Below are 57671 nucleotides of genomic sequence, written 5' to 3' on the forward strand. Positions count from 1 at the left end.
CCGACATTGGCGACCTGCTGCCGTTCAACTTCTCCAAGGCAAATGCCAAATAAAGCTGGATACGGCTAGAACCCGTGCGCGATTACGCCTGAAGAGGCCGTCTAGGCGCATCGAAAATCGCGCTTACCGATGCTCCACCAACAGTCTGCGGTTCGCTTCAAAGAGTGCCACTATGTGACGGGTGCTCATGGGGTATCTCCGGGAGGGCAGAAAGGGAGCGGGATGGTACGGCCTCACTCCCATTGAGGGTTCCTATTGCTGGTTCCTATTGCTGGTCTCGGCTTGCGTGGTACTCAATGCCTGCCTTCTGGTCTTCCCTCCATGCCTCTATCCAGCTGGTGAGGTCCTCCCCGTTCTGCCAATCACGGAGGAATAGGTGGACCTCGAAGTCCTCAAGATGCTCAAGAGCAAAGCCTATAGCGGCAACAGGGTCTTTAATCAGGCTGAGGATTTCAGCATCGGTGGTAGAGGCGGTGAGAAGAGGGAAGATGTTTTTTCCGGTAGCCATAGGTCTGTCTCCATAGGTTGAACCTGCTAGGTTTAACTGCTATGGTTTTCAAATCGGAAGCAAAGAAAAGCCCAATGTTTTCAATGCTTGGACTTGTGGAGGAGCGATTTCGAGTCTCTCATCGCCCACCATTCCACCCCCCCTTCACAATAAAGCTTTTCTCTGAAGCCGATGCTATGTGGTTGTGTCCAAACACGACCTATTGGCCAGTGCAGTTTCCCATTTGATCAGCGGCGCTGATTTTCAGGGCGGTTGGAGGGCCACTGGAAGTTTTCCGGGCTATACCTGTTTCGGAGAGGGTCTTCGCGATATAGTTTTTCGCCTATCATGCAGTCGTAGGGGCTTTCTGCACGAGCCAGCACAACGGTTGGCTTGTCATGTCCAGAAGGAATTTTCTGGGATGTCTCCAATATCAACTTGCGGCGTATGGCAGCCGGAAACTCCGACCAATCCGTAACCGGAATCACGAACGAGCCTGGCCCTCCGGAGACACAACTGCGGAAGTACACGTCGAGATTCGCCAGGTCGTTGTCGCTGAAATCAACCTGGTCGGTCATCAGCGGCAGACCATTGATAACTATACCCTCGGCAACAGCCCGATCGCGAGCCTCCGTGACAGGCGGACCCTCGTTGTTCGTTCCGTCGCCCGAGACGTCGATTACGCGCCTTATCCCTTCATGCGGATTCTGATCAAACAGGTTCATGCTAAAGTTGATCGCACCCGAGATCGAGGTGCGCCGGGGCTGATATGAAGGCACGCGATCCAACTTCTTCGCGAAAGCCTCTGCATCCTCCATGTTCGCAATAATAGTCCAGGGCACCACCATCTTCTGCCATGTGACGCCAGCCCATTCGAAGAAAGTCACTGAGATACGGCCATAGGGCCCGGACATTATCGCGCGAACAACATCAGGGTCTGTCAACGCTGCCGCATATCCCTCACGTTGCAACATCAACTCGTCTGGTGTCATGGAGGTGGAAATATCAACTGCCAGCACCAGTTCCAGATCTACCTTCTCACCGGCATATGACGCGCAAAGCGTGGCAGCCGACAAGCCGAGGGCAAGAACGAAACTGAGCGGAGATCTCCTCATAAATATATCATACCAGCTTTTCATTCTCTGGCAAAGTTTAGTCTTTCGAATGCCGTCCTGAAATCGTCCAGCGTCAGTACTCGCGGGCTTTCCGCGTAAGAAAAATTGCCGTTAATAAAGATCTCGCAAGCCAGTATTTGCCTGTTTACAGCGGAACTGCGAAATACAAAGGATCTCCTGCCGGGAATTCTGACCCTGCTCGCCCCGTTTCGCCCTCTTCGTGGCCCCCATGGAACCATCTCAACTCCCCCTTGTTCGGTCTCACGGGGGAGTTTGAGAGAGGTGACCGATGTTCTTGCGCGTTGACAAACTGCAGGTGGAACTACCTGCGCCCAAGAGACAGGATCCCAATGCTGCCGCGGCCTTGCAGGAATTGCTTGGCGGTAAATACGGCGAGATGTCCACGCTGGGCAACTATCTCTTCCAGAGCTTCAACTTCCGATCCAAGAGCAAGCTGAAACCGTTCTATAGCCTCGTCGCGGCCATTACCGCCGAGGAGCTGGGGCATGTGGAACTGGTCAGCAACGGCGTCGCCATGCTGAACAACGGACCGGACAGCAAGCTGGACGATACCGGCGACGGCGGCGACATTTCCAATGCGCCTTACGAGGCGATGAAGGATATCCGCCTCGCGGGCGCCTTCTTCTCGCATGGCGGCGGGTCGACGCCCGTCAACAGCAACGCCATGAGCTGGAACGCCGACATGGTTACCACGACTGGTAACGTCGTCGTCGACCTCCTGCACAATTTCCATCTCGAATGCGGTGCGCGTCTTCACAAGCTGCGCGTCTATGAAAGCCTTAGCGACCCCACGGGGCGCGAAGTCTGTGGTTACCTGCTCGTCCGCGGATCTGTGCACGCCCACGCCTATGCGCTGGCGCTCAAGAAGATCACCGGCGTCGACCTCGACAAGTTCCTGCCGACCCCGAACATCCCGCTCGACAAGATCCCGGAATGCCAAAAATATCTGGCGGAAGGCTCGCATCGCAGGCTCTACACGTTCAGCCCGACCGACTACAAGGAGATGGCTGGCATCTGGGGCAATGGCGAGACGGCGCTGCCGACTGATCCTCCAGGCGAGCTCGAGGTGATCGACGGCATGCCGGACGGCGGCAAGATTCACGACCTCGTCGGCATCCCATCCGCCTTCACGCCAGACTATGCTCCGGAAGAGATGTTCGAGATCGCGACCAAGCTTTACAAGAAGTCGCGGTAGCAGCAGAGGCCGGGCGCCTGGCGTCCGGCCATTCTCAAGGCAAAAATTATTGACCGTTCAGGTTGTAAAGCCGTCCCTCATCCTGGATCTGGTCGAGCGGTGCGGACATGATCGCCTCAAATCCGTGCCGATTATAGAAGGTCTGCACGTCCCCTGCCCCAAGCAGCCCCATTTCGATGAGTCGCGAACCGAAGCCGGTGTTCTCCGGTGGTGATACCGGCGGGCCACCTGATTCGCGCCAGTGGAAAACAAGCGTCTTGTCGCCGTTGTTCCAGCGCACTTCCCAGGAGACCGAAACGCTTCCGGTGGCGTTGGACAGCGCGCCATATTTCAGCGCGTTGGTCATCAGTTCGTGGACCGCAAGCGACATGGAAAGCGCGCCCTTGGGGCCGATCAGGATCTCACGGCCCTCGAGCAACACCCGCTCCTTCACGCCCAGCGACGATGCGATACCGTCGACGATATCCTCGATGGTGCCGCTGGAGTTGCGCCCCATTCGGAGCACGTCGTGGGCATTGGCAAGTGCATGGAGCCGGCTGGCGAAGCTCTTCAGGTGCTCACTTTCCACTGCCGTCCGAAAGGTCTGTGTAGCGATCGCCTGAATGATGCTGAATGTGTTCTTGATTCGGTGCGCGAGCTCGGCGTTGAGGATTGCGGCGATCTTTTCCGCTTCCACCTTGCCGGTGGTTTCGATCAGCGTGTTCATCACGCCGGCCACGCGGCCCTCGCCATCTAGGATCGGGCTATAGGAGAACGTAAAGTAAGCCTGCTCCATGTGGCCGTAGCGATTGATGACGAGCGGGTAGTCCTCGATGTAGGTCGCCTCGCCTGCGAAGGCCTTGGCAGCGATCGGCGCCAGTTCCGACCACGCCTCCTCCCAGATGACGTGGAGTGGCTTGCCCATGCACTCGGTTTTGTCGCCGAGGATCATGCGGAAGGCATCGTTATAGACGGTGGTGTAGTCAGGCCCCCAGATCACCGCCTTGGGAAACATGGAGGCAAGCATCATCTGCACTGCTGTCTTGAGTTGTACAGACCAGCCTTCCGGTTCCCCCAAGGGCGTTCGCGCCCAGTCCAATTGCCTGATCTCTGAGGCAGCTTCGCCTGACCTGGGAACGAAATACAACTCGTCTCTCAAATAGGTTACCCACTGAACGCGTGGCGCAGCAAAGCTGGCTGCCACAGGCCTAACGGCGATGCTTCAAGTCATTATCAAAGCAACATTCAGCGGAAATGTCAAAGCGCGCGAAGAACTTCGCGCGCCTATGAAAATCGACTCCGGAAACCCTTAAACTCCGGTTTGTCAGGCAAGCTGATCTGCCTCCCCTAACCTTCGCAGAAGACCTGCCGGCGGGCGTTCTGGGCGCGGATCTCCTCCACAGTTTCGGGCGTGTCCCGGCTTGCAGAGAAGGTGATCGGCTTCCAGATCAGGCAGACCTCACTTGGAATCCCGGTTGAAGGGGTCGTCTTGCACCCGGCCATCGACGCGAGCAGCATCGGCACGCCTAATGCGAGCGAGATCAGCTTCACGGCGCTTTGCATCTTCAGCCTCCTTTTTGGCCCTGCCTGAACTCTCAGCTTTCGCCCACACCCCGCCCAGGCCAAGAACCGTGGCAACCGCGCCGATGATGTAGGGGAGAAATCGCAACATCAGATTTCAGACCTCCGGCGACGCAGGTACTCGGTCGCCAACCCATTGGCGAACAGGAACCAGGGAAGTATGTCAGGCGGCAGGATGCCCTGAATGAGCGACGAGTCTGTATAGGTCGCCATCATGGCGAGCGAACCGATGCCGGTCTGCAGTCTCGCCCAGAAAATGGTCTCACTATCACGGAAAAACTTACTAATACGGCTCCACATGTCAGCCTCCAAAAAGGGATACGATCTGGTTCCAGAAATAGGTTGCTGCGGCAGCGATGCCTGCGAACACAGCTGCAATTGCGCCTCCAGCGGCTGCGCCTGAGGACTTGGCATTGTCGTTGGCAGCTTCAGGCTCCGGCTCAGCACGCGTCTCGGGTGCAGCCGGTTCATAGGGCGCTGCTGCCGGTTCAGGTGCCATCGCTAGCGGCTCAGGCGCTGGTGCTGGCGTTGGCTCAAGCTTTGGCTCGGGCGTTGGCTCTTGCTGGGGTGCCGACGCCGCATCCGCTGGCTCGGGGATTGCGTGAAGCCCACTCTTGGCCATTTCCAACGCGTGCTGGCGGACCCCAAGAACCCGGCTTCCCCAGCCCTTGCCAAAGGTGCTCCAGGTCGACAGCCCCTGCATGAAGGCGAGACGGTCGTCACAAAGCCGGTTGATCACCAACTCGGGCTTCATTGCGTTGACGGCAGCCAGCGTGCCTGAACCGATGGCGCCATCCTGAGCTACCCCTGCAACCCGCTGCAGAAACTTGACCGCCCGTCCAGGGCCGCTATTCACCGCAAAATCGAAGACGGCATAGTCGACGCCGAGGGGAAGCAAGTCTGCCTTCACGGCATCCCAATAGAAGAGTTTGTAGACCCTCTCGACCTCGTTCGGCTTTATGGCCTTCAGGTCTTCGACCGTGCCATCCTGCTTGACGTAGCGTCGGTAATTCGCCAGCGTGATGCCCTTGTTGGTGGCTCCGCCAGGGTCCTTCGGATGATTGACGAACCCGCCTTCGTGGGTCAACACGAGCGGCAAGGCCCTACGAAAGTTCGTTTCCATGGCCATCCCTCACATAGGCCTATGCCCTGCTAGAAGAATAAGGGGTGCCAAAAGCCGGAGGAGAAACGCAAGCAACAGAGAACACGCGGCTTGCGGCTATCTCATTCAATTACCCGTCAGATTCTTGTTCTTGGTCCGTGGTTGGGTGTATTTCTATCCATGCCGAACCCGAACGATCCCGCGCGATGCGAAGCCAGATTGTGTTCGCAGTCCAATTGTCCGAGAAGAACAAGCAGGATCCAAAGAGTCGAATAACACATGAGAGGCGCAGCCAGCCTCCCCTGCCAGGAAGTAGCTACATGAACCCTGTTCTAGGTACCTATGCAGTGCTGATCGCGGCGATCGTTTGCGAAGTCATAGGGACGTCGTTCCTTGCCGCTTCGCAACAGTTCACCCGGCTGTGGCCCTCTGTGGCAACGGCTGTCTGCTACGGCGCGTCGTTCTACTTCCTGTCGGTTGCGTTACGCACGCTGCCGATCGGCATTGCCTATGCAATCTGGAGCGGCCTCGGTATCGTGCTCATCTCGCTCGCCGGATATGTTGTCTACAGGCAGATCCTCGATCTGCCGGCGATCATCGGGATCGGGCTTATTCTGAGCGGCGTGCTCGTCATCAATCTTTGGTCAAACAGTGTGGTGCACTGAAAAATGTAGCTCATGCTGGAGCCCTCCTGGTTCGACGGGCTCAGCATGAGGGTTGGGTGGCCCTTTCCAGGCAACAAAAAAGGGCCGGCAAACCGGCCCCTTTTTCCCTCTCCTGTCGGAGAAAAACGGTTAGCCGTTGACCGCGTCCTTCAGGCCCTTGCCGGCGGTGAACTTGGGAACGTTCCGTGCCGGAATCTGAACTTCTGCGCCCGTCTGAGGGTTGCGGCCCGTGCTTGCTTCCCGGCGAGACACGCTGAAGTTGCCAAAGCCAACGAGACGTACATCACCGCCTGCCTTGAGCTCGTTGGAGATTACGGCAAAGACGGCGTCGACTGCCGACTGTGCATCGCCCTTGGAGATGCCGGCCTTTTCGGCAACGGCAGACACTAGCTCGTTCTTATTCATAAACAACAAACCCCTGTTGATGGCGCCCGCAATCGATTCACGGGCAAGGGCCGCAGTTTAGGAAGAACGCGCGCAATGACCAAGCGCTAAAAGCAGCGGAAACCCATGAATTCCACGGATTCCAACCGTTTTCAGCACAAAAAAGCCGGCCCTGGGGCCGGCTTCTTCGAAATTCATCCAAGAACGCTTGCTTAGTGGGCTATGGCCTGGGTTCCAGCGCCCTCGCCCGCTTCCACGGAAGCGGTCGTTGCAACCGGTTCCACCCACTCGATCGGGGTGAGCTTGCGTAGCAGCGCATGCTCCAGAACCTCGCCAACGCGGCTGACCGGAATGATCTCCAGCCCGCTCTTCACGTTCGCCGGAATGTCCGCCAGATCCTTGGCGTTTTCCTCCGGGATGAGGACGGTCTTGATGCCGCCACGCAGTGCCGCAAGGAGCTTCTCCTTGAGGCCGCCGATCGGCAGGACCCGACCACGCAGCGTGATCTCGCCCGTCATCGCGATGTCCTTGCGGACCGGAATGCCGGTCATGACCGACACGATCGCCGTAACCATCGCGACACCGGCAGACGGACCATCCTTTGGGGTTGCGCCTTCCGGCACGTGCACGTGGATGTCCTTCTTGTCGAAGATCGGAGGCTCGATGCCGAAGTCCACCGCACGCGACCGCACATAGGATGCAGCCGCAGAGATCGACTCCTTCATCACGTCACGGAGGTTACCCGTGACCGTCATCTTGCCCTTGCCGGGCATCATTACGCCTTCGATCGTCAGCAACTCGCCGCCGACCTCGGTCCAGGCCAGGCCGGTGACAACACCAACCTGATCCTCGCCCTCAGCCTCGCCGAAGCGATAGCGCTGGACGCCAAGGTACTTGTCCAGATTGGCCTTGGTTACCTCGACGCGGTCGATACCGGTCTTCACGATCTCCGTCACGGCCTTGCGGGCCAGCTTCATCAGCTCGCGCTCCAGGCTACGAACGCCCGCTTCCCTGGTGTAGGTGCGGATGATCATCTGGATTGCGTCGTCGGACACGGAGAACTCCCCGTCCTTCAGCGCATGCTCCCGAATGGCCTTCGGCAGAAGGTGACGCTTGGCGATCTCTACCTTCTCGTCTTCGGTGTAACCGGCGATACGGATGATCTCCATGCGGTCCATCAGGGCCGGCGGGATGTTCAGCGTATTGGCGGTCGTCACAAACATCACATCCGAGAGGTCGTACTCGACCTCGAGGTAGTGATCCATGAAGGACGAGTTCTGCTCCGGATCCAGCACTTCGAGAAGTGCGGACGAAGGATCGCCACGGAAATCCATGCCCATCTTGTCGATCTCGTCGAGCAGGAAGAGCGGGTTGGACTTCTTGGCCTTGCGCATGGACTGGATCACCTTGCCCGGCATGGAGCCGATGTAGGTGCGCCGGTGACCACGGATTTCAGCCTCGTCGCGTACGCCGCCAAGGGCCATGCGGACGAACTCACGTCCGGTCGCCTTGGCGATCGACTTGCCGAGCGAGGTCTTACCAACGCCGGGAGGACCTACGAGGCAGAGGATCGGACCCTTGAGCTTGTTCTGCCGGCTCTGCACCGCCAGGTACTCAACGATACGCTCCTTGACCTTCTCGAGGCCGAAGTGATCGGCATCCAGAACCTCTTCAGCGAAGTTCAGATCGGTGCGAACCTTGGAGCTCTTCTTCCACGGAATGGAGAGCAGCCAGTCGAGATAGTTGCGGACCACCGTCGATTCGGCAGACATGGGCGACATGCTCTGCAGCTTCTTCAGTTCGGCCTGCGCCTTCTCGCGAGCTTCCTTGCTCAGGCGGGTCTTCTTGATCCGCTCCTCGAGCTCGGTGATCTCGTTGCGACCGTCCTCACCCTCACCGAGTTCCTTCTGAATGGCCTTCATCTGCTCATTCAGGTAGTACTCGCGCTGGGTCTTCTCCATCTGCCGCTTGACGCGGCTGCGGATGCGCTTCTCGACCTGCAGAACGGAGATCTCGGCTTCCATGAAGCCCATGGCCTTCTCAAGCCGGACGCGAATGGAAACGGTCGCCAGCATCTCCTGCTTCTCGGGGATCTTGATGGCAAGATGCGAGGCAACAGTGTCAGCAAGCTTCGAGTAGTCCTCGATGTGAGTAACAGCACCCACGACCTCGGGCGAGATCTTCTTGTTCAGCTTTACGTAGTTCTCGAAGTCGGCCACGACCGAGCGCGCCAGCGCCTCGATCTCGACCTGATCTTCCTCGGGCTCCTCGAGCAGCTCAACGGTTGCTTCGTGGTAGTCCTCGCGCGACGAGAAATTCGTGAGCCGCGCCCTCGCTACACCTTCTACCAGAACCTTTACGGTTCCGTCCGGCAGCTTGAGCAGCTGAAGCACGTTGGCAATGGTGCCGATGTCGTAGATCGCACCTGGCTCAGGATCATCGTCGGCTGCATTCATCTGGGTGGCAAGCAGTACCTGCTTTTCTGCCCCCATAACCTCTTCCAGTGCCTTGATCGACTTTTCGCGCCCGACAAAGAGCGGCACGATCATGTGGGGGAAAACCACAATGTCGCGCAGAGGCAGGACCGGAAAGAGCGTGTCACCAGAAATCTTCGGGTTTTCCGTCATTTGTCAGCCTTTTCAGTCGCAACCGCTTGGGATCGGTCGCGAACAGTTTGGAAACCGGGCTTCGTCCACCCTATAGAAGGCTTGCCCCCAGCAACGCCCGAAACGGATTGAACATCCACCACTATTCTACACATAGGTGGATGTTGGAAGGGACAAGATCAAGAGCTTCAGACGTTTTCCATTGCAGCGCGCTCATACGGGCCGCTGCAATGGAGTTCGCTCGGCCAGGTAGCGTCAAGCGCTGACGCTACCCTTCTCATTTCCGCGTTCCGCGTAGATATAAAGCGGACGAGCGTTGCCACTCACGACTTCATCAGAGATGACGACTTCCTGCACCCCCTCGAGCGCAGGCAGCTCGAACATCGTATCGAGCAGAATCGTTTCCATGATCGAGCGGAGACCACGAGCACCCGTCTTGCGCTCGATCGCCTTCTTGGCGATCTCGGTCAGGGCTCCTTCATGGAAAGTAAGCTCGACATTCTCCATCTCGAACAAACGCTGGTACTGCTTCACCAACGCATTCTTCGGTTGTGTAAGGATCTGAATCAGGGCCGCCTCGTCCAGATCTTCCAGCGTAGCCAATACGGGAAGACGACCGACAAATTCGGGTATCAGACCGAACTTGAGCAGGTCCTCCGGCTCCACCTGGCGAAGCAACTCGCCCGCACGGCGGTCTTCCGGAGCCTCGACAGAGGCACCGAAACCGATCGAGGTCTTGCGACCGCGATCCGAAATGATCCGCTCGAGGCCGGCAAAGGCGCCGCCGCAGATGAACAGGATGGATGAGGTATCCACCTGCAGGAATTCCTGCTGCGGGTGCTTCCGGCCGCCCTGGGGCGGTACGGAAGCGACCGTGCCTTCCATGATCTTCAGAAGAGCCTGCTGGACGCCCTCGCCCGACACGTCACGCGTGATGGACGGGTTGTCAGACTTGCGGCTGATCTTGTCGATCTCGTCGATGTAGACGATGCCGCGCTGGGCCCGCTCGACGTTGTAGTCGGCAGCCTGAAGCAGCTTCAGGATGATATTCTCGACGTCCTCGCCCACGTAACCGGCTTCGGTCAGCGTCGTCGCGTCCGCCATAGTGAACGGCACGTCGATGATGCGGGCGAGTGTCTGGGCGAGCAGCGTCTTGCCGCAACCGGTCGGTCCGATCAGCAGAATGTTGGACTTGGCAAGTTCAACGTCGCCGTTCTTGCTGGCATTGGCCAGACGCTTGTAGTGGTTGTGGACAGCGACGGCCAGAACGCGCTTGGCGTGCTGCTGACCGATCACGTAGTCGTCCAGAACCGACATGATTTCCTGGGGGGTCGGAACGCCCTCGCGGGACTTCACCATCGAAGACTTGTTCTCTTCGCGGATGATGTCCATGCACAACTCAACGCATTCATCGCAGATGAACACAGTCGGGCCTGCAATCAGCTTGCGAACCTCATGCTGGCTCTTTCCGCAGAACGAGCAGTACAGCGTGTTCTTGGAGTCGCCGCCGCCGTTGCTGATCTTGCTCATCTCACACGTCCTTTCAGTTCACCCGCGCCCATCGGGTTCTTTGCAAACGCTCTTCCATTCTACTGAAGAGCGATGAAGGGGGGATTTGGTTCCCCCATTCCTGGATTGCCAACGAAACACAAATTGAAAAGCGCGGCAACAACCCCAAGGGATATATAGGGCCTCCGATTTTTCAATATTGGCTTAACGCCCCGCTCGTTCCCCATGAGATTAAAGGTAAATGAGACCGTAACGCGACGAAATGCCAATATGAGCATTTCGGAGGCGCTACTCGGATTGCGGGCCTTCGATTGCTTCGCGTGACGTGATGACCCGATCGATCAGGCCAAATTCCTTCGCTTCGTCAGCCGTCATGAAATGGTCGCGGTCAAGCGTCCTTTCAATGGTCTCGTAGTCGCGACCCGTATGCTTCACGTAAATTTCATTCAGCCGGCGCTTCAGCTTGATGATGTCCTGGGCGTGGCGCTCGATGTCCGAGGCCTGGCCCTGGAAGCCGCCAGAAGGCTGATGCACCATGATGCGGGCGTTCGGGGTCGCAAGGCGCATGCCGGTCGCGCCCGCCGTCAGAAGCAGGGAGCCCATCGACGCAGCCTGGCCAATGCAGAGCGTGGAAACAGGCGGCTTGATGAACTGCATCGTGTCATAGATCGCCATGCCGCTCGTCACGATGCCACCAGGGGAATTGATGTACATCGCGATTTCCTTCTTGGGGTTTTCAGCCTCAAGGAAAAGCAACTGGGCGCAGACCAGCGAAGCCATGCCGTCTTCGACCGGACCCGTCAGGAAGATGATCCGCTCCTTGAGAAGGCGGGAGAAGATGTCATACGCGCGCTCGCCACGGTTCGTCTGTTCGACAACCATCGGGACAAGGTTGAGCGCAGTCTCGACAGGATTTGCCATGGGAAAACCTTCTTGTTTGCTGACCGCGACACGGATGGGAGCGGCAGATTCGTTCACACCAGCCGATATAGGATGCCCCCTCTATGATGCGCAAGGCCGAGACGTGGATATCGTTAAGAGCGCAACAGGCAGATACGAGCGTTTCCCCGTTCTTCAATGAACTCTGTTCTCCCGACCGCAATCCGTGATTCGTGCGCGATCTGCGATGATTCGGGACGAGTTGATGAAGCGAGGATACGGGACGCGAGCCTTACTGGTCGCGTCCCGTAAGTGTGACCTCAGATCCCGGCCAGCGCCTGATCCAGATCCGCAATGATGTCGTCGGCGTCCTCGATGCCGATCGACAGGCGAACGACGTCCGGACCTGCGCCGGCGGCGATCTTCTGCTCGTCGGAAAGCTGGCGGTGCGTCGTGGATGCCGGGTGGATGATCAGGGACTTGGTGTCACCGATGTTGGCAAGGTGCGAGAAGAGCTTCACGCCCTCGACCACCTTCACGCCCGCGTCGAAACCGCCCTTCAGGCCGAAGGTGAACACGGCGCCAGCGCCCTTCGGCGCATATTTCTGGTGAAGCGCGTAGTTCGGATCTTCCGGCAGGCCCGGATAGGAGACCCACTCCACGGCTGGATGCTTCTGCAGCCACTGCGCCACCTTGAGCGCGTTGTCGCAATGACGCTGCATTCGGAGTGCCAGCGTCTCGATGCCGGTCAGAATCAGGAAGGCGTTCATCGGTGCGATCGCCGGGCCGAAATCGCGCAGACCGAGCACGCGTGCACCAAGGGCGAAGGCGAAGTTGCCAAAAGCCTCATGCAGGACGATGCCGCCGTATTCAGGACGCGGTTCGGACAGCATCGGATAGTTGCCGGACTTCGACCAGTCGAACGTGCCGCCATCGACGATTGCGCCGCCGACGGAGTTGCCGTGGCCGCCCATGAACTTCGTCAGCGAGTGGACCACGATGTCTGCGCCGTGCTCGATCGGACGAACCAGATATGGTGACGCCATCGTGTTGTCGACGATTAGCGGCAGACCGTGGCGCTTCGCGATTTCCGAAATCTTCTCGATGTCTACGAACGTGCCGCCCGGGTTAGCGAGGCTTTCGATGAAGATCGCGCGGGTCTTATCGTCGATCTGGCTCTCGAAGGACGAGAGATCTTCAGGATTCGCCCAGCGGACTTCCCAGCCGAAGTTCTTGAAAGCGGTGCCAAACTGGTTGATCGAACCGCCGTAGAGCTTGCGGGCAGCGATGAAATTGCAGCCCGACTGCATGATCGTGTGGAAGACCAACAGCTGGGCGGCGTGGCCCGAGGCGGTCGCTAGGGCTGCGGTGCCGCCTTCAAGGGCTGCGATCCGCTCCTCCAGAACGCCCTGCGTCGGGTTCATGATGCGGGTATAGATGTTGCCGAAAGCCTTGAGACCAAACAGCGACGCCGCATGCTCCACATCGTTGAAAACATAGGATGTGGTCTGATAGATGGGCGTGGCACGGGCGCCCGTGGTTGGATCGGGCTGTGCACCGGCATGAACCGCCAATGTGTCAAAGCCGGGCGTACGATCTGTCATGTCTGACCTCCTTGAGACAAAACTCGAAACTGCGGACATCATTAGCTTCGCTCCAACAGGAGGCAAAGAAGCTTTTGGTCCAAGATGACCTGTTTAGTAGCAATTTCACTCGGAAAGCGGTGCGGGAGCTAGAATTTCATTCCTCGAGAGAGCCCGTCGCAAAAACGCGCTACCTCTCGCAGTTACCATGCGTGGTAACTATCTGCCGCTCCATTTCGGATCGCGCTTCTCTATAAAGGCGCCGATGCCCTCTTCCGCATCTTGAGCCATCATGTTTTCCACCATGACCTGGACGGTGTACCGGTAGGCGTCTTCAAGGCTCATCTCGGCCTGACGATAGAAGGCTTCCTTGCCGATCTTGAGCGTCAGCGGCGACTTGGCGACAACGATCCGTGCCAACTGCAGTACGGCATCATGCAGCGCTTCCCGCTCTACAACGCGATTGACGAGGCCATAGGACAGCGCCTGCTCCGCGTCCATCTTCTCGCCCGTCAACAGCATTTCCATCGCCTGTTTGCGCGGAATGTTGCGGGAGAGCGCCACCATCGGCGTCGAGCAAAAGAGACCAATGTTGACGCCGGGCGTGGCGAAGGTTGCGTGCGCTGTCGCGACCGCCAGATCGCAAGATGCGACGAGCTGACATCCTGCCGCCGTGGCGATTCCGTCAATGGCAGCAATCACCGGCTTCGGGAGCTTGACGATGGCCAGCATCAGCGAGGCGCAGAGTTCCATCGTTTGGGCGAAGAAGGCGCGGCCGCCATCCGGATCGCTGCGGCGGGCCTGCATTTCCTTAAGGTCATGACCTGCGCTGAACACCTTTCCGTCATGACGGAGGATGACCACACGAACCTCAGGATCCCTGCCCGCCCGTTCGATTGCAGCCTTGAGTTCGGTCATCAAGGCAATGGACAGCGCATTAGCCGGAGGATTGGCAAGGGTGAGGCGCAGGATCCCCTCCTCCAGGTGCTCCCGTACCAGAGCCTCCTTCGTCACAACGTCAGCCGATGATGCAGCCATGCCGGAATTCCTCCTCGATATTTCCTGCCCCCCAAGCTAGATGACTAGACGCAGAAGTTCCAGTTCTACGAACCCCGAACCCATTCTGCCTGCAATATGGTGAGGTAAAATATTACCACACTTATAAGCCATTGTTTTTAGGTATCTTTTTTGGACTGACCCAGGATCGGTTGAGTTGACTTTGCGACCACCGCCCTCTATAAGCGCCCAATCGTGATCCAAGGTCACGTGTCGAGGGCTTCATAGCCATCGGGTCAAGCAACAAGAAATGTCCTGCGGTTCACCCTGCAGGATCGGATATGGAAACTCTACCATGAAAACCTTTTCGCAGAAGCCTGCGGAAGTAACGAAGAAGTGGGTTGTTATCGACGCCGAAGGTCTGGTCGTTGGTCGTCTCGCATCGCTCGTTGCCAACCGTCTGCGCGGCAAGCACAAGCCAACCTTCACGCCTCACGTTGACGACGGTGACAATGTCATCATCATCAATGCCGACAAGGTTGCCCTGACCGGCCGCAAGTACGAAAACAAGAAGTACTACTGGCACACCGGTTACATCGGCGGCATCAAGGAGCGCACTGCTCGCCAGATCCTCGAAGGCCGCTTCCCGGAGCGCGTTCTCGAGAAGGCTATTGAGCGCATGATCCCGCGCGGTCCTCTCGGCCGCCGTCAGATGAAGAACCTGCGCGTCTACGCCGGTGCTGACCATCCGCATGAAGCACAGCAGCCAGAGAAGCTGGACGTTGCTGCGCTCAACAAGAAGAACGTGAGGGTGTAGCCCGATGGCTGAACTGAATTCACTCCAGGAACTCGGCGCTGCAACGCAGGCCGCTGCACCGGCTGCTCCTGTCCATGTACAGAAGCTTGACGCGCAGGGCCGCTCCTACGCCACCGGCAAGCGCAAGAACGCAATTGCCCGCGTATGGGTCAAGCCGGGCTCCGGCAAGATTACCGTCAACGGCAAGGAATTCGCTGCGTACTTCGCACGTCCGGTTCTGCAGATGATCCTGCAGCAGCCAGTCGTTGCTACCAACCGCGTCGGCCAATACGACATCGTTGCAACCGTTGTCGGCGGTGGTCTCTCCGGCCAGGCCGGTGCGGTTCGTCACGGCATCTCCAAGGCTCTGACCTACTTCGAGCCAGAGCTGCGCGGCGTTCTCAAGAAGGGTGGTTTCCTCACCCGCGACAGCCGCGTCGTCGAGCGCAAGAAGTACGGCCGCGCCAAGGCACGTCGTTCGTTCCAGTTCTCGAAGCGCTAATCAGAGCTTCACGGACTTTCGAGAAAGCGGGCTTCGGCCCGCTTTTTTGTTGGGCGCATTTCCAAATGACCGCTCAAAAGAAAAAGGGACCCGCTAACGAGCCCCCTCTCCTTCAGTAACTGAAGTTGCTTCTTATGCGGCGTCCTTGCGGACTGCCTGCAGGGCAACTGCCCACTTGTAGAGTTCATCCAGCAGCCCCGTCGCGCCCTGCACGATCGGCTCGCTCGGCGTGAAAACGCCTTCGTTGATGAACTGCGGGAACTGCGGCACCGGTACGGTCTGCGGCAGCGCGTGCATGTTGAGGTTCGCAACCATCTGGCGCAGCTCCTGAGCAGCGCGCAGGCCGCCCGAGATGCCGCCGTAGCTGACGATGCCGGCAGGCTTGTAGGCCCACTCACGCGACAGGACCTGAAGCGCGTTGATCAACGATGCGGGCGGGAAAGACGTATATTCCGGGGTCAGGAACAGGAAGGCGTCACCGGAAGCAACGCTGGCTGCCCAGCGCTTGGTATGCTCATGCTCATACTTCTGCATGACCGGGTGAGCAGCTTCGTCAAGGAGCGGCAGGTTGAAATCAACCAGGTCAACCAGTTCAACCTGGAACTTGCCATGCTTCTCAGCGAGTTCCTTGACCCACTGGCCGATGACAGGGCCGACGCGACCCGGACGGGTGCTGCCGATGATGATATTAAGTTTAGGAGCCATTCTATCGCACTTGCTGCGACCGACACGTGGGAGGGCGCGCCGGTCTGGACTAACATTAGAACACTGGAAAAGCCTGGGTAGATTTTACACCAGTTAATGATCCAGTGTTGGCCTTTCAACTCGTTCAAAGGCTTCCGGTCAAGTTTCGACTTTGTCGCAAAGGTGAACGCTGTGTTTAGCGATTAGGATCCAATCCTTCCTCTCCCGCATGATCTGCCCGGCAAATCCGGGAGTTGATTTTGAGCGGGATATGGACCATCTGTCAGCTAATCTTTCATGGGCATTGGTAGAATGGCAAAGATCTTCATCGACGGCGAACACGGCACCACCGGCCTTCAGATCCGCTCACGGCTCGAGGGCCGCACCGACATCGAGCTCATCTCGATCCCGGTGGAACGCCGCAAGGATGCGGGTGCGCGCGCCGAGTACTTGAACAACGCGGACATCGCGATCCTTTGCCTGCCCGATGATGCCGCTCGCGAGAGCGTTTCCCTGGTGGCGAATGGCAACACGCGCATCATCGATGCGTCGACCGCGCACCGCACGGCCGAAGGCTGGACCTACGGTTTTGCCGAGATGGACAAGGATCAGGCGAAGGCCATCGCCACCGCACGTTACGTGGCCAATCCCGGCTGCTGGCCGCAGGGCCCGATCGCGCTGCTGCGCCCGCTGATCACCGCCGGCCTTATCCCGGACAACTATCCAGTGACCATCAACGGCATTTCCGGCTACTCCGGCGGTGGTCGTTCGATGATCGAGGACTATGAGTCCAAGGGCGAGGATGCGCCTGAGTACCTGCCTTACGGCCTCACCCTCAACCACAAGCACCTGCCGGAGATCCGGTCCTTTGCCAAGCTTGCCATCGACCCGCTGATGCAGCCAGTCGTCGGCAACTTCGCTCAGGGCATGATCACCATGGTGCCGCTGCAGCTTGGACACCTGCCGAAGGTTCCAACCGGCGTCGAGCTCCACGCAGCGATCGCCGATCACTTCGCTTCGCTGGAAGGAAGCGTCGTGGAAGTTGCTCCCTTCGAGGCGATCGATCGTTCGCCCGAGATCCAGCCGGAGGTGTTCAACGACACCAACAAGATGCGGCTCCACGTCTTTGCCAACGACAAGCGGGCGCAGGCAGTTCTGCTGGCTGTCTACGACAACCTCGGCAAAGGCGCTTCGGGTGCAGCCGTCCAGAACCTGGACATCATGCTGCGGGGCTGATGCTTCGACAAGCTCAGCATGAGGGCGTCGTACTAAACAAAAATGCCGCCTCAAGGGCGGCATTTTTCATTTGAGGAGACTTCTGGATCAGACCTGCTCGTAGGGCACGTTGATCTCGACCTTGTGCTCCATCCATTCCGGAATCGGAAGGTTCTTGGTGCGCAGGAAGGCTGGGTTGAAGAGCTTCGACTGGTAGCGAGTGCCGTAGTCGCAAAGCATCGTCACGATCGTGTGGCCGGGACCCAGGTCCTTCGCCAGGCGGATCGCACCAGCGATGTTAACGCCGGACGATCCGCCAAGGCAAAGGCCCTCCTCCTGGACGAGGGAAAAGATGATCGGCAAAGCCTCCGCATCCGGGATCTGATAGGCAAAATCAGGACGGAAACCTTCCAGGTTCGCGGTTACGCGGCCCTGGCCGATGCCCTCAGTGATCGAGTCGCCTTCGGCCTTCAGCTCACCGGTCGTGTAGTAGCTGAACAGCGAAGCGCCGAGCGGATCGGCAAGGGCCACCTTGACGTCGGAGCTGAAGCCGCGCAGGCCTTCCGCCACACCCACCAGCGTACCACCGCTGCCCACGGCCGAAACGAAGCCGTCAACCTTGCCGCCGGTCTGTTCCCAGATCTCACGGGCGGTTGTCACGCGGTGGCCGTCGCGGTTGGCGACATTGTCGAACTGGTTCGCCCAGATCGCACCGTTCGGATCGGTCTTCGCCAGCTGTTCGGCCAGTCGTCCGGAAAGGCGGACGTAGTTGTTCGGGTTGCGGTACGGGACAGCCGGAACTTCGATCAGCTCCGCGCCGAGCAGCCGCAGCGCGTCCTTCTTTTCCTGGCTCTGCGTCTCGGGAATGACGATCGTGGTGCGGTATCCCAGCGCCTTGGCGACCATGGTGAGGCCGATGCCGGTGTTGCCAGCCGTTCCTTCCACAATCCGGCCACCGGGCTGCAGCAGACCGCGCTTCTCCGCGTCGCGGATAATGAAGAGCGCCGCTCGGTCCTTCACCGACTGGCCGGGGTTCATGAATTCGGCCTTGCCGTAGATCTCACAGCCCGTTTCTTCCGACGCGCGCTTGAGCCTGATCAGTGGCGTGTTGCCAATTGCTTCCAGAACTGACGAATGCATGGAAATTAACCTCTTGTGTACTCGCAACCTAGAAAGAGGCCGGCAAACTAGCAAGGACGCCCGTTTCGTCCGCAGGCGTCCGAGAGGTATGAAAATCTTTGAAAGGGCTTGAAGAAGAAATCAGATTTCATCGACGTTCTGAGTTCCGGCTCAGGCGGGAACTTCCTGCCGCGCGGGCTTCGCGTCCTCGGCAAAGAGGTAGATGAAGAGGCCAATCGCCAGCGCCAATGAGAAGCATGCAAAGAGCACCTGATAGCCCCAGGAAGGGTCTTCCGGCACGGCAGCTGCCGAGTAGATCCCCGCGAACAGGAACTGCGTCAGCCCCACGCCACCGATCGAGAAGAAGTTCAGGAGCGTTGCGCCACGGCCGGTCAGATGCGACGGCATGAAGGCCTTTCCGTGTGCGAGCAGAACACCATAGCTGCCACCGCAGAAGGCGATGACGATGAGTGCCGCTACCATGTGCATGACCGGAGCCGTCGGAACCATTGCCAGCCACAGGAGCACCGCAATGGTGGCCACCGAGCCCCATACGAGGATCCACTTGCGCGTCCTGAACAGCGTGTCGAGGGGTCCATAGGCGAAGGAGCCGATGGCCAACGCTACGGCCATGTAAAGCGCCACCTGGCCGATAAAGGTGGCATCGGCATGGTAGACGTCGCGCAGATACGGCCCCACCCAGAGCCCTCGGATGGCCTGGGATGGAATGTTCATGACGATCGCCATGGGGATGATGAGGCAGAAGGCTTTGGAGCGGAAGAGATCGAGGTAACCGCGGATCATGCCGGACATCGAGACCGGCGCGTCAAGCGGCGGTTCCTTGACGAAGAGGAAGATGGCGGCAGAAATGATGAGGGTGCTAATTGCAAAACCGGTCATCACCGTTCGCCAGCCCCACAGCTCCGCTGCAACAGCAAGCGGTGACGTGCCGATGATGCTGCCGACCAGACCGAGGCCGATGAAGAACGAGGTGAGGATCGACAGACGCGCCGGCGGATAGCTTTTCGCAAAAATGAAGACGGAGGCCATCAACACCGGTGAACAGCCCATGCCGATCAGCGCCATGGCGATGATCACTGCCCCTGGGCTGGATGCCAGCGCCATCAGCAACGCGCCAAGGGTTCCGCATACCCCCATCAGATAGGCGGCCGTGCGGCGCGGGCCGAAACGGTCGAGCGAGATCCCCACCGCAAACTGCATTACGGCGAACACGGCATACCACGCGCCGGAAGCCATGGAGAGCTCCGCGTGGGTGGCATTGAGTTCCGATGTGAGGACTGGCGTCAGGACGGCAAGAAACGATCGGTAGAACTGCGAAAGCATGTATGCAGCTGTCAGTGCAACGATCCCCACCACGACTCACTCCTCCATAAGCCCATCCCGGCACTTTAAAGCGCTGAGAGCCCGCGTCTACTGGAGGCGTTATGCTCATTCGATTCATGCGGCATAACGAAAACGGCAGCCGGATGCCTCCGGACTGCCGTTTGGATGTATACCTGCGCCTGAGCTTTAAGCGGCGCGGATCGTGCGGCGCTGCTGTCCGCCTTCAGAAGGACGGCGGCTGCGCTTCTGCTGGCCCCTGCCCGCTCCGGCATGCTCGCCATTCTCACGCTTCGGCTGGCCGGACCTCGGAGGAGCCGAGCCCTCCGCCTTCTTGGCGTTGTTGCCGAACTTGGGACGACCAGCAGGAGCGCTGCGCTTCGGCTGTCCCTCGCCAGCCTTCTCGCCTTCCATCAGCGGCGCGCCGGTCACGTCCTTGATGACCGTCAGCTTCTGGCGGATCAGGCGCTCGACCTGGCGCAGCTTCGAAGCCTCGGCAGGATCGCAGAGCGTGATCGCCTCGCCTTCCGCGCCATTACGGCCGGTGCGGCCAATGCGGTGCACGTAGCTTTCCGCCTCGTCCGGCAGGTCGAAGTTTACCACATGGCTGATGCCCGGCACGTCAATGCCGCGGGCGGCGATGTCGGTGGCCACCAGGATGCGGACCTTGCCGGCACGGAAGTCGTTCAGCGCACGCTGGCGAGCGTTCTGGGACTTGTTGCCGTGGATGACGGCCGCTGCAAAGCCATCACGCTCCAGATCACGGGTCACGCGATCGGCGCCGTGCTTGGTGCGGGCGAAGACGATGATCTGCTTCATGGCGTCGCCCGAGAGCAGGCCAGCGAGGATCGCACGCTTCTGCTTCAGCCGTGCCATGATCACGCTCTGCTTGATCTCAGGAGCAGCCGTTCCCTGCTTCACGACCTCGACGCGGACGGGGTTCTTCAGGAGGCTGTTCGTCAGCTCCTCGATTTCCGCCGGCATGGTGGCCGAGAACAGGCAGGTCTGGCGCTTCGGATGGGTCGCCTTGGCTATGCGGCGGACTTCATGGATGAAGCCCATGTCCAGCATACGGTCGGCCTCGTCCAGAACCAGGTAGCGGGTCTCAGCCAGGCTGATTGCGCCTTCCTGCATCAGGTCAGCAAGACGGCCGGGAGTCGCGATCAGAATATCGACACCCTGCGCCATGCGGCGCACCTGGCTGCCACGGTTGACACCGCCCAGGACGAGTGCCGTGAAGATGCGGGAGCCCTTGGCGAGATCCTTGATGACGGTTTCAATCTGTACCGCCAGCTCACGCGTCGGCGCAAGGATCAGGGCCTTTGCCGTACGTGGCTTGTTGCGGGACTGTTCGGCAACGATCTTCGACAGAATGGGCAGCGCGAATGCAGCTGTCTTGCCCGATCCCGTCTGGGCGAGACCCAGGATGTCGCGGCCTTCGAAGGCATGTGGAATGGTCTGTGCCTGGATCGGCTTGGGCTCGGTCATGCCAACAGCGTCAAGCGCCTTCAGCAGCATTCCGGAAATACCCAGTTCAGCGAACCCGTTCGGGGTTGCGTCAATAGCGTTCGTCAAAACGTTCTCTTTCTCTCGCGTGCAGCAAAGGCACGCAAATACGGTGGGATGAGGCGCAACTCACCAATCAGCATTCAATGAAACGACAAGACGGCGGATCATTCCGCACGGCTGCGCTGTCGTGGCTACGGATCTTCCGTAACCTTTCCGCCTAACAGTTCCAGGAAGAACATGAGGAGGACAAGCGCAACCAGTCCGCTGAGGGAAAACCGGATCAACCCGGTCCATGCGCCTCCCGCTCATATGGAGCAAAGGGCGCAAGATTGCAAACGAATTAGTCCAAAGAAGCGATTTTGCGCATCATTTCTTCGAGAGCGAGCACCGTTCGCCAGTTGCGGGCGGTCCCCGCAAGCTTCAGCGTCGGCTCGATCTTTGGCGCGAAAAGGGACCGCCCCATGCCATCCGGCGTATGGAGGTAAAGGAACCTCCCCTGCACCGTGAAACGCTCGGTGCCGGTGGCTTTTTCCGTCAGTTTCTGGATAGCTTCCGGATCAGGCTCCCGCTCCAGAGCATAGAGGTGGAGCTTCGTTGGCTCCGCCACAGCATCCGGAAACGGGTTACCGGAAATGGCTCCCTGCCAGTCCTGGTGTGAGCGGACCAGCACGTGCTTTTCGAAGCCCATTTCCTTGCGCACGATTGCTGCCACACGCTCCGCCACCCCGGGCTCGTCAAGCTCTGAACTCAGGACGGCATTGCCGGAGTTGATGTAAGTCGAAACATGGCCAAAATTGCCTTCCGCCAGCACCGTCCGCAGCTGCTTCACCGGCAGCTGGGTTGCCCCACCGACACCGCGAAACAGAATGACGTAAGCAGAAGAGGTCATATCAGAAGGCTGGAGATCGTGTCGTTCTCAGTGATGTCCTGATAGGCCCAGCCAGAATCCTCAAAGCGTTTCAACAGCGTCTTGAAGTGGCGGGGGTCCTTGGTCTCGATGCCGATCAGGACCGAACCGAAGTTGCGGGCCGACTTCTTCAGGTACTCAAAGCGCGTGATGTCGTCTTCGGGCCCGAGCAGGTCGAGAAAATCGCGCAGCGCACCCGGGCGCTGGGGAAAGCGGAAGATGAAGTACTTCTTCTTGCCCTCGAAGCGCAGCGCGCGTTCCTTCACGTCCGGCAGGCGCTCAAAGTCGAAATTGCCGCCGGAGATCAGGCAGACCACCGTTCGCCCCTTGATGCTGGCGCGCGGGAGCGTCTTCAGGACGTCAATTGACAGCGCACCGGCAGGCTCAAGGACGACGCCCTCAACATTGAGCATCTCGATGATCGTCGCACAAACGCTGTTTTCCGGCACAAGATGCACCAGATCCAGCGGGAAAGATTTCAAGCGCCGGAATGGCTCCTTGCCGATCTCGGCCACGGCCGCACCGTCAATGAAATTGTCGACCTGCGGGAGCTTCACCCGCCTGCCCGCCTCAAGGCTGCGCGCAAGACTGGGCGCGCCGGAAGGCTCGACGAACATGAACTGCGCGCCAGCGCCGATCTCATGCAGATAGGAGGTAACACCAGCGGCAAGACCGCCGCCGCCCACGGGCAGGATGATCAGCGCGCCATCCAGACGGTCGCCAAGCTGCTGGACCAGTTCGTGGGCAATGGTCGCCTGACCCTCGATGATGTCCACATGATCAAACGGCGGCACCATGATCGCGGTGGTGGACGCGGCAAAGACTTCGGCCGCTCGGTTGCACTCGTCGAAAAAGTCGCCAACCAGCTGAACCTCGATGAACTCGCCGCCGAAGAGACGCGTCTTGTCGATCTTCTGCTGCGGTGTCGTCACCGGCATGAAGACCACGCCCTTTTTCTGGAAATGGCGGCATGCATAGGCGAAGCCCTGCGCATGATTGCCAGCGGAGGCGCAGACGAAACTCTCGACCGTAGGATCGGCCTCCAGTGCCCGGCGGATAAACGTGAAGGCACCGCGCAGTTTATAGGAGCGAACGGGCGTAAGGTCTTCACGCTTCAGATAAATCTCGGCTCCGGTCTTGCGCGAAAGATAGGCGTTCCGCTGAAGTGGCGTTGAGGGGAACAGTTTACCCAACGCTTCCTCGGCCCGTCTCACCCGCTCAACAAAAGCGTTCATTTTCACTGCCCTTCTCACGCGACGTCTGGATTATCCCGCTGATTTCAGCCACACCCTTGCTATCGCACATTGTGCACCGTGAAGCGAATCTCGTGTTCAAGCGTTCGCCTCGATGAAGAAGCGCCGCCCTGGAGGACCCTGCCTGTGCAATACACGGCTGTTCGTGCCGCCATTCACATAGCTTCGATCTTTGCGCTCTATCTCTCCGTGGCAATGCTGTTCCCGGCCGCAGTCGACCTCTATTATGGTAACAGCGACTGGGAAGTCTTTACAATCACTGCTTTTTTCAGCGGAGGCTTGGCAGCAGGAATCGCACTCGCCACCCAGGGATCAAGGCCTGTCCTCTCATCACGCTTCGGCTTTCTGCTGGTAAACCTCTTGTGGTTTACGGCTTGCGTCGTCGGCACTGCACCGCTTCTCGCCTCGTCGCTTGATCTCGACGTTCCCGATGCATTTTTCGAGGCCGTTTCGGCGGTGACCAGCACCGGTTCAACGGTTCTGGTGGGGCTCGATGCTCTGCCGCCCGGCATCCTGCTCTGGCGTTCGCTCCTACAGTGGGTCGGTGGTCTCGGCGTGATCGCGCTCGGCCTCTTCATCCTGCCGTTCCTGAATGTCGGCGGCGTCTCCTATTTCAAGATCGAATCGACCCACATAGAAGACCAGCCGTTCGACCGCTTCTCCACCTTCGTGCGCACGCTCATGAGCATCTATGTGATGCTCACCTTCATCTGCGCCATCGCCTATGCGTTCGCTGGAATGCGCCTGTTCGATGCGGTCAATCACGCGATGACGACGCTCGCGACAGGCGGGTTCTCGACCCATGATCTCTCGATGGGTTTTTACAACGACCAGCCGGCCATCCTCTGGATCGCGACGATCTTCATGTTCATCGGTGGCCTGCCCTTCTCGATGCTGATCCTGTTTTTCGTGAAGGGCCGGTTCGATGCGCTACGCGATCCACAGATCAAGGTCTATGCTGGTTACGTGCTGGTTTTCGTGCTCTTGGGTGCAGCCTACCTGCGACTGGCCGACGGACGCAGCCCCGGCGATGCCCTCACCCATTCCGCCTTCAACTTCGTCTCGATCATCACGACCACGGGCTTTGCAACAGAAGACTATGGCCTCTGGGGCTCGCTCGGTGTGGCCGGAGCGTTCCTCGCCATGTTCCTCGGCGGCTGCTCAGGTTCGACAGCAGGCGGCATCAAGGCATACCGGTTCCTGATCCTTTACGAGCTGCTGCGCAACGGCCTGCGCAAGCTCGTCTATCCAAACTCGATCCAGATCGTTCGCTATGGCGATCGTCCCGTGGAGGACGAATTGCAGCGGGCGGTGGTTCTCTATTTCGCCGCGTTTCTGGTGGTTTGGGCGATGATCATCCTGCTGCTGGCAGGCACCGGGCTCGACCTCATCACGTCGGTGACATCGGCGCTGACAGCCATCACCAACGTGGGCCCCGGACTTGGAACCTTCATCGGTCCGGTCGACAATTTCTCCACGCTCACCGATCCGGCCAAACTCATCATGGCCTTCGCAATGCTGCTCGGACGTCTGGAGATCCTGGCGGTGCTGGTGATCTTCACGCCGATTTTCTGGAAACGTTGAGCCTGTTGCGGCCGGGAAGGCCCGACCGCAACAGGCCTCGAAACTACTTCTTCTCGATGTCGAACAGCGAACGGTACTGGCGCGGCTGCGAACGCAGGTACTGATTTGGCGCGGCAACCCGATCGCCGAAGTGAGCAGCTGCATGCCAGGGCCAGCGCGGGTTGTAGAGGATAGTCCGGGCGAGCGCGATCATATCCGCGTCGCCCGTGCCTATGATTGCCTCGGCCTGCTCGAAATCGGTGATGAGGCCGACGGCCACCACCGGCATCTTCGTCGCCTGCTTCACGGCACGCGCGAGCGGCACCTGATAGCTCGGACCCACCGGGATCTGCTGGCGGGCATCGAGGCCCCCACTGGAGACATGAATCGCATCGCAACCGCGCGCTTCCAGCGCCTTGGCAAATTCGACCGTCTGCTCAATGTCCCAACCGCCCTCGACCCAGTCGGTGCCGGAAACGCGGATCGAAACCGTGCGGTCCGCCGGAAAGGCTTCACGAACCGCATCAAAGACTTCCAGCGGAAAACGCATGCGGTTCTCGAGGCTACCGCCATATTCGTCCTCGCGCCTGTTTGCGAGGGGCGAAAGGAACTGATGCAGCAGATATCCGTGAGCGCCATGGATCTGTACGGCGTCGATCCCGAGGCGCGCTGCCCTCTTGGCTGCCGCAGCAAAGGCGTCGCGAACGCGCTTCAGGCCATCGCGGTCGAGGCTCAGCGGCGCATTCTCGGTGCTCTGGAAAGGAAGGTTGGACGAGGACCATGTCTGCCAGCCGTTCGGGTGCTCAGGCCGCAGCTGCCCGCCGCCGTGCCAGGGCAGATCGGTCGAAGCTTTACGGCCCGCATGCGCAAGCTGGACCGCGATCGGCATATCCGACCAGCGGCGGACGGTCTCCAGCACCTTACCCATGGCCGCTTCGGTCTTGTCGTCCCAAAGCCCAACATCGCCGTAGCTGATACGGCCTGCGGGCTCCACGGCCGTAGCTTCGATGGTCAGCAGGGCCGCACCGGAAAGCGCCAGGTGGCCGAGGTGGATCTGGTGCCAGTCGCTCATGCAGCCATCTTCGGCCGAGTACATGCACATGGGCGCGATGACGATGCGGTTGGCGAGCTTCAGCTTGCCAACTTCAATGGGACTGAACAGACGGGACGGCATAGGCAAACTCTCTCATTTTCAAGACGAAGGGACGCCCCGATGTTCAAACCGGGACGCGGGAAGAATATTCAGGGCTGCGCCGATCAGACGAAGAGATCGACCTTCTCAAACTTCGTGACATCGATCAGCCCGATGTCGGAGATCCGAAGTTCTGGAATGACAACGAGCGCCAGCAGCGAATGCTGCATATAGGCATTGTTGAGGGTACATCCCATCTCGCGCATCGCTTCCGTGAGACGGGCGGCCTTATCGGCGACAATTTCTGCCCGCTCATCGGACATGAGGCCGGCGATCGGCAGTTCCACCAGCGCCAGCTCCTTGCCGCCGGAGACCATCACCACGCCGCCGCCGACTTCGCCTAGGCGGTTACAGGCCAGCGCCATGTCTTCCTTGTTGGTGCCAACGACGATGATGTGATGCGAGTCATGGGCAACCGTGGAGGCCAGCGCACAATCCTTCCCGTAGCCGAAGCCCGAGACGAAGGCATTTACCACAGTTCCGGTGCCCCGGTGACGCTCCACCAGTGCGATCTGGCAGATGTCGTTCGCGCGGCTCATGCCGACGAGGCCGTTCTCCACGGGAAGCTCCGCCACGCTCGCACGCGTCGGCGCCTGGTTCTCGATGATGTTGATGACGCGCGCCTTGACTGCCTCGGCACCCGAAGGTGCGGCAATGTCAAAGTCGCCAGCTTCAAGCGTCTTGCCGAGCTTCACCGTGTTCTTGGCAGTCGCCGGATAGTTCCAGGCGGGAATGTCAGCAACGAGCTTGCCGGCCTTCGCCAGCAGCACACCACGCGCGTAGACTTCATCAATTGCTAGCGACGCCAGATCGGAGACGATCAGCACATCCGCACGGCGGCCGGGGGTGATGGAACCCAGCTCGCGTGCCAGACCGAAGTGCTCGGCGGTGTTGATGGTCGCCATCTGGATCGCTGTCACGGGCTTCAGCCCCTGTTCGATCGCGTGACGCACCACGCGGTCCATATGGCCGTCATGCACCAGCGTACCGGAATGGCTGTCGTCCGTGCAGAGGACGAAGTTGCGGGGATCGAGCCCCTGTTCCGTCACTGCCTTGATCTGGGTCGCTACGTCATACCAGGCGGAGCCCAGCCGCAGCATTGCCCGCATGCCCTGGCGGACGCGCGCAATCGCATCTTCCGCCCGGGTGCCCTCGTGATCGTCTTCCGGACCACCCGCCACATAGCCATGGAAGGGCAGGCCCAGATCAGGCGACGCATAGTGGCCGCCCACCGTCTTGCCAGCGCGCATGGAAGCGGCAACAACGCCCTTCATGATCGGATCATTGTTGGCGACGCCCGGGAAATTCATCACCTCGCCAAGGCCAATGATATTCGGCCAGTTCATGGCTTCCGCAACCTCTTCCGCGCCGATCGAAGCGCCGGCGTTTTCCAGTCCCGGCGCGGAAGGAACGCAGGACGGCATCTGGACATAGACGTTGATCGGCTGGCCCACCGCCTCGTCATGCATCAGCCGGACGCCCTCCATGCCGAGCACGTTGGCGATCTCATGGGGATCGATGAACATGCTGGTCGTGCCGTGCGGGATCACTGCCCGGCAGAACTCGGTGACGGTCACCATGCCGCTCTCGACGTGCATGTGCGCATCGCAGAGCCCCGGCACGAGATAGCGGCCAGCCGCGTCAACGACCGTCGTTTCCGGACCGATCGCATGGCTTGCATCAGGTCCGCAATAAGCGAAGCGCCCCGCTACGATCGCCAGATCCGTGCCCGGGATGATCTCGCCGGAATGAACGTTCACCCAGCGACCGTTGCGGATCACCAGATCGGCCTTGGCCCGCCCCATCGCCACATCCACCAGCTGCGGAGTGACGTCCACGCGAGATTTCAATATCGATGCCTTGCTGCTTGTTGTTGTCATGATCACCAGCATCCTGCCAAAAGTATGAGTCACCATTGGAAGCCGAATTTCGCCACCGGGCAAGGGCGAAATGGTCGCTCCCAGCGTGGCGGCTTTCGGTCGCGCCAAGCCATTGCCCGCTGCTGAATAAGATGCCACAACAACGCGGGGTGAGGAGGAGATGAAGATGGCAGAAGATGTAGTTGATATTGCAGCCTATTTCGATCGTATCGGCTACAAGGGGGCTGCTCGGCCGACGCTGGATACGCTGCAGGAACTGCATCTCTTACATCCGCTCGCCATTCCCTTCGAGAACCTCGATCCGCTGCTCGGCCGCCCTGTGAGTCTCGACCTCCCTTCGCTGCAGGCAAAGCTGGTTGAGGGCCGTCGCGGCGGCTATTGCTACGAGCACAACATCCTCTTCATGCATATGCTGCAAGAACTGGGCTTTGAGGTTTCCGGCCTTGGAGCACGGGTTCTGTGGAACCGTCCGGAAGGCGCGCTCACCCCGCGCACCCACATGCTGCTGCGGGTGGACATCGACGGCGAAACCTGGATCGCTGACGTCGGCTTCGGCGGCGTAACGCTCACCGCGCCGCTCAGGCTCGTGGAAGGCGTGGTTCAGGAAACACCACATGAGCGCTTCCGCCTCGACAGGGTCGAAGGCTACTGGCTACTGCAGGTCGAGATCGGTGAAGAGTGGCGTTCCACCTTCCGCTTCGGGCTCGAGGAAAACCTGCTGTCGGACTATGAGATCGCCAGCTACTTCGTCTCGACACACCAGCAGTCGCATTTCGTTCATACGCTGATGGCCGCACGGCCCACACGCGAGGGACGCTATGCCCTCAGCAACAATCGCCTGAGCTTCCGTGGCCCGGAAGCATTCCAGCGGGAACTGGCGAGCCCCGATGAGGTCGAACAGGTGCTGCGCGACATCTTCGGGATCCACGTGCCAATGGGGCTTGCCCAGGCACTGGAGCGAGAGGAGCTTCTGTAGCCTCTACTTTTTCTGCTTCGCTTCTTTTTCCTTGGCGAGGCGGTCACGCAGCTGCTTGCCGCGACCCTCAAGGTTCGTCTGTCGTCCGCGAGCCACGGCAAGCGCATCGTCCGGAATGTCCTTGGTGACCACACTGCCGGAACCGACATAGGCCCCTGCACCAATCGTGATCGGCGCAACCAGCGACGAGTTGGAGCCAACGAATGCCCCTGCCCCTATTACCGTGCGGTGCTTGTTGAAGCCGTCGTAATTGCAGGTGATCGTGCCCGCGCCGATGTTCGCCTTGGCGCCAACCGATGTGTCGCCGATGTAGGACAGGTGGTTCACCTTGGCCCCAACCTCGATCACCGACTTCTTCACCTCAACGAAATTGCCGATCTTGGCCTTGTCCTGCACATCCGCGCCCGGACGCAGGCGGGCGTAAGGTCCGATTTGCGCGCCATCAGCAATCGACGCCTGCTCGAAGTGGCAGAAGGCGTGGATCGTGACGCCAGAACCCACGCGCACGCCGGGGGCAAAGAAGACGTTCGGCTCGATGACCGTGTCCTGCCCGATCTCGGTGTCGTGCGACAGGAACACGGTTTCCGGTGCGATCATGGTCACGCCCTGCAGCAGCAGTTCGTGGCGACGGCGCTTCTGCCAGATGGCTTCGGCCTGTGCCAGCTCGGCGCGATTGTTGACGCCCAGCGCGTTCTCGAACGAAGCCTCGATGGCGCGGACGGAGAGACCATCCTTCACCGCGATTTCGACGATATCGGTCAGGTAGAATTCACCCTTGGCGTTGGCGTTACCCACCTGATCCAACAGCGCTAGTGCGTGCGCACCAGCAATTGCCATGATCCCGCCGTTGCAGAACTGGATGCGGCGCTCCTCGTCCGAGCAGTCCTTCTCCTCGCGGATGGCAACCAGCGTTCCGTCGCGTTCGATCAAGCGGCCATAACCGGTCGGGCTTTCCGTGCGGAAGCCCATGACGGCAACGGCAGCACCATCCGCCAACGACGCGCGCATGTCCGTGAGCGCTGCGGCGTCGATCAGCGGCGTGTCGCCAAACATCACAAGCACGTCGTCATAGTCACGGGCAATCGCCTCGCGGGCCGCAAGAACCGCGTTAGCGGTGCCGAGCTGCTTTTCCTGCAGATAGAATTCAGCCGTTCCTGCCCGCCCTTCGATTGCCGCGCGAACCTTGTCCGCGCCATGGCCGATAACGAGGGCGAGCGCCTCAGAGCCTGCCAGCTTCGCCGCGTTCATGACATGGGCAACCATTTCGAGGCCGGCAACCGGATGCAGCACCTTGGGCAGCGCGCTCTTCATGCGAGTGCCCTCACCGGCGGCGAGGATGATGGAAAGGCAGGTTCTGGACGTCATGAAAACCCCATCGTCAAAAGTGGGCACCTTTTAGCACACCAGCGTTAAGAACTGGCAACGGCAGAATGATGGAAAATCAACCGAGCGTTCCGAGCACCGGGAACGTCTCCAGCAACCAGAAAGCCGCGCTCTGGATGCCGCCGGAGAGGAACAGCACACCGGCAAGGACCAGCAGGCCACCGATCACCTTCTCCATGCGACCCATGTGGACACGGAACTTCTGCATGAAGCGCATGAAAGCGCCCGAGAACAGGGCTGCGATCAGGAACGGAATGCCGAGCCCAAGTGAATAGACCGCCAGCATCAGCGCGCCCTCGCCGATCGTCTCGCGGCCGCCTGCCAGCGTCAGGATCGGGCCCAGCACCGGCCCGATGCAGGGCGTCCAGCCGAAGGCGAAAGCGAGGCCCATCAGGTAGGCCGAACCGACCCCCGCCTGCTTGCCACCGCCCTGAAAGCGGAGTTCGCGAGACAGGAACGGGATGCGGAGAACGCCGAGGAAGTTCAGGCCCATCACGATGATAATGACGCCCGCGATGATGGCGAGCTCCTGCTGCCAGGCCCGCAGAAAGGCGCCGACGGTCGAGGCGCCTGCTCCAAGCGCGACAAACACGGTCGAAAAGCCTAGCACGAAGGCGAAGGCAGCCGACATCAGGGCGAATCGCGCCTTTGCATCGTCCGAGCGGCGGAAATCATCCATCGAAACGCCGGCCATGTAGCAGAGATAAGGCGGCACCAGAGGCAGAACGCAAGGGGAAAGAAACGAAATTGCCCCCGCGAGGAGCGCACTGCCGTAACCGATCTCGATCGCCATGGATGCCTGTCTTCTCCTTGATGCCCGCGCCTTATACCCCTGAAGCGCTGATGGACCAATGCCCGAGCGGCAGCAAAACGCCGCATCATCTGGCGCCGGGTACGTCACATTCGTGTGTGAAAGTGGTGAGCGCGCAGGGATTCGAACCCTGGACCTACTGATTAAAAGTCAGTTGCTCTACCGGCTGAGCTACGCGCTCTCACCGCTGAAACCAACGGGAGGAAACGCGGCGGAACATAGTTGCGTCGCATGTGGCGGTCAACAGCAAAACAGGCAGAAGAACGCATAGTCCTCGATTTAAATGTCAGCGCCTCGAGAAGCTCCACTTCCGTGGTCCAGCACAGACAACAACTCCTCCGCACGAACCTCCCACGTGTTGCGGGCTATGAACGCATCGATGACCGCTTGGTCAGGAACCGTTTCCGTGGCCTCGTCCAGAGCTTCGCAGAAGTCATCAATGCTCTCGACGGTGCGCGTGTAGGGATAGTTGTCGATCTGTGGCATGCGGAACGAGACCACCGGAAGCCCGAACGACAGGTATTCATAGATCTTGATCGGATCCACGCCATCGGCCAGCAAACCCATGCGGAACGGGATGATCGCCGCACTCCATCGCGCAGCATAGTTGTGCAATTGATGCCACTGCTTTGGACCGAGTAGATCGATGTTCTCCGACAGGTCCATGGAAGGTGCCGAGTGGCCGATCACCTCAAAGCGATACTGCGGGCGTCTGCGCGCGATCTCCGCCAAGCCCTCCCAGTCGAACCAGGCGGGTGAAAGGTGCCCGAAGTATCCCACCACCTTCGGAGAGACAGCCGGATTGTGCTGATACCCTTCCGGCAGAAAGTTGGATTCGACAGCATTGGGCATCAGCTCGACATGGGAGCAGCCCGTCTGCCTGCGCATCTTCTCCACCAAGGGGCCCGAGACGCAGAACACACGATCAGATTTCCTGACCACGAGTTGCTCCACGTCCGCGTTATACCATGAGGCCATGCCGACCTTGGAGAATTCTTCCCAGTCATCGCGGCAGTCATAGACGATCGTCCAGCCATGAGCGCGGAACATATCGATGGATTTCTCGATGCCGGGGAGCGGATACGAAATGATAAAGAGTTTCCGGGCGCCCCCCAGATCTGCAGCAGCGATCTTCCCGAGTATCTGCATGGTGATATCGACCGGGCTCTGAACCAGACCGTCTGCGTGGAAGGCCGGCAGCGGTTCATCTTTGCGGCTGCGATGGTAGCTGAAAAGCACCGGCGTCCCACGGGCGAGAAGCGCAAGGGTCTGGCGGATTGGGCGATTGCCGCGCGTATCCTGGATATGAGTCGTGCCGGAGAAGAGGAATACAATTTCCTTCGCCTCACCAGCGCGGACGCGTTCAGCAAGCCCCTGCCAATTGCGCAGAACCGTCTGAAAATTCTCGTCATCCGGCCCGAGCGGTTTCCGTCTCGCACGCATCTCCCTGGCAAGCTGCATCACATCAAGAGGCAGGCGCAGCAGCGCCCTGGGCGAAGTCGCTGCACCGGTGAGCAAACGCCCTACCCTGTAGCTTGTGCTTCCAAGGATGCGCTGATGCTCGGCCTGAAGCTGGTCCAGTTCCTTTCGGAGCGCTTCGAGTTCGCTGTTCTGATTCATTGGAGCGTTCCCATCAGCTTCTTGAAGGCTTCGACGAAGGCGTGCGGGCCATAGCGCCGCGACAGTTCCTGACGCAAAGCGTCCACTTCCTCCGTCGAAGGCGGTTGCGCAAGCACCTCGGCTGCACGGGCCACCTGTTCCGGCTGCCAGATATCGACGCGCTGGATCATGCGGGATTCGGGGAAGACCTCGCGGAACACCGGCAGGTCGTTGGTGATCAGAGGACACCCGCACAGCACCGCTTCCGCCGCCGCCATGCCGAAGGATTCGTCTCGCGAGGTCACCAGCATCGCACCTCCGCTCGCCGCGCATTGGCGATAGAGATCCGCCAATTCCGCGTTCTCGATGCGGTCGATCCACGTCACACAGTCTGAGACGCCGTGCTTATGGATCAGTTTGAAGAACGCTTCGGACTGTGCGGGCTGCGCAGCATAACCGCCAACCATATACAGGCGAACCGGACGTCCGAGGATCTTTCGGAGCATGGCAATATAAGTAACGGCCAGCCGCCAGTTCTTGTGCAGATCGAGCTTTCCAACCCAGATGAACTGCCTCTCGCCTTGCGCCAAAGGCGAAGCTGCGGGGGTAAAAAGTTCAGTGTCCAGAATGTTCGGGATGACAGCGAGCGAAGTTGACGACGGCAATCGGCTCGTCACCAGATTTTTGGAATAGCGCGTCGGTACCATCACGGCTGCAAGCCTCGACGGGGAGATCTCTGAAAGGTACGCCAACCCCGTGGCGACAGTCGTATGGACATCCAGCAGGACAGGATTGCGGCGGTAGAATGGGCCGCGAGCGCTGTGGAGCAGCTCAGGCGAGTCGATGACAATCACCGCGTCGTAGGCCCCCTGGCGCACGAGGTGCCCGAACGATCTTTCCTTGCCGAAATGGATGCCGTCCCGATCAGTCAGGACGTGCCCAAGCCCGTTATCCTGACTGAAGAATAGCTCGCACCGGATACCGGCAGCCTTCAAGGCCGCGCGTCGCAGAAGCAGCTGGGTGGAAACACCTCCGATGATACCGTAGCGATACGCATAGAGTACCTTCATGCGCCCTCGCCCATCGGATGAATTTCATCGGCTTGCGCTCTCATGTAGGCAGCCAGCGCCGGATCGAGCATGGAATCATCGTCCTCCGGATGCCATACGACGCGCCAGCCATGACGCCGCGCCCGGGCTACTCGCCGCAAGACTGCTTCCGACAGCGTCCGGATGACCAGGACGCCCGGCTTGCCATCCTGCTTATCCAAACGTTCGGCAATCAGAGTGGGGTCGTCAGTATGCAAAACGGAATCGCTCCCGAAGTTGGAAGGCACGCTCCTCCCGAAAACGATGGTGGATGCATCGAGCATTGCAGCGTTGTTGCCACGAGCTGTTACTGTCGGCGATGCCCCCTTTCTACGGCGTTGGAGGAACAGGCGCAGCAATCTGGCAAAGAAGACGATCGTACCCCGCCCCGGAGGAAAAGCGCCGAGCGCCCAACCTCCCACGCGATAGTGCAGACTTCCGCGAAGCGCGTCGAGCTCGGCTTCGCGCGAAGCAACCTCCTCGCGCAAGATCTCGATGAGATAGGCGTCCCAGTTCGTGTTGCCGGTGTCGTGTCTGGAAGTGGAGCTCATATGGCCACGACCATTTCCTTGGAATCGCCTTGCGGTTGTAGAGCTTCGGCGAAATCAACGAACAGGTCCAGCTCGCGCTGAATGATGATCGCCTTGGAGGATTGCTGGCGGACCCTGCGTGCAGCATTCCTTGAAAGTCGCAGGAAACGCTCTGGATCATGGTAGAGCATTTCGATGCCGTCCGCGATGGCCTGAGCATCCTCCGGCGGCGCCAAGATCCCACAGTCTTCATCAACGAATTCCGGGATGGCGGCTACCGCATTGGTGATCGGCACCAATCCGGAAGACATCGCCTCATCGCGTGAAACACCCTGGGAATCCATCCTGCTCGGCACCAGGAAAACGCCGTTCTCCCGATGAAGCTCCGCGACTTCCCGGTGGGGCAGAAACTGCTGCTCGATCCTCACGTTGTCCAACCCTTTCAGGGGCGCAATCGTCTGATCAAACAAAATGCCATCACCAACCATCGTGATGCTCAGTTCACTGAACCAAGGCTTATCCTTGAGCTGCCGGATGGCTTCGACGCTCAGGTCGTTCGCGTAAGTCTTGGAGCTGTATGGCCGTATGGACAGAAGGCGGAGCCTCTGTTCAGGGCGTTTCTCCCGGTACGAAAAGAGATCCGTGTCGATGGGATTATGGATTACGGCATAGGAGCCAGCCGGCAGACGAACGCCGAGATCTTCCATGGCCGTTTTGGCAGAATATTCCGACACGAACACGAGTTTCATGTTTTCAGGCAACGGTTGGAGGATTCCCCTCCAGAACGCCATTCGTTCTTCGCTTTGCTGCCGTGCTCGCGACAGTTCTTCTTCGCTGGCAAAATTATATTGCCGCCGATGCCAAGGCTGGATCTCCGAACCATGCACCCAGACCGTTATTTTCAGCCGTTGCACATGCTTTTGCAGGACCTCCCACATGTCTGGGTCTAGGAAATGGACCAGCACATGTTCGTAGGTTCCGTCGGCAAGCAGCGTATCCAGCGCTTCCTGAGATCCTGACATGACATCGATGTTCTCAAATTCGTGGTACCTCACCGGCTCATCTTTCCGAAGCCGGAAGACATCCACGTCGACACCTTGTTCGCGATACGCCCTCACCCGAGCATGCACGAAGGCATTGCGATAGAGATCGTCGTGGCTGGGATAGTGGTTCGTGAGAAGCAGATACCGGCTTCGTGCGATGATCTTCGCCGGCTGCAGCCGGCGATGACCAAGGAAGAGCCCCTGAACCGTCGCCCTGCCACTGCCGTAGATACGCAACCCTAACCTGATCCCATTCGTGCCTTCGGGAATTGCCACATCATGATTCTTGTTCGCGGGAGAGACCACGGCGGCGATGCGGTTGCGTTTTGCGTCGAGGAACACAATGACCAGCTGCAGATTCAGCCCGGGCTCGACATCGAAGTAGAACTTCGCCCGGCTGGAATATCCGAGTTCATCAAGCGTGAAATCCCGAGTCGAATAGATGTAGTCGTGCTTGCCATCGGCAAGTCGCGACCCGACCACGAGAGATTGGTCCGAAACTGTCAGGCTGTACTGCTTCTTCGAAGAAGGGCGGAACAGCTCTCCCAGCCTTTTTCCGGAAATCAGTGAATCTGAATCGGAGTTCTCCTGCTCGGGCGCAATCATTTCCGCGGCATGGGTCAGTTCTGTGATGGATATTCCCTCATCCAGAACTTTCAGGTCATCGACGGCCTCTTTGACCGCTTCAAGATCGATCCCCTCCGCCCTGCTGCCTTGCAGACAGTAGTTGAAGGCATCGATCCCCAGGACATTGCCAACAAATTCTCCCTCGCGAACTGAGACAGCAAAGTCCCGCAGTGTATCCGTCGCAATGCGCGACCCCCGAATCAGGGATGCCCGGTGAGCAACCCGTGCATCAAACCGGTACTCACGATGTGCATCGGCAGGGTTGAGACCCAGCCCTTCCTGCCACGAATAGTGCGCAAGCTTGCCGATCGCATCCGCCTCACTGTAGCGCGTCGCCAGAGCCAGATCTGTCAGGTAGTTGGGGCCATAGTAGTCTTCACCAACCATCGCCCCGATCCAGTCTCCCTCTTCAGCAATGGCTTTGATGGGACGTTCAGCCGCCTTGGTTGCAGGTATCAACTCGACATCGCCCCTTGAAAGATCGGGAGTTGCAAATCCGTCAACGACGACGACAAGCTTCCTGTTGCGGTAGGTCTGGCGGCCGAACTGATCAACCAGATTGTTCAATTCATCCTGCTTCTGCGCGGATCCAACGACGATCACGCGCGGCAGCAGATCAGGCATATCCTCGCGCTTCAGCTTGGCTACGATATATGCCAGACGGTTCTCGTATGTGTGCTCCCGCATAACCTTGCGCAAAGCCGCCAGCCTGAACTTGCGGAACGTCAGGTCATCTCCCGAAACACGCTCTGCCCGGCGTACCAACTCCTTCCCGTCGTCGCTGGCAATGACCAGATCTCCGAAGAGGAGGCGCAAGCCACGCGAATAGTTGCTGACGGTGATCGTGTTCGACGCGAGGAGTTCGAATACGCGGCGCGCAAACATTGTCTGCGACTGCTTGATGGAATTCAGATTGATCGCGTAGCGATACCCCTTGTAGGCCCGATCAACCTCGTTGAACGGCAGAGTGCCCACGATGTAGGGCTGGTACTCGTCAGGAAATTTGTAGTCTGGATGATCCTTGCCATAGTTCCGATCGAAGATTTCCAGCGGGCGATACTTCGGTAGCTCCTTGACGAAGTTGCCCAGATCCGCCGCCCGTTCAGGGTACTTCGCATAGTAGGCACCTGCGAAACAAAATGCATCCTTGCGGTCGTATGTCTCGATTGGATTGTGCACCCTGGGCTGGCAGGCAAAGGGCAGCAGATAGACCCGATCGTGACCAAGTGCGGCCTTGTAGCGATGGATGCAGTCGATATCGGTGGTGAAAACAAACTCACACAGGTTGGCGGTGTTGAGGAAGGTCTGAAAATGGACCGGATCCTCCTTGTTCCAGAACACCGTTGGCACGTCGTGCTCGCGGCACCAATTGACGATCTGCTGGAGTTCGGAGCTCGTATGGCCGACCTTGTTCCCCCAGCTTTCGTCCTTGCCGCGCCACGCTGACTCAACGAAAAGCATGTCCGGCCTGCACTTCTGCAGTTCCGATTCCCAGTTGTTCGGCGTCAATGCATGCAGATCGCATTCCGGGAGGAACGAATGGTAGGTGAACTCGTCCATGATGCACGCGACGCTCAGACGCCGACCTGAGATCCCGCGAAGCCTTGCGCTGATCTCCTCGAGGCGCTCGGCCGAAAGCCGCGCGGGCGTGGACAGCGGGATCGGATCCGCATGTGATATGCGCTGGTCTTCGTGAACCACATTGGCGCTTCCACCTCGAGGTTTGAACACCTGCGACGTCAGCCGGATGCCCTTCCGCGTCAGCGCATAGGCGCTTCTAATGCCGGAGGCCAGCTGGTAGGTACGGGAGCGACGAATTGCATCGAACTGACCGGTCACTCGCCTGTACTTGATATTGGCGGCATGTCGTTTTCGTTCCAGTTCGTTTCGTTTCTCATCCCAGACAGCCTGAAGCCTTTGATGCGAGCTCGACAGGCTTTCAATCGCCTTTCTTTGCTGTTCGCACAGTACCTCAAGTTCCTCCACCCGCGGATCGATGCCTGCGGTGGCTACAGCAAGCTGCGCCTGGAGCAAGGAAATTTGCTCCGTGGCACTTTTATACTTCAAGTTCGCATTGTGGAGATTTTCGCGAAGTCTGACGATCTCCCGTTCACTATCGTCGCGGTCTGCCTGCAACAGCAAGTGTTCAATTGATTGTCTCTGCTCTTCGCATAGTGTCTCAAGCTCCTGCAGGCGCAGGCGCGCATCGTTTCTTGCCGCATGAGCTTTGGAAAGCTCCGCCTTAAGCGATGCGATCTGTTCCGATGCGCTTCTGTACTTCAGATTCGCACTGTTCAGGCTTTCATGAAGCTTCTTGATTTCCTGAGCACGGCGGTAATCGTCGCGAACAGCTTTGGCCATCAGGCGTTCAATATGCTGGGAAGCGCTCACCTGGCTGGAGTGGATGAATAGATGCGTAGGCGTTGCGTTGAAGGTGTCCCAGTAGCAATAGCCGAACGGCTCCAGCCACGTGTGGATGCTGTTGAAGTCTCCTTCTTCCTGACATTCCACATATAGATGGGGCATGTCACGCCGGAGGATCTCCACTGCACCTTCAAGAACCGCGAGCTCCATGCCTTCGACGTCGATTTTCAGGACGTTGACCCGGCCACCAAAGTCCAGGTCGTCCAGCCGGACCACATCGATATCGCCCGCGCCATCCCGCCTGACCTCGAGGGATTGCTCGCCCAGGTTCTCCTCGGAAATCTTGGCAAAGCTTGCCTTTGCCGCTTCCCTCCCCACGCCGACCGGATGCACAACGACCCTGTCGTTGAGGTTGTTGCGCCGCAGGCTCTCAGCAAGCGCGTCGCAAAGCGTTTTGTTGGGCTCGAATGAATGAACTCTGCAGTTCGCGCGCGTAGCAAGGTAAAGGGTGTGATTGCCTATGTTGGCGCCGATATCCAGCACCAGGTCATCCGCTGAGATCCGCCCGAACATATCGCGCAGCATATCCAGCTCGTAAGGCGAAGCTTCCTGCCAGATTTTCCGCTGAATGTAGTCCGTTTCCCTGTGCGGCAAGACGATCTCGTAGCGCACACCGTCCACATCGATCTGTTGGGAATCGCTCATAGAAGCTCCGATATCATATGCCTTGCGCAGCTCGGCGGCGTTCCTCCAGGGGATTGCCGGCACCTGAATTAAAGGGTCGCGTAGAACGCCTGGAGCTTCTCTGCTTCGGCGTTCCAGTTGTACCGCTTGAGAACAGCCTGGCGGCCGGCCTCTCCCATCATCCGGGCCAGCTCAGGCTCCGCGTTCAGTCTGTCGATCGCTGCAGCGGTCGCTTCCGGATCTGTGGGATCCACGCAGATACCGCATCCCTCGCCTTCAATGATTTCCTTCCACAGCGGAAAGTCCGCGCCGATAACGGCCAGGCCCGCCGCCATGTACTCGAAGAGCTTGTTCGGTTGGGCCGCCACGTGGTTGGCAACCGGAAGAAAGGTGACCAGACCGGCCAGACAACGATCCATCTGCTCTCGCATCGCTTGTCTGTTCAGCAGACCAAATGCCTCAACTCGCTCCCAACCCTTGCTGGACTTGCAGGATTCCTCCGCACGCTTTTCGGTGAACGGTCCGACCAGCAAAAGCTTAACAGGCGTACGACAGTGCGCCATGGCATCAATAAGGTTGGGCACGCCACGAATTGTGGTGATCGCACCTGTGTAGCAGACAAGGCCAGGTCTAACCGAAGGTCTTGGAACCAGGCTTATCTCTTCTTCGATTGGATAGTTGTTGATGACCTGAGAGTTGATCCCGCGCTCATGGTAGCTGTTTGCAATCGCATCATAGGCAGAAACAACCCCATCGAAGGCCGCAAGAGCACTGCGTTCGAACCGGTCATAAAGAACCGAGACAAGGCGGGCCGTCCCAAATTTCAGATAGGGCTTGGTCAGGATGTCTGTGATGTAGTCCTCGTGAGAATCGAAGATTACCCTGGCGCCGTCCCTCTTCAGCTGCAATCCCACGGGGATCAGCTCCGGATCGTGGAGGTGGAATATGGTGCTCCCCGTGGAGCGGGCTGCAGCCAGCACTTTCCTGGCCGTAAGCGTCATGCGCAGCGGACGTGAGGTTGCCCGTTTGCCGGCATCAACGATGCGCACACCCTCTCTTATCTCCGCGCCGCGACCGTCTGCGACCACCAGCGTCACATCGTGACCAGCCTTGGCAAGCGAGCGGCACTGCTTCAGAAAAATGCGGATATCATAGCGCTCGTGCACCGACGTGAGATGACAGATCTTCACCGTGTCACGAGACACTGTTTGCTCTGGGTGATTTGAAGCCGAGATCGACTGCACGTGCTCCCAACCTGATTTCTCTTCCAACATGAACCCTGGCAGCGTTTTGATCCCGATATTGCGAATGAAAGCCTGATGATTTTCATCGGTGAAAGACGCTGTGACGCGACTCCCTGGCGGGAATGGCCGACTAATGGCATTATAAGATGGCCGTATTCCACAATCTTGCTTACTGTCATTCATACGAAGTGAGCGGAATTACTGCGGAACAGATCCACAAAATGGCGCATTACGAATGCATTGCTGCCTCTTCCCGGATCGGTTATGCGATCAACTTACCCAAACAGCTTGAGTGACGCACATTGAACCTTTGGCTAATTGTTCGGCCCCTGCTCTCCCGCCTTGTGCGCTTTTTCCATATCAGCCTGATTGAAGCTCGGTCCGAGCGTTCCTCAAGCCGACTGGGAATACTATGGGCACCGCTATCAACGCTGATATTTGCCGGATTGTTGACCGGCGTATTTCATCAGCAACCACTGCGGGAAGCCGGCGATTTCTTCCTGTTCGTCCTGTCGGGTTATGTGCTCTGGAATTTCATCACCGCCACGGTGACGACCAGCACCACCGTCGTGCAAAGACGCTACGACTTCGCGGTGCATAACAACCTCACGCTGGTCGGCCTGTTCTTCAAACTGCTCATCGACCGCCTGTTTGCCATGGGTTTGAACCTCATCCTTCTGCTTGGCTGCCTGGTGATCGTGAAGCCTCAGACGATTGGCCTTCAGCTCCTGCTCCTTCCAGCGATGCTGTTGATCATGGCTCTGGTTTCCCTGGCGATCGCATATCTGGTGAATGTCGCGGTCATCTTCTTTCCGGATCTGGATGCGGTGTTCAATGTCGCGATGAGGCTGCTGTTTTTCGCTTCTCCCGTGTTCTGGAGCGCTGAGGCACAGGGCACAGGCGTTCGTGCAATTCTTGCCACCTACAATCCGATCTCACATTATCTTTCAGTCTTCCGCCAATGTTTCGGCATAGTGCCGTTCGAACCGATGGCCTGGGCTGTGACCCTCAGCCTGTCATTGATTCTGTGTGTGGCCGGAACAGCTACATACCGGCTCACGGCCGACTTCATTCGGAACCTGAGGTAAGGCGATGGCTGCGATCAATCTTCAGAACGTGAGCGTCAGCTATTACCTGCGGAAATCCAGAACCCGGGGTACGAACCTCGACGGCGGATCTGTCGGCGCCCAGATCCTCGTCGGACAGCGCTATCTGGAAATAGCCGCCCTGCAGGATGTTTCCCTGTCACTTGCCGATGGCGACCGCGTCGGTATCGTCGGAACCAACGGCTCGGGCAAGTCCACGCTTCTGAAGCTCTGCGCGGGCGCGGTGGCGGCTCAGTCGGGCAAGGTCGAGATCGACGGTGTCGTCAGCGCACAGTTTGCGCTTGGCTCGGGCCTGCGTTCCGAACTGTCCGGCAGGCAGAACGCCGCCCTGAAATGCCTCTACCTCGACGTCCCGCAAAGCATGGTGGCCGAGTACGTGGAGGACCTGAAACGCATCAGCGGGCTGGGCTCGTATTTTGAACTTCCGTTGAGCAGCTATTCCGCAGGCATGAAGTCGCGCTTCGTCATGAGCCTGCTCCGCCTTGTTCGCGGCGAAATCCTCATCATGGATGAGTGGATCAACGCGGTTGATCCTACGCTCAATGAGACGATCGACAGCCTGCAGAGCCAGCTGATCGAACGGTCCAAGATCCTGCTGCTCGCCAGCCATTCCGAGCGGGTCTTGCGGCAATGGGTCAACAAGATCATCTGGCTCGAACGGGGCACTCTCAAAGCCTTCGGACCGATCGAAGACGTGCTCAAGGACTATCAGGTCTGGATGAAGAACCGGAAATAGGAAGCGGGGCGAAGCGCTTTCAGCCTTCCCTCAAGCACCGGCCCCATACACGTTTGCCCGCTTGACCTGCACAAAGCCACGCTGACCTGCTTCCACGTCAAGGTCCACGTCAGCATCGATCTCGATGTGCGTGCCGTCTTCGGTCTCGGCAAGAATGCGGCGGCCGTCGGCGCGATCAAGAACGCGGGTGATCCTCACCGGAACGCCCTGCCCTTCACGCGACCAGATCAGATCCGTCGGGCGGACGTACATCTCGGCCGGCCCGTCAGGAATCGCGGCTGTTGCAACCTCCACTCCAGCGACGGTCACGCGACCGTTGCTCGACACGCCAGAGAATCGGTTGGCGTCGCCAAGAAAGCGTGTGACGAAGGCGGAGTTCGGATTGCGGCAGACGTCGCGCGGGGTACCCATCTGGGCGATCTTGCCCTGATCCAGGATGACGACACGATCCGCGAGGTCGAGCGCCTCCTCCTGATCGTGAGTGACGAAGATCGTCGTGATTCCGAGTTCCTGATGGATCTCACGCAGCCAGCGGCGCAGGTCGCGGCGAACGTTGGCATCCAGTGCGCCAAAGGGTTCGTCGAGCAGCAGTACCTTTGGATCGACGGCGAGTGCACGGGCGAGCGCCACGCGCTGGCGCTGACCGCCTGAAATCTGCGAGGGGAAGCGGTTGCCGAGCCCCGGCAGCTTTACGAGCTGCAGCAGCTGGTTCACGCGAGCATCGATCTCCGCCCTGCTGCGGCGAACCTTCGAGACCTTCATGCCGAAGGCGATGTTTTCAGCCACCGTCATGTGCGGGAAAAGCGCGTAGTGCTGGAACACGAAGCCGACGCCACGCTCGCGGACGGGAATGTCCGTCGCATCCACGTCGCCAAAGAGGATGCGTCCGCTGTCGGGAAATTCCAGCCCCGCCACCATGCGCAGGATCGTCGTCTTGCCGGACCCGGAAGGCCCCAGCAGCGCCAGCAGCTCGCCGCTCTCGATTTCAAGCGAGACGCCGTGAACGGCGCGGAAGGTGTCAAAGGTCTTCACGACATTATCGAGCGTGATCTTCATCGGGTGGTATCCTGAGAAACTGCGACGGGTCCGGCCAGCGCCGATCCATGGTGACGGCCTGCGCCCTGACGTTCCAGCAAGACCTTGGCGACGATGGTCACCAGCGCCAGAACAGTGAGGATGGAGGCGGCTGCGAATGCGCCGACGGTCTGATAGTCGTGGTAGAGCAGCTCGATGTGAAGCGGCAGCGTGTTGGTCTGCCCGCGGATGTTGCCGGAGACCACGGATACGGCGCCGAACTCGCCCATCAGGCGCGCATTGCAGAGCACGATGCCATAGAGCATCGCCCAGCGGATGTTGGGCAACGTGACGTAGAAGAAGGTGCGCCAACCGGAAGCGCCAAGAGAAGTCGCCGCCTCCTCAAGGTCCCTGCCCTGCGCCTGCATCAGCGGGATCAATTCACGCGCGACAAAGGGTGCGGTCACGAACATTGAGGCAAGCACGATGCCTGGCAACGCGAAGAGGATCTTGATGTCTGCCGATTGCAGCAGCGGGCCGAAGAGGCCCTGCAGGCCATAGACGAAGAGATAGGCAACGCCCGCCACGATCGGCGAGATGGAGAACGGCAGTTCGATCAGGATCGTCAGCAGCCGTTTGCCGCGAAAGTCGAACTTGGTCAGCGCCCAGGCTGCCGCGATGCCGAATACCGTGTTGATCGGTACCGCGATCAAGGCGGTCACAACCGTGAGGAAGATCGCGTGGCGGGTATCTGGATGCGCAATCGTCGATGCGAAGGTCGGCCATCCCTTCGAGAAGGCCTGTGCGAATATGACAGCGAGCGGCGCGGCGATGAGAAGCGTTCCGACGATGAGCACGAAGGCGATCAGGAAGCGGCGGAATGTGGGGCTGTCGCCAACGCGCGGCGGTTTGCGGCTCGTCATCCTTACCTCGCCGTGTAGCGCAGGGCGCGGGCCTGCAGATAATTGGTGACCGCCAGCATGACGAATGCTGCGAAGAGCATGACGGAGGCGATCGCGGCAGCAGCCGGATAGTCATATTCCTCGAGCCGTATGAAGGCGAGCAACGCAGTGATCTCCGTCTCCATCGGCTGGTTGCCCGCGATGAAGATGATCGCACCAAATTCACCCAAGCTGCGGGCGAATGCGAGCGACGTGCCCGCCAGCAGCGCTGGTGTGAGCAAGGGCAGGATGACCCGGCGGAAGATGTTCAAATCGGAGCTGCCAAGCGACTGGGCTGCTTCCTCCAGTGCTGGATCAAGGTCTTCCAGCACCGGCTGCACCGTTCGCACGATGAATGGGAGACTAGTGAAAGCCATCGCCACCATGATGCCCAGCGGCGTGTAGACCACCTTTATGTTCATGGACGCAAGGAAGCTGCCGAACCAGCCGTTGGACGCAAAGACAGTGGTGAGCGCGATGCCCGCCACCGCGGTGGGAAGCGCGAACGGCAGGTCCACCATAGCGTCGATCAGGCGACGGCCCGGAAATTGATAGCGCACGAGTGCCCAGGCGAGCGCGAGGCCGAAGACAAGATTGAAAGCCGTAGCAGCTGCGGCGGAAAGAACTGTGACGCGGTAGCTGGCGAGCGCACGCGCCGAAGTGACGATGCGCCAATAGTCTTCTGGCCCAAGGCTCGCCGCCTTGAAAACAAGCGCTCCGATCGGCAGCGCTACAATCACTGCCACATAGCAAAGCGTGATGCCCATCGAGAGTCCGAAGCCTGGCAGGATGCGACGCTGGCGCAAGACGATTTCCTATCAACATGAAGACGGCCAGCGACAAAGGTCACCGGCCGTTTTGCAATCGTATGCCTATCGGTTACCGATTACCGTAGATCTTATCCAGCAGGGCGCCGGAGGCAAAGTGTTCTTCCTGGATCTTCTGCCAGCCGCCGAACACGTCCTCGACCGTTACGAGACGAACTTCCGGGAACTCGTCCTTGAACTCGGCTGCCACGGTCTCGTCATGCACGCGGTTGCCGTTCTCGGCAAGGATGCGCTGACCTTCAGGCGTGTAGAGGAAGTCGAGGTAGTTCTTGGCGAACTCACGTGAACCGCGCTTGTCGACCACCTTGTCAACGATAGCGACCGGGAACTCGGCCAGAACGCTGACTTCCGGAACGACGATGTCGAACTTGTCCTCGCCAAACTCCTTGGCAATGCCACGTGTCTCGGCCTCGAAGGTGATCAGGACGTCGCCGATTTCACGCTCCACGAAAGTGGTGGTGGCAGCACGGCCGCCGGTGTCGAACACAGGAACGTTGTCAAAAATCTTGCCAACGAACTCGGCGATCTTGGCGTCGTCGTCACCAAAGGCTTCCTTGGCGTAGGCGGTCGCGGCCAGGTAAGTATAGCGTGCGTTGCCTGAGGTCTTCGGGTTCGGGAAGATCACCTTCACATCGTCACGAACGAGGTCGTCCCAGTTCTTCACGTTCTTCGGATTGCCCTCACGGACCAGGAAGGCCGGGAAGGAGTAGAATGGAGACGCGTTGTTGCCGAACTCACTCTGCCAATCGTCGGAAACGAAGCCGCCCTTCACCAGCGCGTCGATGTCCGTCACCTGGTTGAAGGTGACGACGTCGGCTTCAAGACCTTCGAGGATCGCGCGGGCCTGGCGGGAGGAGCCACCGTGGGACTGGTCAATCGTCTTACCTGGATGGGCAGCGGTGTAGGCCTCGTTGATCTTGGCGAAGAGCTCGCGCGAGATATCGTACGAAGCATTCAGGATCTTGTCCGGTTCCTGGGCGTGCAGCGGCGCGATGAGTGAAGCGCCAAATACGGCGGTAGCAAGCAACAAGGCCTTCATAAGTTTTCCCCTGATCCAAAGTTGCCGAAAATGTAGCCGGGGAAACTTCCAGTGCCGAGGGACCGGCAGCTAGTTCCTACCCTCACATGAGAACTGCATTTCGAAATTGGTGCATCTGAGAGATTCCTTTTGCGCACGAACGTATCGTGCGACGTCTCTCATGGTTCTGTGCGGCTTATAGGCAACAGGGAGCGATGGATAATCTAAACCGCCACTTAAATTTCTCTGGGTATTGTGCATTATGGGCCGTGCGTGCCGCCGGCAAAGTAAACTAAGTAGACGGTGAACGCTCGCGCAGCTGTTGCGAAGAATGAGGCTGATGATGAATCCAAACTACGACACCTATGCGGTAGCAATCATTATCGCCTTCAGCTCCATCATCATTGGGGGTCTGATGGCTGCCGCCCTGACCTTCGGTGAGAAGGACGCCTTCTTCTTTGCGCTGGGATCGGCCACCGCTGCCTGGATCGCGGGCTATGCAGTCTTCCTCGACCGTCCGCGCACGTTCATGATCCTGGTTGGCATCGCCACCGTAATGGCCATGGCCTCCGCCTTCGTTCTGGCATTTTAAGCTTCATCCTCGCGCCGGCGGTTCGAGATACGCGCTCAGGATAACCGGCAATCTCGCAGGCAGATCTTCCGCAATGAGACCCGGTCCCAGAGAACGGGCAGTTTCCGCGTGAAGATAGACGGCTGCGCAGGCGGCTTCAAACGGTGGCATGCCCTGCGCCATCAGCCCCGCAATCATCCCGGCCAACACATCACCTGAGCCAGCAGTCGCCAGATAAGGCGTTCCGTTGCTGTTGATCGCAGCCTGACCATCCGGGTATGCAATCACCGTGTCCGCACCTTTCAGCACCATGACGGCGCCGCTGCGCTCGGCGGCCTGCCTTGCCCGATCCACCTTCGAGAGTTCGGCGGCTGCAGCAATATCCGGGAAGATGCGCGCGAACTCGCCTTCGTGCGGCGTCAGCACAGTGCCGCCGCCATTTTCCTTCGCTGCCTCAAAGAGCGGTTCTGGATCGCCGGCAAAGCCCGTCAAAGCATCGGCATCGAGCACAACCTTCAATCGCCTGCCTGACCTTGAGGTGAAGCGCAGAAGGACGTCGGCGAAGTTCCGCACCTTTTCGCCCAGTCCAAAGCCCGGCCCCAGAACCACAGACGCAAGCTCACGTTCATTGAGGAAGGTGGAAAGTTCCTCCGGGTCCTCTATGCGGCGCAGCATGATTGAGGTCAGATGCACCGCATTCACCGCCAGGGCCGATGCGGGCGACAGCAGGGTGACCGCGCCGGCACCGGCCCGGGCAGCGGCCATCGCAGACATGCGCGCGGCACCGGTTGCGGTGGTGCCGCCTGAAAAAACGCCAACGTGCCCTCTTCTGTACTTGTGGCTGTCGAAGGAGGGACGCGGCAGCAAATGCCGCCAGGACGACGAAAGGTTCTCGTGACACCTGATATCTATGGACTGCAGTACATTGCCCGGAATGCCGATGTCGGCAACTACAACCTCGCCGCAGAGGCTGCGGCCGGGAAAAAGCAGATGCCCCGGCTTCTTGCGGAAGAATGTCACGGTCAACTCTGCCGCAGCGGCTGTCCCAATCACCTGCCCGCTTCCGCCGGAAACGCCGGATGGCAGATCGACTGCGAGAATGGGAGCCTTCGCTTCCGCGCACCGGCGCAGCGCGTCGCCATAGACGCCTTCGAGCGGGCGGGCCAGCCCTGCCCCAAACAGGGCATCCACGACAAGATTGCTTGTGTCCGGTTGGAACGAAGCCAGATCGAACCGCTCGACCGTGCACTCGCCGGCTGCACGGGCCGCATCGGTGCCAGCAGCAGGCTCCTCGGCCCTCCAGATCCTGACGCCAAGTCCATGCTCGCGGAGGATCGTCGCCAGCACATAGCCGTCACCGCCATTATTGCCCGGACCACAGAGAACATCGACGGCCCGAACCTCGACAAAACGTTCCAGGATGATCTGCGCCAACACCTCTCCTGCCCGCAGCATCAACGGATAGCTCTCGCCAATGCATTCGGCGGCGAGACGGTCGGCCTCTGCCATTTGTTGCGGAGTGAGGAGTTCGTGCATGTGCTATAGTCCCGTTCCAGCCAATAGTGGCGCAAACGGGCGGCCGGGTAAATCGGCAACTCTTGTGCTTAGTTATTGAGCATATCGGCTAGTTTTTGTGCAGACGTGGAACAATTTCACCTGTAAAGTGCCTCATTATCGCACTTGAAGCTAAGTGGAACTGTTAACCAGCGTGCGATAGGAAGGCCGGAAGGAGCAAAATTGCGGATTCCAGCACCTCAGAAGCAGTCTGGCACGCTTCATGCTTATTACTAGTCACAAGCGGGTTAACCGCTTACTGCATCAATCGGAGTCCGCCGAACCATGAAAAAGATCGAGGCAATTATTAAGCCTTTCAAGCTCGACGAAGTGAAGGAAGCCCTTCAGGAGGTCGGCCTGCAGGGCATCACCGTTACCGAAGCTAAGGGTTTTGGCCGTCAGAAAGGCCACACCGAGCTTTACCGCGGGGCTGAATATGTCGTGGATTTTCTTCCAAAAGTGAAGATCGAAGTGGTTTTGGTCGACGAAATGGTTGATGCCGCGATCGAGGCCATCCGTAAGGCAGCTCAAACCGGTAGAATCGGCGACGGCAAGATCTTCGTCTCCAACGTGGAGGAAGTCGTCCGCATCCGTACCGGCGAGACCGGACCAGACGCAGTCTAACGAACAACCTACACAAACAAAAAAGTACCTATACCAAGGGGTGAAACCTAAAATGACGACAGCACAGGATATTCTGAAGCGCATCAAGGAAGACGACATCAAGTTCGTCGATCTTCGCTTTACCGATCCACGGGGCAAGCTTCAGCATGTCACCATGGATGTCGATCTGGTCGATGAAGACATGTTCGCCGACGGCGTCATGTTCGACGGTTCGTCCATTGCTGGCTGGAAGGCCATCAACGAGTCCGACATGGTCCTCATGCCGGATCCGGAAACCGTCCACGTCGATCCTTTCTTCGCACAGTCCACGCTGGTGATCTTCTGCGACATCCTCGACCCGGTTTCGGGCGAAGGCTACAACCGCGATCCGCGCGGCATTGCCAAGCGCGCCCAGGCTTACCTCCGCGCTGAAGGCATCGGCGACACCGCATTCTTCGGTCCGGAAGCTGAGTTCTTCGTCTTCGACGACGTCAAGTACAAGGCCGACCCGTACAACACCGGCTTCAAGCTTGACTCCAGCGAGCTGCCGTCCAACGACGACACCGAGTACGAGACCGGCAACCTCGGTCACCGTCCGCGCGTCAAGGGTGGTTACTTCCCGGTCCCGCCGATCGACTCCCTGCAGGACATGCGCTCCGAGATGCTCACCGTCCTCAAGGAGATGAACGTCACGGTCGAGAAGCACCACCACGAGGTGGCTTCTGCTCAGCACGAGCTCGGCATCAAGTTCGCTCCGATGCTGTCGTCCGCTGACCAGATGCAGATCTACAAGTACGTCGTGCATCAGGTTGCCAACTCCTACGGCAAGACCGCTACCTTCATGCCGAAGCCGATCTACGGCGACAACGGCTCGGGCATGCACGTTCACCAGTCGATCTGGAAAGACGGCAAGCCGACGTTTGCTGGTAACGAATACGCTGGCCTGTCCGAGAACTGCCTGTTCTACATCGGCGGTATCATCAAGCACGCCAAGGCTCTGAACGCCTTCACCAACCCGTCGACCAACTCCTACAAGCGTCTGGTCCCGGGCTTCGAAGCTCCGGTTCTGCTCGCCTACTCGGCTCGTAACCGTTCGGCTTCCTGCCGTATTCCGTTCGGCTCCAACCCGAAGGCAAAGCGCCTCGAGGTCCGCTTCCCGGATCCGACCGCGAACCCGTACCTCGCCTTCGCTGCCATGCTGATGGCTGGTCTTGACGGCATCAAGAACAAGATCCACCCCGGCCAGGCAATGGACAAGGACCTCTACGATCTTCCTGCAAAGGAACTCAAGGAGATCCCGACCGTCTGCGGCAGCCTGCGTGAAGCTCTCCAGAGCCTCGACCAGGACCGCGCGTTCCTGAAGGCTGGCGGCGTGTTCGATGACGACATGATCGACTCCTTCATCGAGCTGAAGATGACCGAAGTGCTGCGTTTCGAAATGGCGCCGCACCCGATCGAGTTCGACATGTACTACTCGGCGTAAGCCATTCGAACTTAACGAAAACCCCGGCCACTGGCCGGGGTTTTTGTTTGTGCGAATGCCATAAAAAAACGCAGCGCCTAAAGCGCTGCGACAGGCCGGGGGACTATTGCTTGAGCCAAGTAAGGCTCAGATCGAGGCGCTGGTCCAGCTGACGATTTCGGTTGCGGTCTTCTGGAAGGCTTCGTTCAGGGCGTTCGCAAAAGCATCCGAGCCCTGCCCCGTGACAGGCACCAGGGCCTGGAAGCTGCGAGAGGCGCGTACGTTGCCATTGCGATCGTTCAGCAGGCGCACAAAGAGATCGACGTGGGCCGTGTCGCCGCCACCTGCCCCAACCCTGACCTCGAACGAGCGGATCTCGATCACGATCTGATAGTCGATCGCGAGCCCCTCACCTGGACGGCCCACGCCGGCAAAGCTGTTGGAGCGCTGCAGGGCCTCGATGACACGGGCCTGTACGAGCTTTGGCAAACGGTCTGCCCAGCGGGCGCCCTTCAGGAGCTGCACCGAGCTGCCGCCAAGGCGAATGGCGATGTCCTCACCGTCGAGAAGCTTGAGGGCGGTCGGTTCCGGTACAAGGATCTGCGTACGGGAGAGCCGGCGCGGAGCGGAAACCTTCAGCGGAGCTGAAATATCAAACGCATCAACCGGAGCTGGTCCGAGCCCCGGAATAGCAGCACAGCCGGTGAGAATGAGCGACGCGGCGATGGTCCCAGGTAAAGCTATCTTCAATGGCAAAAGCTGGCTCCAGACTGATTCCGGTCTCCGGTGAGCATCGGATTTTCTTTCTTGCTGGCGTCAGGGCTGATTGTCAACGGCGGGCCCGTCCGTCGTAGCGGCGAACCGTGCCGTCTCCCCCAGTGATGATGCGCTGTGGGTTCTGCTCAAAATCCGTAATCGCCTGTTCGATCCGGCTGATCGAACGGCGGCTCTCACTCACCAGCGCCTCAATGTCGCGCAGACCGTTACCGGAGAAGCGGGCGAGCCCGTCCGTGATGGTGCCGATGCGCGCGTTGAGCGTGTCAGCCACCTGGCGGAACGAAGCAAGCGTCGCGCGGGCATCTCCCATCAGATCACCCGCATCGTCTGATCCGAGAAGACCGTCGAGCTTCGCCAGAACGCCGTCCACGCGGGTAGAAGCCTGGTTCAGACGGGATGCAATTTCCTTGGCGTCATCGATGAACTGGTTGATGTCCTCTTCGCGACCACCGATGGTTTCGCTGATCCGGGCGATCTGTTCGGATGCGCGATCCACCTTGCCGCTCGCGTCGGAGAAGTTCCGGACGATGGTTTCGACGGCTGCTGGATCGACGGCGCTGACGGCCTTGTCGACCTTTTCCAGCGTGGCATTGGCATCGGTCGAGAACCTGTTAATCGAGGCAACGGCGCTGTCCACGCCAGCGGAGATGCTGTCGAGGCGCTCACCGGCAGTGGAGAGCTGAGCCGTGAAGCTTGAGACATCATCGATGACTGCGGCGACCTTGTCCCGATCAACCGCATTGATCAGGCTTTCAGCAGCCGCGAGCGTGGAGTCGAGGCGCTCGGATACGCTTGAGACGGTCTCGGAGAGTTCGCCAGCGCTTGTGAGAAACTTGTCGATGTTCTCCGCATTGTCGCCGAGAGCCTTGGTGAACTTACTAACGTTCTCAAACGTCTCTGTGAGAGGGCCGCGCGAATCCGTCACCAGGCCTTCAAGCTGGGCCACGGCTGCGTCGGCTCGGGTCATCAGGTTCTGCGTTGCCTGCAGGAGGTTCGCGAGCGCGGAAGGCGTGGCGTCCATCGTTGCGATCTGATCGTTTTGCTCCGCCAGATCCAGAAGATTGGGCTCGTTCGGGTCGCCGCCGGTCATTTCGATGCTGGCCTGGCCCGTCAGGCCCGCGAGCCCCACGTCAGCCTTGGTAGACTGTGTCACCGGGGTCCAGCGGAGCACCACCGTGTCGGCGATCGCCACGCGCGGGTTCTGCGGGTCAAGATAGACGCGCTGGACATCACCCACCTTCACGCCATTGAAGAGCACGGCACTGCCACGACCGAGGCCGGTCGCGGATCCGGGAATACGGAAACGCAGCTGCGCGGTTGCGCCCTGGTCGCCGTAGCCGGCCGTCCAGTACACGAAACCGAAGGCCGCCAGGATCGAAAGGACCGTGAAAATCCCGACGATGACGTAGTTTGCTCTAGTTTCCATACATCTTTTCCGTTGGTGGGCCCGGCTGAACGATGGTGCGTGCGCGCTTACCCCGGAAGTAGGCTTTCACCCAGGCCTCCTCGCTTGCCATCATCTCTTCAACGGTACCTTCCACCAAGATTTTCTTGTTTCCGAGAACAGCTATACGGTCACAAACGCTTAACAGACTGTCCAGATCATGGGTCACCATATACACGGTCAGGCCCATCGTGTCGCGCATTTGCGCCACAAGTTCATCAAACTCGGCCGCACCGATAGGGTCGAGGCCCGAGGTGGGCTCGTCCAGAAACACAATATCCGGGTCGAGCGAGAGTGCGCGGGCCAGTGCTGCGCGCTTGATCATGCCGCCCGACAACTCCGACGGAAACTTGTGCGCGGCGTTGCGCGGCAGTCCCACGAGTTCCAGCTTCAGAAGCGCCAGCTCGTCCATCAGCTTCTTCGGCAGGTTCAGATATTCGCGCATCGGAACCTGGATGTTTTCCAGCACTGTCAGGCCGGAGAACAGCGCACCGTGCTGGAACAACACACCCTGGCGCATGTCGATCTTGACCCGATCGGCGTCGCTCACCGTCGCCAGATCCTGACCGAACATCCTGATCGTGCCGCCTACGCGCGGGATGAGGCCAAGGACCGTGCGCAGCAGCACCGACTTGCCCGCACCCGATGCGCCGACGAAACCAAGGATTTCACCGCGCCGAACGTCGAGGTTCAGATGGTCCAGGATCGTGTTCTTGCCGAAGCGAACGACGACATCCCGCACCTCCAGGATCACCTCATCACGCGCTCCGCCCTGCTGCGGCATGTCGTTGTCTGTGCTCATCAAAAATCGATCTGGGCGTAGAAAATGGCGAAAAAGCCATCGAGAACGATGACGATGAAGATAGCCTTAACAACCGACGCAGTGACGCGTTCACCAAGCGACTCCGCGCTGCCGCCCACCTTCATGCCCTCCACTGAAGCGATGATGCCGATGATCATCGCCATGAAGGGCGCCTTGATCAAACCCGCAAAGATGCTGGTTAGATCAATGGCGGTCCTCATCCGCTCGATAAACGCAGCAGGCGTTATGTCCGAATAGGTCCACGAGACGAGGATCGCCCCGCCAAGAGCGGCGAAGTTCGCGATGATGGTGAGGCACGGCAGCGCGATGACGAGCGCCACCAGCCGCGGGAATACCAGGACCCCCAACGGGTTGAGGCCGATCACCGTCAGCGCGTCGACCTCCTCGCGCATCTTCATGGTGCCGATTTCGGCGGTGATCGCACTGCCGGAGCGGCCGGCAATCATGATGGCGGTGAGCAGCACGCCCAATTCGCGCAGCACCAGAATGCCGACCATGTCGACCACGAATATTTCAGCACCGAAGTAGCGCAGCTGGAAAGCGCCCTGCTGGGCAATGATTGCGCCTACGATCGCCGACATCAGCACGACGATCGGGATGGCCTTCACGCCCATCCGGTCGATCTGCGAGACGATAGCATTCGGGTTGATCGACTGCTTGCCACCAAGCTTCATTTGCGCGCCACCGACTGTGGCGCCCAGGATGTGCAGGCCGTAGATGATATCGCTGCGCAGCAGGAAGACGCCCCGCCCAACAGCTTCAAACACTCCGAGCGGATTGAAGCGCCTGGAGGCATCTTCCGGAACATCCGGATTGTCAGCCGTCTCAGCCACGGCGCTCAACAGGATCGAAGCGGCCTCGGACTGGCGGCTGATCTCCACCTTCGTGCCCTGCTTCTCCTGCCGCTGGATCATGCGGGCAATGAGCCACGCTCCTGCCGTGTCGATGTAGCGGATGCCGGAAAGATCGAGATGCAGCGCGGAAAACCCCTCGCGGCTTTCCAGCTGCCGGAACTCGCGGTCGACCTCGCCAACAGTGTGGGTTGTCCAATCGCCCGATAGTTCGCACGTCATCACGCCATCCACTTCGCTCAAGTGGAACGCTGCTTCCGTGGCAGTGCCGTTTCTGCCCTCGTCAATGTCCAGCTGCATCAGAATCCCTTGCGACGTTGCCTCATTCTTAAAGCTCTCACGCTATCAAGGAAACTGCTTTCGCAGCTGGCCCCAAAGGGTTTAACAGGCAGCATAACAGTAGCTTTGCAAGGTGACGACCATGAAGTGCAGTTTGTCGGTCGAGGTGGAGCGTTTCCCCATCGCTGGAACCTTCCGGATAGCACGTGGTGCAAAGACGGAGGCCGTAGTGCTCGTCTGCACCATCCAGGACGGCGATTTTGCCGGACGCGGTGAATGCGTCCCTTACCCGCGTTACGGCGAAACGGTGGAAAGCGTCACCGCCCAGATCAGCGAGATGGCGGACGCAATCGCCGGCGGGATGACCCGCGAAGAGCTCGCCGAACGCTTTCGGGCCGGTGCCGCCCGCAATGCCGTCGATTGCGCCCTCTGGGATCTGGAAGCCAAGATGCAGGGCCGACGCGTGTTCCAGCTGATTGGCCAAAACGCGCCGCAACCGCTTGTTACGACTCAGACAATTTCGCTGGGGACGCCCGAAGAAATGGCGCGGGAGGCAGGGCGCCATGCGTCCCGTCCCGTGCTGAAGTTCAAGGTCGGGATGCCTGAAGGCGACGCCGAGCGGATCGAGGCTGTCCGCCGGGCCGCGCCCAACAGCCAGCTGATCCTTGACGCCAACGAAGGCTGGACCGAGCACAATCTCGAAGAAAATCTGCGCATCGCGACCGAATTCGGCGTCGCCCTCATTGAGCAGCCGCTGCCTGCGGGACGGGACGATGGCCTCGCGGAGGTGTCCCATACGGTTCCGATCTGCGCCGACGAAAGCCTTCATACGCGCAAGGATCTCGTGCAGCTGCGCGGCCGTTATGACGCGGTGAACATCAAGCTCGACAAGACGGGTGGTCTCACCGAAGCGCTTCTGTTGAAGGCTGAAGCCGAGCGGCTTGGCTTCTCGATCATGGTTGGCTGCATGGTCGGCACATCGCTTGCCATGGCGCCCGCCATCCTCGTTGCGCAGGGCGCCCAGTTCGTCGATCTCGACGGGCCGCTGCTTCTCGCCAGGGATCGCAACCCCGGCCTTCTCTATGAAGGAGCATCCGTTCATCCGCCCGAGCCGGAGCTTTGGGGCTGATTGGCAACAGGCTCTGGACTTTTTGGCAGATATCTATGATTGCATCCAGCTTCGGAAAGTGAAACCGTTCCGGCATAGAAAAGATTTGAATCAAGGTTTCAGGATTTGGCGGAATCACGTTGAAATTACTTCGGTTTGGCAGCTTTGGGTCAGAAAAGCCGGCAGTGCAGCTGGATGACGGGAGCATCCGCGATGTTTCCTCTCTCGTGCGCGACTACAGCCCAGACACGATCTCGCCCGCGCTCATCAAGATCCTGCTCGATGCCGATCTCGATACTCTGCCGGTCGTGCCGAATGGCGTGCGCATCGGCGCACCGATCGCCCGCACCGGGCATTTCATTGCCATCGGCCTGAACTACGCCGATCACGCGGCAGAAACCGGTGCAGCCATTCCGTCCGAGCCGATCATCTTCTCGAAGGCGCCCAGCTCGCTCTCCGGCCCGACAGACGACGTGATCCTGCCCAAGGGTTCGACAAAGGGCGACTGGGAAGTGGAGCTCGCCGTGATCATCGGCGAACGCTGCCATTATGTGCCTGAAGAAAAGGCGCTGTCGAAAGTCTTCGGCTATGCCGTCTGCAATGACGTCTCCGAGCGCGAGTACCAGATGGAACGCGGCGGCCAGTGGATCAAGGGCAAGAGCGCTCCCACCTTCGGACCGCTCGGACCCTGGATCGTCACGCCTGACGAGATCGCAGACGTGCAGAACCTGGAGCTCTTCCTCGACCTCAACGGCGAGCCCATGCAGCGCGGCAATACCAGCACGATGATCTTCTCCGTCGCGCATCTCATCTCCTATCTGTCGCAATTCATGGTGCTCGAGCCCGGCGACGTCATCACGACAGGAACGCCACCCGGCGTCGGCCTCGGAAAGACGCCCCAGATTTTCCTCAAAGCAGGTGATGAAATGCGCCTTGGAATTGCCGGGTTGGGCGAACAGAAACAAAAGGTTATAAGTCGCTAAGTTACAAAGCGATTCACGTTTGGGAAAGGGATGGACGATGGCGGAAGACGCGCGCAAGACCGCGAACAATTCGGATCTCACGGAGGCTGCGCTCTTTTTTCATCGCTACCCGGTACCGGGCAAGCTTGAGATCCAGTCGACTAAATCGCTCGGCAACCAGCGCGACCTGGCTCTTGCCTATTCGCCCGGCGTGGCGGCGCCCTGCCTTGCGATCCACGAAAATCCGGCACTCGCAGCTGACTACACGTCGCGCGCCAATCTCGTTGCCGTCATCTCCAACGGAACGGCGGTGCTGGGCCTCGGCAACATCGGCCCCCTCGCCTCAAAGCCCGTGATGGAAGGCAAGGCCGTCCTGTTCAAGAAGTTCGCAGACATCAACGTCTTCGACATCGAGATCGACGCGCCCGAGATCGAGCGCATGGTCGAGACGATTGCGGCGCTTGAACCTACCTTCGGCGGCATCAACCTTGAGGACATCAAGGCGCCGGAGTGCTTCGAGGTCGAAGAACAGCTGAAGGCGCGGATGTCGATTCCGGTCTTCCATGACGACCAGCATGGCACGGCGATCATCGTTGCGGCTGCCGTGATGAACGGCCTCCAGCTTGCCGGCAAGGATATCAGGACTGCCAAGATCGTGACTTCGGGCGCTGGTGCGGCTGCGCTCGCCTGCCTCAACCTGCTCGTCTCGCTTGGGGCCAAAACGGAGAACATCTGGATTACCGACCGCTTCGGCGTCGCCTACAAGGGCCGCGTCGAGGAGATGGACCGGTGGAAGGAGCCCTATCTCAAGGACACCGAGGCTCGCACCCTTGCTGACGTGATCGGCGGTGCTGACGTGTTCCTCGGCCTCTCTGCCGCTGGCGTGCTGAAGCCCGAGCTTCTCGCCGAAATGAACGAGAAGCCGTTGATCCTGGCGCTCGCCAATCCGACGCCGGAAATCATGCCGGACCTCGCGCGCCAGGCCCGGCCAGACGCGATGATCTGCACGGGTCGTTCGGACTTCCCGAACCAGGTCAACAACGTCATCTGCTTTCCGTACATCTTCCGTGGCGCGCTTGATGTCGGCGCGACCGCGATCAACGAGGAGATGAAGCTTGCAGCGGTTCATGCCATCGCGGCTCTCGCCCAGGAGGAGCCGTCCGATGTTGCCGCCCGCGCCTAT

General features: G+C 59.4%; 51 protein-coding genes and 1 tRNA gene (1 of these 52 running past the window's edge). 15 read left to right on the plus strand and 37 right to left on the minus strand.

The window, feature by feature from the left end:
* Positions 1 to 265: 265 nt before the first annotated feature.
* Both IEX27_RS11945 and IEX27_RS11950 read right to left on the minus strand, forming a co-directional pair.
* Positions 266 to 508: a hypothetical protein gene (locus IEX27_RS11945; RefSeq protein ID WP_244630344.1), complete on the minus strand. Its 243-nt coding sequence runs from the start codon at positions 506 to 508 to the stop codon at positions 266 to 268.
* A gap of 227 nt (positions 509 to 735) precedes the next feature.
* Positions 736 to 1626 carry a DUF1194 domain-containing protein gene (locus IEX27_RS11950; protein ID WP_244630345.1) on the minus strand — a complete coding sequence of 297 codons (891 nt, stop codon included), beginning with the start codon at positions 1624 to 1626 and terminating at the stop codon, positions 736 to 738.
* Between the two features lie 265 nt (positions 1627 to 1891).
* Between IEX27_RS11950 and IEX27_RS11955 the strand changes: the two genes are divergently transcribed.
* Positions 1892 to 2818: a manganese catalase family protein gene (locus tag IEX27_RS11955; RefSeq protein ID WP_188721298.1), complete on the plus strand. Its 927-nt coding sequence runs from the start codon at positions 1892 to 1894 to the stop codon at positions 2816 to 2818.
* A gap of 46 nt (positions 2819 to 2864) precedes the next feature.
* Here IEX27_RS11955 and IEX27_RS11960 read toward each other — a convergent pair whose 3' ends face one another.
* From IEX27_RS11960 to IEX27_RS21575, 4 genes are all read right to left on the minus strand, one after another.
* A complete protein-coding gene (locus IEX27_RS11960; RefSeq protein ID WP_244630346.1) occupies positions 2865 to 3827 on the minus strand; it encodes a sensor histidine kinase in 963 nt (320 codons plus the stop codon).
* Between the two features lie 317 nt (positions 3828 to 4144).
* Positions 4145 to 4360: a hypothetical protein gene (locus IEX27_RS11965; protein ID WP_188721300.1), complete on the minus strand. Its 216-nt coding sequence runs from the start codon at positions 4358 to 4360 to the stop codon at positions 4145 to 4147.
* A gap of 108 nt (positions 4361 to 4468) precedes the next feature.
* The gene (locus IEX27_RS11970; RefSeq protein WP_188721301.1) at positions 4469 to 4678 is read right to left on the minus strand and encodes a hypothetical protein; all 210 of its coding nucleotides are present in this window, start codon (positions 4676 to 4678) and stop codon (positions 4469 to 4471) included.
* A 1-nt stretch (position 4679) separates the two neighbouring features.
* Complete coding sequence (locus tag IEX27_RS21575; protein ID WP_280516486.1) at positions 4680 to 5501, minus strand: glycoside hydrolase family 108 protein; 822 nt, start codon at positions 5499 to 5501, stop codon at positions 4680 to 4682.
* Positions 5502 to 5800: 299 nt separating this feature from the next.
* Between IEX27_RS21575 and IEX27_RS11980 the strand changes: the two genes are divergently transcribed.
* The gene (locus IEX27_RS11980; protein WP_188721302.1) at positions 5801 to 6145 is read left to right on the plus strand and encodes a DMT family transporter; all 345 of its coding nucleotides are present in this window, start codon (positions 5801 to 5803) and stop codon (positions 6143 to 6145) included.
* Positions 6146 to 6274: 129 nt separating this feature from the next.
* On the opposite strand, the gene hbs is transcribed toward IEX27_RS11980, so the two are convergent.
* The 6 genes from hbs to IEX27_RS12010 all read right to left on the minus strand — a co-directional run bounded on the left by hbs (position 6275) and on the right by IEX27_RS12010 (position 14144).
* Positions 6275 to 6550: a non-specific DNA-binding protein Hbs gene (gene hbs / locus IEX27_RS11985; protein ID WP_188721303.1), complete on the minus strand. Its 276-nt coding sequence runs from the start codon at positions 6548 to 6550 to the stop codon at positions 6275 to 6277.
* A gap of 191 nt (positions 6551 to 6741) precedes the next feature.
* Positions 6742 to 9156 (minus strand): endopeptidase La, encoded by a 2415-nt coding sequence (gene lon, locus IEX27_RS11990; RefSeq protein ID WP_188721304.1) that lies wholly within the window; start codon positions 9154 to 9156, stop codon positions 6742 to 6744.
* Between the two features lie 234 nt (positions 9157 to 9390).
* Complete coding sequence (gene clpX, locus IEX27_RS11995; protein ID WP_188721305.1) at positions 9391 to 10665, minus strand: ATP-dependent Clp protease ATP-binding subunit ClpX; 1275 nt, start codon at positions 10663 to 10665, stop codon at positions 9391 to 9393.
* Positions 10666 to 10932: 267 nt separating this feature from the next.
* Entirely contained in the window at positions 10933 to 11565 is a 633-nt protein-coding gene (gene clpP / locus IEX27_RS12000; RefSeq protein ID WP_188721306.1) for an ATP-dependent Clp endopeptidase proteolytic subunit ClpP, read from the minus strand.
* 278 nt (positions 11566 to 11843) lie between these two features.
* A complete protein-coding gene (locus IEX27_RS12005) occupies positions 11844 to 13127 on the minus strand; it encodes an O-acetylhomoserine aminocarboxypropyltransferase (RefSeq protein ID WP_188721307.1) in 1284 nt (427 codons plus the stop codon).
* 198 nt (positions 13128 to 13325) lie between these two features.
* On the minus strand, positions 13326 to 14144 hold the full coding sequence (locus IEX27_RS12010; RefSeq protein WP_188721308.1) for an enoyl-CoA hydratase: 819 nt from the start codon (positions 14142 to 14144) through the stop codon (positions 13326 to 13328).
* 313 nt (positions 14145 to 14457) lie between these two features.
* Here IEX27_RS12010 and rplM point away from each other — a divergent pair, with 313 nt between their 5' ends.
* Both rplM and rpsI read left to right on the plus strand, forming a co-directional pair.
* A complete protein-coding gene (gene rplM / locus IEX27_RS12015) occupies positions 14458 to 14919 on the plus strand; it encodes a 50S ribosomal protein L13 (RefSeq protein ID WP_188721309.1) in 462 nt (153 codons plus the stop codon).
* Positions 14920 to 14923: 4 nt separating this feature from the next.
* The gene (rpsI, locus tag IEX27_RS12020; RefSeq protein WP_188721310.1) at positions 14924 to 15400 is read left to right on the plus strand and encodes a 30S ribosomal protein S9; all 477 of its coding nucleotides are present in this window, start codon (positions 14924 to 14926) and stop codon (positions 15398 to 15400) included.
* A 132-nt stretch (positions 15401 to 15532) separates the two neighbouring features.
* On the opposite strand, the gene IEX27_RS12025 is transcribed toward rpsI, so the two are convergent.
* Complete coding sequence (locus tag IEX27_RS12025; protein ID WP_188721311.1) at positions 15533 to 16105, minus strand: NADPH-dependent FMN reductase; 573 nt, start codon at positions 16103 to 16105, stop codon at positions 15533 to 15535.
* 291 nt (positions 16106 to 16396) lie between these two features.
* Between IEX27_RS12025 and argC the strand changes: the two genes are divergently transcribed.
* Positions 16397 to 17320 carry an N-acetyl-gamma-glutamyl-phosphate reductase gene (gene argC, locus IEX27_RS12030; protein WP_188721312.1) on the plus strand — a complete coding sequence of 308 codons (924 nt, stop codon included), beginning with the start codon at positions 16397 to 16399 and terminating at the stop codon, positions 17318 to 17320.
* Between the two features lie 87 nt (positions 17321 to 17407).
* Here the strand turns inward: argC and IEX27_RS12035 are convergent, their stop codons facing one another.
* The 5 genes from IEX27_RS12035 to ilvA all read right to left on the minus strand — a co-directional run bounded on the left by IEX27_RS12035 (position 17408) and on the right by ilvA (position 23410).
* On the minus strand, positions 17408 to 18439 hold the full coding sequence (locus IEX27_RS12035; protein WP_188721313.1) for a cysteine synthase A: 1032 nt from the start codon (positions 18437 to 18439) through the stop codon (positions 17408 to 17410).
* A gap of 150 nt (positions 18440 to 18589) precedes the next feature.
* Entirely contained in the window at positions 18590 to 19795 is a 1206-nt protein-coding gene (locus IEX27_RS12040; RefSeq protein ID WP_188721314.1) for an MFS transporter, read from the minus strand.
* 153 nt (positions 19796 to 19948) lie between these two features.
* Positions 19949 to 21334 (minus strand): DEAD/DEAH box helicase, encoded by a 1386-nt coding sequence (locus IEX27_RS12045; RefSeq protein WP_373869879.1) that lies wholly within the window; start codon positions 21332 to 21334, stop codon positions 19949 to 19951.
* 274 nt (positions 21335 to 21608) lie between these two features.
* Positions 21609 to 22157: a DUF1697 domain-containing protein gene (locus tag IEX27_RS12050; protein ID WP_188721315.1), complete on the minus strand. Its 549-nt coding sequence runs from the start codon at positions 22155 to 22157 to the stop codon at positions 21609 to 21611.
* A complete protein-coding gene (gene ilvA / locus IEX27_RS12055) occupies positions 22154 to 23410 on the minus strand; it encodes a threonine ammonia-lyase IlvA (protein WP_188721316.1) in 1257 nt (418 codons plus the stop codon). Before ilvA ends, IEX27_RS12050 begins: the two co-directional genes overlap by 4 nt.
* A 144-nt stretch (positions 23411 to 23554) precedes the next feature.
* Here ilvA and IEX27_RS12060 point away from each other — a divergent pair, with 144 nt between their 5' ends.
* Entirely contained in the window at positions 23555 to 25012 is a 1458-nt protein-coding gene (locus tag IEX27_RS12060; protein ID WP_188721317.1) for a TrkH family potassium uptake protein, read from the plus strand.
* A gap of 43 nt (positions 25013 to 25055) precedes the next feature.
* Here IEX27_RS12060 and IEX27_RS12065 read toward each other — a convergent pair whose 3' ends face one another.
* Together IEX27_RS12065 and ade are read right to left on the minus strand one after the other, a co-directional pair.
* Positions 25056 to 26165: an NADH:flavin oxidoreductase/NADH oxidase gene (locus tag IEX27_RS12065; protein ID WP_188721318.1), complete on the minus strand. Its 1110-nt coding sequence runs from the start codon at positions 26163 to 26165 to the stop codon at positions 25056 to 25058.
* Between the two features lie 83 nt (positions 26166 to 26248).
* Positions 26249 to 28063: an adenine deaminase gene (ade, locus tag IEX27_RS12070; RefSeq protein WP_188721319.1), complete on the minus strand. Its 1815-nt coding sequence runs from the start codon at positions 28061 to 28063 to the stop codon at positions 26249 to 26251.
* Between the two features lie 166 nt (positions 28064 to 28229).
* On the opposite strand from ade, the gene IEX27_RS12075 reads away from it, so the two are divergent.
* Entirely contained in the window at positions 28230 to 29039 is an 810-nt protein-coding gene (locus IEX27_RS12075; protein WP_188721320.1) for an arylamine N-acetyltransferase family protein, read from the plus strand.
* A 3-nt stretch (positions 29040 to 29042) separates the two neighbouring features.
* Here the strand turns inward: IEX27_RS12075 and glmU are convergent, their stop codons facing one another.
* The 8 genes from glmU to IEX27_RS12115 all read right to left on the minus strand — a co-directional run bounded on the left by glmU (position 29043) and on the right by IEX27_RS12115 (position 40595).
* The gene (gene glmU, locus IEX27_RS12080) at positions 29043 to 30404 is read right to left on the minus strand and encodes a bifunctional UDP-N-acetylglucosamine diphosphorylase/glucosamine-1-phosphate N-acetyltransferase GlmU (protein ID WP_188721321.1); all 1362 of its coding nucleotides are present in this window, start codon (positions 30402 to 30404) and stop codon (positions 29043 to 29045) included.
* A gap of 76 nt (positions 30405 to 30480) precedes the next feature.
* Positions 30481 to 31215: a cytochrome c biogenesis CcdA family protein gene (locus IEX27_RS12085; RefSeq protein ID WP_188721322.1), complete on the minus strand. Its 735-nt coding sequence runs from the start codon at positions 31213 to 31215 to the stop codon at positions 30481 to 30483.
* A gap of 123 nt (positions 31216 to 31338) precedes the next feature.
* Positions 31339 to 31414 (minus strand) — tRNA-Lys (locus IEX27_RS12090).
* Positions 31415 to 31512: 98 nt separating this feature from the next.
* The gene (locus IEX27_RS12095; RefSeq protein ID WP_188721323.1) at positions 31513 to 32853 is read right to left on the minus strand and encodes a glycosyltransferase family protein; all 1341 of its coding nucleotides are present in this window, start codon (positions 32851 to 32853) and stop codon (positions 31513 to 31515) included.
* A complete protein-coding gene (locus IEX27_RS12100) occupies positions 32850 to 33902 on the minus strand; it encodes a glycosyltransferase family 4 protein (protein WP_188721324.1) in 1053 nt (350 codons plus the stop codon). The genes IEX27_RS12095 and IEX27_RS12100 overlap by 4 nt, the downstream gene beginning before the upstream one ends.
* Positions 33899 to 34471, minus strand: coding sequence for a hypothetical protein (locus IEX27_RS12105; protein ID WP_188721325.1), 573 nt, complete (start codon positions 34469 to 34471; stop codon positions 33899 to 33901). Before IEX27_RS12105 ends, IEX27_RS12100 begins: the two co-directional genes overlap by 4 nt.
* Complete coding sequence (locus IEX27_RS12110; protein ID WP_188721326.1) at positions 34468 to 39189, minus strand: FkbM family methyltransferase; 4722 nt, start codon at positions 39187 to 39189, stop codon at positions 34468 to 34470. Before IEX27_RS12110 ends, IEX27_RS12105 begins: the two co-directional genes overlap by 4 nt.
* 68 nt (positions 39190 to 39257) lie before the next feature.
* Positions 39258 to 40595, minus strand: coding sequence for a glycosyltransferase family 4 protein (locus tag IEX27_RS12115; RefSeq protein ID WP_188721327.1), 1338 nt, complete (start codon positions 40593 to 40595; stop codon positions 39258 to 39260).
* A 266-nt stretch (positions 40596 to 40861) separates the two neighbouring features.
* Between IEX27_RS12115 and IEX27_RS12120 the strand changes: the two genes are divergently transcribed.
* Together IEX27_RS12120 and IEX27_RS12125 are read left to right on the plus strand one after the other, a co-directional pair.
* Complete coding sequence (locus IEX27_RS12120; RefSeq protein ID WP_244630347.1) at positions 40862 to 41500, plus strand: ABC transporter permease; 639 nt, start codon at positions 40862 to 40864, stop codon at positions 41498 to 41500.
* Between the two features lie 4 nt (positions 41501 to 41504).
* On the plus strand, positions 41505 to 42254 hold the full coding sequence (locus tag IEX27_RS12125) for an ABC transporter ATP-binding protein (RefSeq protein ID WP_188721329.1): 750 nt from the start codon (positions 41505 to 41507) through the stop codon (positions 42252 to 42254).
* Positions 42255 to 42284: 30 nt separating this feature from the next.
* On the opposite strand, the gene IEX27_RS12130 is transcribed toward IEX27_RS12125, so the two are convergent.
* The 4 genes from IEX27_RS12130 to cysP all read right to left on the minus strand — a co-directional run bounded on the left by IEX27_RS12130 (position 42285) and on the right by cysP (position 46075).
* A complete protein-coding gene (locus IEX27_RS12130; protein WP_188721330.1) occupies positions 42285 to 43310 on the minus strand; it encodes a sulfate/molybdate ABC transporter ATP-binding protein in 1026 nt (341 codons plus the stop codon).
* Positions 43307 to 44191 carry a sulfate ABC transporter permease subunit CysW gene (gene cysW / locus IEX27_RS12135; protein ID WP_188721331.1) on the minus strand — a complete coding sequence of 295 codons (885 nt, stop codon included), beginning with the start codon at positions 44189 to 44191 and terminating at the stop codon, positions 43307 to 43309. The genes IEX27_RS12130 and cysW overlap by 4 nt, the downstream gene beginning before the upstream one ends.
* A 2-nt stretch (positions 44192 to 44193) precedes the next feature.
* Positions 44194 to 44976, minus strand: a complete 783-nt coding sequence (gene cysT / locus IEX27_RS12140) for a sulfate ABC transporter permease subunit CysT (RefSeq protein ID WP_210315536.1) — start codon at positions 44974 to 44976, stop codon at positions 44194 to 44196.
* Between the two features lie 112 nt (positions 44977 to 45088).
* Positions 45089 to 46075, minus strand: coding sequence for a thiosulfate ABC transporter substrate-binding protein CysP (cysP, locus tag IEX27_RS12145; protein ID WP_188721333.1), 987 nt, complete (start codon positions 46073 to 46075; stop codon positions 45089 to 45091).
* A 319-nt stretch (positions 46076 to 46394) separates the two neighbouring features.
* Here cysP and IEX27_RS12150 point away from each other — a divergent pair, with 319 nt between their 5' ends.
* Entirely contained in the window at positions 46395 to 46646 is a 252-nt protein-coding gene (locus IEX27_RS12150; protein WP_244630348.1) for a hypothetical protein, read from the plus strand.
* Positions 46647 to 46649: 3 nt separating this feature from the next.
* On the opposite strand, the gene IEX27_RS12155 is transcribed toward IEX27_RS12150, so the two are convergent.
* On the minus strand, positions 46650 to 48161 hold the full coding sequence (locus IEX27_RS12155) for an NAD(P)H-hydrate dehydratase (protein WP_188721334.1): 1512 nt from the start codon (positions 48159 to 48161) through the stop codon (positions 46650 to 46652).
* Positions 48162 to 48464: 303 nt separating this feature from the next.
* On the opposite strand from IEX27_RS12155, the gene IEX27_RS12160 reads away from it, so the two are divergent.
* Positions 48465 to 48803 carry a P-II family nitrogen regulator gene (locus IEX27_RS12160; protein WP_188721335.1) on the plus strand — a complete coding sequence of 113 codons (339 nt, stop codon included), beginning with the start codon at positions 48465 to 48467 and terminating at the stop codon, positions 48801 to 48803.
* 52 nt (positions 48804 to 48855) lie between these two features.
* A complete protein-coding gene (gene glnA / locus IEX27_RS12165; protein WP_188721336.1) occupies positions 48856 to 50265 on the plus strand; it encodes a type I glutamate--ammonia ligase in 1410 nt (469 codons plus the stop codon).
* Between the two features lie 126 nt (positions 50266 to 50391).
* Here the strand turns inward: glnA and IEX27_RS12170 are convergent, their stop codons facing one another.
* The 4 genes from IEX27_RS12170 to IEX27_RS12185 all read right to left on the minus strand — a co-directional run bounded on the left by IEX27_RS12170 (position 50392) and on the right by IEX27_RS12185 (position 54439).
* Positions 50392 to 50994, minus strand: a complete 603-nt coding sequence (locus IEX27_RS12170) for an ABC-type transport auxiliary lipoprotein family protein (protein WP_188721337.1) — start codon at positions 50992 to 50994, stop codon at positions 50392 to 50394.
* Between the two features lie 79 nt (positions 50995 to 51073).
* Positions 51074 to 52447, minus strand: coding sequence for an MlaD family protein (locus tag IEX27_RS12175; RefSeq protein ID WP_188721338.1), 1374 nt, complete (start codon positions 52445 to 52447; stop codon positions 51074 to 51076).
* Positions 52437 to 53267 carry an ABC transporter ATP-binding protein gene (locus IEX27_RS12180; protein ID WP_188721339.1) on the minus strand — a complete coding sequence of 277 codons (831 nt, stop codon included), beginning with the start codon at positions 53265 to 53267 and terminating at the stop codon, positions 52437 to 52439. The genes IEX27_RS12175 and IEX27_RS12180 overlap by 11 nt, the downstream gene beginning before the upstream one ends.
* Entirely contained in the window at positions 53267 to 54439 is a 1173-nt protein-coding gene (locus IEX27_RS12185) for an ABC transporter permease (protein WP_188721340.1), read from the minus strand. Before IEX27_RS12185 ends, IEX27_RS12180 begins: the two co-directional genes overlap by 1 nt.
* A 121-nt stretch (positions 54440 to 54560) precedes the next feature.
* Between IEX27_RS12185 and dgcA the strand changes: the two genes are divergently transcribed.
* From dgcA to IEX27_RS12200, 3 genes are all read left to right on the plus strand, one after another.
* A complete protein-coding gene (gene dgcA, locus IEX27_RS12190; RefSeq protein WP_188721341.1) occupies positions 54561 to 55547 on the plus strand; it encodes an N-acetyl-D-Glu racemase DgcA in 987 nt (328 codons plus the stop codon).
* Between the two features lie 119 nt (positions 55548 to 55666).
* Complete coding sequence (locus IEX27_RS12195) at positions 55667 to 56509, plus strand: fumarylacetoacetate hydrolase family protein (RefSeq protein WP_188721342.1); 843 nt, start codon at positions 55667 to 55669, stop codon at positions 56507 to 56509.
* Positions 56510 to 56546: 37 nt separating this feature from the next.
* Positions 56547 to 57671 carry the start of an NADP-dependent malic enzyme gene (locus IEX27_RS12200; protein ID WP_188721343.1) on the plus strand. The gene runs 1188 nt beyond the window's last position, so the window shows 1125 of its 2313 coding nt (coding positions 1-1125); its start codon is at positions 56547 to 56549; the stop codon falls past the right edge of the window.

This window comes from Nitratireductor aestuarii (assembly GCF_014641695.1).
GTDB lineage: Bacteria > Pseudomonadota > Alphaproteobacteria > Rhizobiales > Rhizobiaceae > Chelativorans > Chelativorans aestuarii.

Coding starts and splice junctions, on each gene's coding strand:
- IEX27_RS11945 (WP_244630344.1), bottom strand. CDS start 508: ATGGCTACCGGAAAAAACATCTTCCCTCTTCTCACCGCCTCTACCACC.
- IEX27_RS11950 (WP_244630345.1), bottom strand. CDS start 1,626: ATGAAAAGCTGGTATGATATATTTATGAGGAGATCTCCGCTCAGTTTC.
- IEX27_RS11955 (WP_188721298.1), top strand. CDS start 1,892: ATGTTCTTGCGCGTTGACAAACTGCAGGTGGAACTACCTGCGCCCAAG.
- IEX27_RS11960 (WP_244630346.1), bottom strand. CDS start 3,827: ATGATGCTTGCCTCCATGTTTCCCAAGGCGGTGATCTGGGGGCCTGAC.
- IEX27_RS11965 (WP_188721300.1), bottom strand. CDS start 4,360: ATGCAAAGCGCCGTGAAGCTGATCTCGCTCGCATTAGGCGTGCCGATG.
- IEX27_RS11970 (WP_188721301.1), bottom strand. CDS start 4,678: ATGTGGAGCCGTATTAGTAAGTTTTTCCGTGATAGTGAGACCATTTTC.
- IEX27_RS21575 (WP_280516486.1), bottom strand. CDS start 5,501: ATGGAAACGAACTTTCGTAGGGCCTTGCCGCTCGTGTTGACCCACGAA.
- IEX27_RS11980 (WP_188721302.1), top strand. CDS start 5,801: ATGAACCCTGTTCTAGGTACCTATGCAGTGCTGATCGCGGCGATCGTT.
- hbs (WP_188721303.1), bottom strand. CDS start 6,550: ATGAATAAGAACGAGCTAGTGTCTGCCGTTGCCGAAAAGGCCGGCATC.
- lon (WP_188721304.1), bottom strand. CDS start 9,156: ATGACGGAAAACCCGAAGATTTCTGGTGACACGCTCTTTCCGGTCCTG.
- clpX (WP_188721305.1), bottom strand. CDS start 10,665: ATGAGCAAGATCAGCAACGGCGGCGGCGACTCCAAGAACACGCTGTAC.
- clpP (WP_188721306.1), bottom strand. CDS start 11,565: ATGGCAAATCCTGTCGAGACTGCGCTCAACCTTGTCCCGATGGTTGTC.
- IEX27_RS12005 (WP_188721307.1), bottom strand. CDS start 13,127: ATGACAGATCGTACGCCCGGCTTTGACACATTGGCGGTTCATGCCGGT.
- IEX27_RS12010 (WP_188721308.1), bottom strand. CDS start 14,144: ATGGCTGCATCATCGGCTGACGTTGTGACGAAGGAGGCTCTGGTACGG.
- rplM (WP_188721309.1), top strand. CDS start 14,458: ATGAAAACCTTTTCGCAGAAGCCTGCGGAAGTAACGAAGAAGTGGGTT.
- rpsI (WP_188721310.1), top strand. CDS start 14,924: ATGGCTGAACTGAATTCACTCCAGGAACTCGGCGCTGCAACGCAGGCC.
- IEX27_RS12025 (WP_188721311.1), bottom strand. CDS start 16,105: ATGGCTCCTAAACTTAATATCATCATCGGCAGCACCCGTCCGGGTCGC.
- argC (WP_188721312.1), top strand. CDS start 16,397: ATGGCAAAGATCTTCATCGACGGCGAACACGGCACCACCGGCCTTCAG.
- IEX27_RS12035 (WP_188721313.1), bottom strand. CDS start 18,439: ATGCATTCGTCAGTTCTGGAAGCAATTGGCAACACGCCACTGATCAGG.
- IEX27_RS12050 (WP_188721315.1), bottom strand. CDS start 22,157: ATGACCTCTTCTGCTTACGTCATTCTGTTTCGCGGTGTCGGTGGGGCA.
- ilvA (WP_188721316.1), bottom strand. CDS start 23,410: ATGAACGCTTTTGTTGAGCGGGTGAGACGGGCCGAGGAAGCGTTGGGT.
- IEX27_RS12065 (WP_188721318.1), bottom strand. CDS start 26,165: ATGCCGTCCCGTCTGTTCAGTCCCATTGAAGTTGGCAAGCTGAAGCTC.
- ade (WP_188721319.1), bottom strand. CDS start 28,063: ATGACAACAACAAGCAGCAAGGCATCGATATTGAAATCTCGCGTGGAC.
- IEX27_RS12075 (WP_188721320.1), top strand. CDS start 28,230: ATGGCAGAAGATGTAGTTGATATTGCAGCCTATTTCGATCGTATCGGC.
- glmU (WP_188721321.1), bottom strand. CDS start 30,404: ATGACGTCCAGAACCTGCCTTTCCATCATCCTCGCCGCCGGTGAGGGC.
- IEX27_RS12085 (WP_188721322.1), bottom strand. CDS start 31,215: ATGGCGATCGAGATCGGTTACGGCAGTGCGCTCCTCGCGGGGGCAATT.
- IEX27_RS12095 (WP_188721323.1), bottom strand. CDS start 32,853: ATGAATCAGAACAGCGAACTCGAAGCGCTCCGAAAGGAACTGGACCAG.
- IEX27_RS12100 (WP_188721324.1), bottom strand. CDS start 33,902: ATGAAGGTACTCTATGCGTATCGCTACGGTATCATCGGAGGTGTTTCC.
- IEX27_RS12105 (WP_188721325.1), bottom strand. CDS start 34,471: ATGAGCTCCACTTCCAGACACGACACCGGCAACACGAACTGGGACGCC.
- IEX27_RS12110 (WP_188721326.1), bottom strand. CDS start 39,189: ATGAGCGATTCCCAACAGATCGATGTGGACGGTGTGCGCTACGAGATC.
- IEX27_RS12115 (WP_188721327.1), bottom strand. CDS start 40,595: ATGAATGACAGTAAGCAAGATTGTGGAATACGGCCATCTTATAATGCC.
- IEX27_RS12125 (WP_188721329.1), top strand. CDS start 41,505: ATGGCTGCGATCAATCTTCAGAACGTGAGCGTCAGCTATTACCTGCGG.
- IEX27_RS12130 (WP_188721330.1), bottom strand. CDS start 43,310: ATGAAGATCACGCTCGATAATGTCGTGAAGACCTTTGACACCTTCCGC.
- cysW (WP_188721331.1), bottom strand. CDS start 44,191: ATGACGAGCCGCAAACCGCCGCGCGTTGGCGACAGCCCCACATTCCGC.
- cysT (WP_210315536.1), bottom strand. CDS start 44,976: ATGGGCATCACGCTTTGCTATGTGGCAGTGATTGTAGCGCTGCCGATC.
- cysP (WP_188721333.1), bottom strand. CDS start 46,075: ATGAAGGCCTTGTTGCTTGCTACCGCCGTATTTGGCGCTTCACTCATC.
- IEX27_RS12150 (WP_244630348.1), top strand. CDS start 46,395: ATGATGAATCCAAACTACGACACCTATGCGGTAGCAATCATTATCGCC.
- IEX27_RS12155 (WP_188721334.1), bottom strand. CDS start 48,161: ATGCACGAACTCCTCACTCCGCAACAAATGGCAGAGGCCGACCGTCTC.
- IEX27_RS12160 (WP_188721335.1), top strand. CDS start 48,465: ATGAAAAAGATCGAGGCAATTATTAAGCCTTTCAAGCTCGACGAAGTG.
- glnA (WP_188721336.1), top strand. CDS start 48,856: ATGACGACAGCACAGGATATTCTGAAGCGCATCAAGGAAGACGACATC.
- IEX27_RS12175 (WP_188721338.1), bottom strand. CDS start 52,447: ATGGAAACTAGAGCAAACTACGTCATCGTCGGGATTTTCACGGTCCTT.
- IEX27_RS12180 (WP_188721339.1), bottom strand. CDS start 53,267: ATGAGCACAGACAACGACATGCCGCAGCAGGGCGGAGCGCGTGATGAG.
- IEX27_RS12185 (WP_188721340.1), bottom strand. CDS start 54,439: ATGCAGCTGGACATTGACGAGGGCAGAAACGGCACTGCCACGGAAGCA.
- dgcA (WP_188721341.1), top strand. CDS start 54,561: ATGAAGTGCAGTTTGTCGGTCGAGGTGGAGCGTTTCCCCATCGCTGGA.